The sequence below is a fragment of the Paenibacillus sp. NPDC055715 genome (assembly GCF_053617595.1).
The window spans coordinates 115,173-171,551 of sequence record NZ_JBSHGA010000009.1 but is presented as its reverse complement, the minus strand read 5'-3'; the positions used below and the strand labels follow the sequence as shown (position 1 = coordinate 171,551).

General features: G+C 46.5%; 60 protein-coding genes, 3 pseudogenes and 1 riboswitch (2 of these 64 running past the window's edge). Of the genes and pseudogenes, 37 read left to right on the top strand and 26 right to left on the bottom strand.

The window, feature by feature from the left end; genetic code table 11:
- Positions 1–538, bottom strand: the 5' end (the start) of a protein-coding gene (gene ylbJ, locus ACWGOO_RS16690; RefSeq protein ID WP_452485222.1) for a sporulation integral membrane protein YlbJ. 785 nt of this gene lie to the left of the window's left edge; 538 of the gene's 1,323 nt are visible here — the first part of the coding sequence; its start codon is at positions 536–538; the stop codon falls past the left edge of the window.
- Positions 539–951: 413 nt separating this feature from the next.
- On the opposite strand from ylbJ, the gene ACWGOO_RS16685 reads away from it, so the two are divergent.
- Positions 952–1,329 carry a globin domain-containing protein gene (locus tag ACWGOO_RS16685; RefSeq protein WP_452485220.1) on the top strand — a complete coding sequence of 126 codons (378 nt, stop codon included), beginning with the start codon at positions 952–954 and terminating at the stop codon, positions 1,327–1,329.
- A 42-nt stretch (positions 1,330–1,371) separates the two neighbouring features.
- Positions 1,372–2,082, top strand: a complete 711-nt coding sequence (locus tag ACWGOO_RS16680) for a DUF2225 domain-containing protein (RefSeq protein ID WP_452485218.1) — start codon at positions 1,372–1,374, stop codon at positions 2,080–2,082.
- A 91-nt stretch (positions 2,083–2,173) separates the two neighbouring features.
- On the opposite strand, the gene ACWGOO_RS16675 is transcribed toward ACWGOO_RS16680, so the two are convergent.
- Both ACWGOO_RS16675 and ACWGOO_RS16670 read right to left on the bottom strand, forming a co-directional pair.
- Positions 2,174–2,410 carry a hypothetical protein gene (locus ACWGOO_RS16675; protein ID WP_452485216.1) on the bottom strand — a complete coding sequence of 79 codons (237 nt, stop codon included), beginning with the start codon at positions 2,408–2,410 and terminating at the stop codon, positions 2,174–2,176.
- Entirely contained in the window at positions 2,407–2,577 is a 171-nt protein-coding gene (locus tag ACWGOO_RS16670; RefSeq protein ID WP_014277894.1) for a YycC family protein, read from the bottom strand. The genes ACWGOO_RS16675 and ACWGOO_RS16670 overlap by 4 nt, the downstream gene beginning before the upstream one ends.
- Before the next feature lie 96 nt (positions 2,578–2,673).
- Between ACWGOO_RS16670 and ACWGOO_RS16665 the strand changes: the two genes are divergently transcribed.
- Positions 2,674–4,461: a M3 family oligoendopeptidase gene (locus ACWGOO_RS16665; protein WP_452485214.1), complete on the top strand. Its 1,788-nt coding sequence runs from the start codon at positions 2,674–2,676 to the stop codon at positions 4,459–4,461.
- Between the two features lie 262 nt (positions 4,462–4,723).
- The gene (locus tag ACWGOO_RS16660) at positions 4,724–5,125 is read left to right on the top strand and encodes an O-methyltransferase (protein ID WP_452485212.1); all 402 of its coding nucleotides are present in this window, start codon (positions 4,724–4,726) and stop codon (positions 5,123–5,125) included.
- Between the two features lie 124 nt (positions 5,126–5,249).
- Here ACWGOO_RS16660 and ACWGOO_RS16655 read toward each other — a convergent pair whose 3' ends face one another.
- Together ACWGOO_RS16655 and ACWGOO_RS16650 are read right to left on the bottom strand one after the other, a co-directional pair.
- Positions 5,250–5,489 carry an alpha/beta-type small acid-soluble spore protein gene (locus ACWGOO_RS16655; RefSeq protein WP_354451835.1) on the bottom strand — a complete coding sequence of 80 codons (240 nt, stop codon included), beginning with the start codon at positions 5,487–5,489 and terminating at the stop codon, positions 5,250–5,252.
- A gap of 90 nt (positions 5,490–5,579) precedes the next feature.
- A complete protein-coding gene (locus ACWGOO_RS16650) occupies positions 5,580–6,545 on the bottom strand; it encodes an aldose epimerase family protein (protein WP_452485210.1) in 966 nt (321 codons plus the stop codon).
- 458 nt (positions 6,546–7,003) lie between these two features.
- On the opposite strand from ACWGOO_RS16650, the gene trpS reads away from it, so the two are divergent.
- Positions 7,004–7,993 carry a tryptophan--tRNA ligase gene (trpS, locus tag ACWGOO_RS16645; RefSeq protein WP_452485208.1) on the top strand — a complete coding sequence of 330 codons (990 nt, stop codon included), beginning with the start codon at positions 7,004–7,006 and terminating at the stop codon, positions 7,991–7,993.
- 43 nt (positions 7,994–8,036) lie between these two features.
- Here the strand turns inward: trpS and ACWGOO_RS16640 are convergent, their stop codons facing one another.
- Positions 8,037–8,204, bottom strand: coding sequence for a hypothetical protein (locus tag ACWGOO_RS16640; RefSeq protein WP_452485206.1), 168 nt, complete (start codon positions 8,202–8,204; stop codon positions 8,037–8,039).
- 121 nt (positions 8,205–8,325) lie between these two features.
- On the opposite strand from ACWGOO_RS16640, the gene ACWGOO_RS16635 reads away from it, so the two are divergent.
- Positions 8,326–8,547, top strand: coding sequence for an alpha/beta-type small acid-soluble spore protein (locus ACWGOO_RS16635; protein WP_025686385.1), 222 nt, complete (start codon positions 8,326–8,328; stop codon positions 8,545–8,547).
- Between the two features lie 46 nt (positions 8,548–8,593).
- Positions 8,594–8,797, top strand: coding sequence for a hypothetical protein (locus ACWGOO_RS16630; protein WP_452485204.1), 204 nt, complete (start codon positions 8,594–8,596; stop codon positions 8,795–8,797).
- 9 nt (positions 8,798–8,806) lie between these two features.
- Here the strand turns inward: ACWGOO_RS16630 and ACWGOO_RS16625 are convergent, their stop codons facing one another.
- Positions 8,807–9,790 carry a metal-dependent hydrolase gene (locus tag ACWGOO_RS16625; protein WP_452485202.1) on the bottom strand — a complete coding sequence of 328 codons (984 nt, stop codon included), beginning with the start codon at positions 9,788–9,790 and terminating at the stop codon, positions 8,807–8,809.
- Between the two features lie 204 nt (positions 9,791–9,994).
- On the opposite strand from ACWGOO_RS16625, the gene cyoE reads away from it, so the two are divergent.
- Entirely contained in the window at positions 9,995–10,939 is a 945-nt protein-coding gene (gene cyoE, locus ACWGOO_RS16620) for a heme o synthase (protein WP_452485200.1), read from the top strand.
- Positions 10,940–11,055: 116 nt separating this feature from the next.
- On the opposite strand, the gene ACWGOO_RS16615 is transcribed toward cyoE, so the two are convergent.
- The 3 genes from ACWGOO_RS16615 to ACWGOO_RS16605 all read right to left on the bottom strand — a co-directional run bounded on the left by ACWGOO_RS16615 (position 11,056) and on the right by ACWGOO_RS16605 (position 12,976).
- Positions 11,056–11,397, bottom strand: a complete 342-nt coding sequence (locus tag ACWGOO_RS16615) for a toprim domain-containing protein (RefSeq protein ID WP_452485198.1) — start codon at positions 11,395–11,397, stop codon at positions 11,056–11,058.
- 165 nt (positions 11,398–11,562) lie between these two features.
- Complete coding sequence (locus tag ACWGOO_RS16610) at positions 11,563–11,661, bottom strand: YjcZ family sporulation protein (protein ID WP_452485286.1); 99 nt, start codon at positions 11,659–11,661, stop codon at positions 11,563–11,565.
- Between the two features lie 145 nt (positions 11,662–11,806).
- A complete protein-coding gene (locus tag ACWGOO_RS16605) occupies positions 11,807–12,976 on the bottom strand; it encodes an MFS transporter (RefSeq protein ID WP_452485196.1) in 1,170 nt (389 codons plus the stop codon).
- Positions 12,977–13,187: 211 nt separating this feature from the next.
- On the opposite strand from ACWGOO_RS16605, the gene ACWGOO_RS16600 reads away from it, so the two are divergent.
- Genes ACWGOO_RS16600 through ACWGOO_RS16590 form a run of 3 tightly spaced genes read left to right on the top strand, consistent with a single transcriptional unit; the run spans position 13,188 to position 16,938 of the window.
- The gene (locus tag ACWGOO_RS16600) at positions 13,188–13,673 is read left to right on the top strand and encodes a hypothetical protein (RefSeq protein WP_452485194.1); all 486 of its coding nucleotides are present in this window, start codon (positions 13,188–13,190) and stop codon (positions 13,671–13,673) included.
- Positions 13,674–13,690: 17 nt separating this feature from the next.
- The gene (locus ACWGOO_RS16595; protein ID WP_452485192.1) at positions 13,691–14,842 is read left to right on the top strand and encodes a transglutaminase domain-containing protein; all 1,152 of its coding nucleotides are present in this window, start codon (positions 13,691–13,693) and stop codon (positions 14,840–14,842) included.
- A 20-nt stretch (positions 14,843–14,862) separates the two neighbouring features.
- The gene (locus ACWGOO_RS16590) at positions 14,863–16,938 is read left to right on the top strand and encodes a peptidoglycan D,D-transpeptidase FtsI family protein (protein ID WP_452485190.1); all 2,076 of its coding nucleotides are present in this window, start codon (positions 14,863–14,865) and stop codon (positions 16,936–16,938) included.
- Positions 16,939–17,301: 363 nt separating this feature from the next.
- Here ACWGOO_RS16590 and ACWGOO_RS16585 read toward each other — a convergent pair whose 3' ends face one another.
- A complete protein-coding gene (locus tag ACWGOO_RS16585) occupies positions 17,302–17,568 on the bottom strand; it encodes a hypothetical protein (RefSeq protein ID WP_452485188.1) in 267 nt (88 codons plus the stop codon).
- Positions 17,569–17,891: 323 nt separating this feature from the next.
- Between ACWGOO_RS16585 and ACWGOO_RS16580 the strand changes: the two are divergent.
- Together ACWGOO_RS16580 and ACWGOO_RS16575 are read left to right on the top strand one after the other, a co-directional pair.
- A pseudogene (locus ACWGOO_RS16580) lies at positions 17,892–18,829 on the top strand (IS30 family transposase).
- Positions 18,830–18,932: 103 nt separating this feature from the next.
- Positions 18,933–19,370: a hypothetical protein gene (locus ACWGOO_RS16575; protein WP_452485186.1), complete on the top strand. Its 438-nt coding sequence runs from the start codon at positions 18,933–18,935 to the stop codon at positions 19,368–19,370.
- Between the two features lie 646 nt (positions 19,371–20,016).
- Here ACWGOO_RS16575 and ACWGOO_RS16570 read toward each other — a convergent pair.
- A pseudogene (locus ACWGOO_RS16570) lies at positions 20,017–21,263 on the bottom strand (ISL3 family transposase).
- A 170-nt stretch (positions 21,264–21,433) separates the two neighbouring features.
- On the opposite strand from ACWGOO_RS16570, the gene ACWGOO_RS16565 reads away from it, so the two are divergent.
- From ACWGOO_RS16565 to ACWGOO_RS16545, 5 genes are all read left to right on the top strand, one after another.
- Positions 21,434–21,982, top strand: coding sequence for a hypothetical protein (locus ACWGOO_RS16565; protein ID WP_452485184.1), 549 nt, complete (start codon positions 21,434–21,436; stop codon positions 21,980–21,982).
- Positions 21,983–22,881: 899 nt separating this feature from the next.
- Complete coding sequence (locus ACWGOO_RS16560) at positions 22,882–24,960, top strand: peptidoglycan D,D-transpeptidase FtsI family protein (protein ID WP_452485182.1); 2,079 nt, start codon at positions 22,882–22,884, stop codon at positions 24,958–24,960.
- Positions 24,961–25,042: 82 nt separating this feature from the next.
- Positions 25,043–25,792 (top strand): Cof-type HAD-IIB family hydrolase, encoded by a 750-nt coding sequence (locus tag ACWGOO_RS16555; protein ID WP_452485180.1) that lies wholly within the window; start codon positions 25,043–25,045, stop codon positions 25,790–25,792.
- A 51-nt stretch (positions 25,793–25,843) separates the two neighbouring features.
- Complete coding sequence (locus tag ACWGOO_RS16550) at positions 25,844–26,323, top strand: DUF456 domain-containing protein (RefSeq protein WP_452485178.1); 480 nt, start codon at positions 25,844–25,846, stop codon at positions 26,321–26,323.
- Between the two features lie 129 nt (positions 26,324–26,452).
- The gene (locus ACWGOO_RS16545; protein WP_452485176.1) at positions 26,453–28,087 is read left to right on the top strand and encodes a putative polysaccharide biosynthesis protein; all 1,635 of its coding nucleotides are present in this window, start codon (positions 26,453–26,455) and stop codon (positions 28,085–28,087) included.
- 27 nt (positions 28,088–28,114) lie between these two features.
- On the opposite strand, the gene ACWGOO_RS16540 is transcribed toward ACWGOO_RS16545, so the two are convergent.
- On the bottom strand, positions 28,115–29,404 hold the full coding sequence (locus ACWGOO_RS16540; RefSeq protein WP_452485174.1) for a DUF2515 family protein: 1,290 nt from the start codon (positions 29,402–29,404) through the stop codon (positions 28,115–28,117).
- A gap of 224 nt (positions 29,405–29,628) precedes the next feature.
- On the opposite strand from ACWGOO_RS16540, the gene ACWGOO_RS16535 reads away from it, so the two are divergent.
- From ACWGOO_RS16535 to ACWGOO_RS16500, 8 genes are all read left to right on the top strand, one after another.
- Positions 29,629–29,973 carry a thioredoxin family protein gene (locus ACWGOO_RS16535; RefSeq protein ID WP_452485172.1) on the top strand — a complete coding sequence of 115 codons (345 nt, stop codon included), beginning with the start codon at positions 29,629–29,631 and terminating at the stop codon, positions 29,971–29,973.
- A 184-nt stretch (positions 29,974–30,157) separates the two neighbouring features.
- Complete coding sequence (locus ACWGOO_RS16530) at positions 30,158–31,090, top strand: COX15/CtaA family protein (RefSeq protein ID WP_452485170.1); 933 nt, start codon at positions 30,158–30,160, stop codon at positions 31,088–31,090.
- 130 nt (positions 31,091–31,220) lie between these two features.
- Positions 31,221–32,987 carry a UbiD family decarboxylase gene (locus ACWGOO_RS16525; RefSeq protein ID WP_452485168.1) on the top strand — a complete coding sequence of 589 codons (1,767 nt, stop codon included), beginning with the start codon at positions 31,221–31,223 and terminating at the stop codon, positions 32,985–32,987.
- A 53-nt stretch (positions 32,988–33,040) separates the two neighbouring features.
- Positions 33,041–33,760, top strand: a complete 720-nt coding sequence (locus ACWGOO_RS16520; RefSeq protein ID WP_452485166.1) for a Cthe_2314 family HEPN domain-containing protein — start codon at positions 33,041–33,043, stop codon at positions 33,758–33,760.
- 131 nt (positions 33,761–33,891) lie between these two features.
- Positions 33,892–34,031: riboswitch (SAM riboswitch) on the top strand.
- Positions 34,032–34,165: 134 nt separating this feature from the next.
- Positions 34,166–35,188: a methionine ABC transporter ATP-binding protein gene (locus ACWGOO_RS16515; RefSeq protein ID WP_452485164.1), complete on the top strand. Its 1,023-nt coding sequence runs from the start codon at positions 34,166–34,168 to the stop codon at positions 35,186–35,188.
- Positions 35,185–35,853: a methionine ABC transporter permease gene (locus ACWGOO_RS16510; RefSeq protein WP_452485162.1), complete on the top strand. Its 669-nt coding sequence runs from the start codon at positions 35,185–35,187 to the stop codon at positions 35,851–35,853. The genes ACWGOO_RS16515 and ACWGOO_RS16510 overlap by 4 nt, the downstream gene beginning before the upstream one ends.
- 74 nt (positions 35,854–35,927) lie before the next feature.
- The gene (locus ACWGOO_RS16505) at positions 35,928–36,749 is read left to right on the top strand and encodes a MetQ/NlpA family ABC transporter substrate-binding protein (protein WP_452485160.1); all 822 of its coding nucleotides are present in this window, start codon (positions 35,928–35,930) and stop codon (positions 36,747–36,749) included.
- A gap of 144 nt (positions 36,750–36,893) precedes the next feature.
- Positions 36,894–37,658, top strand: a complete 765-nt coding sequence (locus ACWGOO_RS16500; protein ID WP_452485158.1) for an SDR family oxidoreductase — start codon at positions 36,894–36,896, stop codon at positions 37,656–37,658.
- A gap of 85 nt (positions 37,659–37,743) precedes the next feature.
- On the opposite strand, the gene ACWGOO_RS16495 is transcribed toward ACWGOO_RS16500, so the two are convergent.
- Positions 37,744–37,989: a NifU family protein gene (locus tag ACWGOO_RS16495; protein WP_452485156.1), complete on the bottom strand. Its 246-nt coding sequence runs from the start codon at positions 37,987–37,989 to the stop codon at positions 37,744–37,746.
- A gap of 86 nt (positions 37,990–38,075) precedes the next feature.
- On the opposite strand from ACWGOO_RS16495, the gene ACWGOO_RS16490 reads away from it, so the two are divergent.
- Positions 38,076–38,333: a YuzB family protein gene (locus ACWGOO_RS16490; protein ID WP_452485154.1), complete on the top strand. Its 258-nt coding sequence runs from the start codon at positions 38,076–38,078 to the stop codon at positions 38,331–38,333.
- Positions 38,334–38,451: 118 nt separating this feature from the next.
- Here the strand turns inward: ACWGOO_RS16490 and ACWGOO_RS16485 are convergent, their stop codons facing one another.
- A complete protein-coding gene (locus tag ACWGOO_RS16485; RefSeq protein WP_452485152.1) occupies positions 38,452–39,519 on the bottom strand; it encodes an NAD(P)/FAD-dependent oxidoreductase in 1,068 nt (355 codons plus the stop codon).
- Positions 39,520–39,787: 268 nt separating this feature from the next.
- Positions 39,788–40,894, bottom strand: a complete 1,107-nt coding sequence (mqnE, locus tag ACWGOO_RS16480; RefSeq protein ID WP_452485150.1) for an aminofutalosine synthase MqnE — start codon at positions 40,892–40,894, stop codon at positions 39,788–39,790.
- Positions 40,895–41,255: 361 nt separating this feature from the next.
- On the opposite strand from mqnE, the gene ACWGOO_RS16475 reads away from it, so the two are divergent.
- Positions 41,256–41,615, top strand: coding sequence for a HesB/IscA family protein (locus ACWGOO_RS16475; RefSeq protein ID WP_452485148.1), 360 nt, complete (start codon positions 41,256–41,258; stop codon positions 41,613–41,615).
- A gap of 464 nt (positions 41,616–42,079) precedes the next feature.
- Here ACWGOO_RS16475 and fosX read toward each other — a convergent pair whose 3' ends face one another.
- From fosX to ACWGOO_RS16460, 3 genes and pseudogenes are all read right to left on the bottom strand, one after another.
- Positions 42,080–42,529: a FosX/FosE/FosI family fosfomycin resistance hydrolase gene (gene fosX / locus ACWGOO_RS16470; protein WP_452485284.1), complete on the bottom strand. Its 450-nt coding sequence runs from the start codon at positions 42,527–42,529 to the stop codon at positions 42,080–42,082.
- A gap of 61 nt (positions 42,530–42,590) precedes the next feature.
- Positions 42,591–42,714, bottom strand: a pseudogene (locus tag ACWGOO_RS16465) (IS1595 family transposase); the annotation flags it as partial.
- Between the two features lie 61 nt (positions 42,715–42,775).
- Entirely contained in the window at positions 42,776–43,003 is a 228-nt protein-coding gene (locus ACWGOO_RS16460; protein ID WP_452485146.1) for a helix-turn-helix domain-containing protein, read from the bottom strand.
- Between the two features lie 355 nt (positions 43,004–43,358).
- Here ACWGOO_RS16460 and ACWGOO_RS16455 point away from each other — a divergent pair, with 355 nt between their 5' ends.
- A complete protein-coding gene (locus ACWGOO_RS16455) occupies positions 43,359–43,730 on the top strand; it encodes a hypothetical protein (RefSeq protein ID WP_452485144.1) in 372 nt (123 codons plus the stop codon).
- Positions 43,731–44,197: 467 nt separating this feature from the next.
- Here the strand turns inward: ACWGOO_RS16455 and ACWGOO_RS16450 are convergent, their stop codons facing one another.
- Together ACWGOO_RS16450 and ACWGOO_RS16445 are read right to left on the bottom strand one after the other, a co-directional pair.
- Positions 44,198–44,380: a nuclear transport factor 2 family protein gene (locus tag ACWGOO_RS16450; protein ID WP_452485143.1), complete on the bottom strand. Its 183-nt coding sequence runs from the start codon at positions 44,378–44,380 to the stop codon at positions 44,198–44,200.
- 11 nt (positions 44,381–44,391) lie between these two features.
- Complete coding sequence (locus tag ACWGOO_RS16445; RefSeq protein ID WP_354451795.1) at positions 44,392–45,270, bottom strand: LysR family transcriptional regulator; 879 nt, start codon at positions 45,268–45,270, stop codon at positions 44,392–44,394.
- Positions 45,271–45,422: 152 nt separating this feature from the next.
- Here ACWGOO_RS16445 and ACWGOO_RS16440 point away from each other — a divergent pair, with 152 nt between their 5' ends.
- The 5 genes from ACWGOO_RS16440 (at position 45,423) to ACWGOO_RS16420 (ending at position 48,300) form a co-directional block, all read left to right on the top strand.
- Positions 45,423–46,352 carry a DMT family transporter gene (locus ACWGOO_RS16440; RefSeq protein ID WP_452485141.1) on the top strand — a complete coding sequence of 310 codons (930 nt, stop codon included), beginning with the start codon at positions 45,423–45,425 and terminating at the stop codon, positions 46,350–46,352.
- Between the two features lie 296 nt (positions 46,353–46,648).
- Positions 46,649–46,828, top strand: coding sequence for a hypothetical protein (locus tag ACWGOO_RS16435; protein ID WP_452485139.1), 180 nt, complete (start codon positions 46,649–46,651; stop codon positions 46,826–46,828).
- A 15-nt stretch (positions 46,829–46,843) separates the two neighbouring features.
- Positions 46,844–47,188 (top strand): YkvA family protein, encoded by a 345-nt coding sequence (locus ACWGOO_RS16430; protein WP_452485137.1) that lies wholly within the window; start codon positions 46,844–46,846, stop codon positions 47,186–47,188.
- Between the two features lie 195 nt (positions 47,189–47,383).
- On the top strand, positions 47,384–47,674 hold the full coding sequence (locus ACWGOO_RS16425) for a hypothetical protein (protein WP_452485135.1): 291 nt from the start codon (positions 47,384–47,386) through the stop codon (positions 47,672–47,674).
- A 311-nt stretch (positions 47,675–47,985) separates the two neighbouring features.
- Positions 47,986–48,300, top strand: a complete 315-nt coding sequence (locus ACWGOO_RS16420; protein WP_452485133.1) for a hypothetical protein — start codon at positions 47,986–47,988, stop codon at positions 48,298–48,300.
- Positions 48,301–48,450: 150 nt separating this feature from the next.
- Here the strand turns inward: ACWGOO_RS16420 and ACWGOO_RS16415 are convergent, their stop codons facing one another.
- From ACWGOO_RS16415 to ACWGOO_RS16405, 3 genes are all read right to left on the bottom strand, one after another.
- Positions 48,451–49,305, bottom strand: a complete 855-nt coding sequence (locus ACWGOO_RS16415; RefSeq protein WP_452485132.1) for a 1,4-dihydroxy-6-naphthoate synthase — start codon at positions 49,303–49,305, stop codon at positions 48,451–48,453.
- A complete protein-coding gene (locus ACWGOO_RS16410; RefSeq protein ID WP_452485282.1) occupies positions 49,306–49,965 on the bottom strand; it encodes a futalosine hydrolase in 660 nt (219 codons plus the stop codon).
- A gap of 259 nt (positions 49,966–50,224) precedes the next feature.
- On the bottom strand, positions 50,225–50,470 hold the full coding sequence (locus ACWGOO_RS16405; RefSeq protein WP_452485130.1) for a hypothetical protein: 246 nt from the start codon (positions 50,468–50,470) through the stop codon (positions 50,225–50,227).
- A gap of 304 nt (positions 50,471–50,774) precedes the next feature.
- Here ACWGOO_RS16405 and ppk1 point away from each other — a divergent pair, with 304 nt between their 5' ends.
- Positions 50,775–52,889 (top strand): polyphosphate kinase 1, encoded by a 2,115-nt coding sequence (gene ppk1 / locus ACWGOO_RS16400; RefSeq protein ID WP_452485128.1) that lies wholly within the window; start codon positions 50,775–50,777, stop codon positions 52,887–52,889.
- On the opposite strand, the gene ACWGOO_RS16395 is transcribed toward ppk1, so the two are convergent.
- The gene (locus tag ACWGOO_RS16395; protein ID WP_452485126.1) at positions 52,849–54,396 is read right to left on the bottom strand and encodes a Ppx/GppA phosphatase family protein; all 1,548 of its coding nucleotides are present in this window, start codon (positions 54,394–54,396) and stop codon (positions 52,849–52,851) included. The two genes, ppk1 and ACWGOO_RS16395, sit on opposite strands and share 41 nt — an antisense overlap.
- Positions 54,397–54,618: 222 nt before the next feature.
- Between ACWGOO_RS16395 and ACWGOO_RS16390 the strand changes: the two genes are divergently transcribed.
- Positions 54,619–55,275 carry a YheC/YheD family protein gene (locus ACWGOO_RS16390; RefSeq protein WP_452485280.1) on the top strand — a complete coding sequence of 219 codons (657 nt, stop codon included), beginning with the start codon at positions 54,619–54,621 and terminating at the stop codon, positions 55,273–55,275.
- A 284-nt stretch (positions 55,276–55,559) separates the two neighbouring features.
- Complete coding sequence (sda, locus tag ACWGOO_RS16385) at positions 55,560–55,703, top strand: sporulation histidine kinase inhibitor Sda (protein ID WP_452485278.1); 144 nt, start codon at positions 55,560–55,562, stop codon at positions 55,701–55,703.
- Between the two features lie 159 nt (positions 55,704–55,862).
- Here sda and ACWGOO_RS16380 read toward each other — a convergent pair whose 3' ends face one another.
- Positions 55,863–56,379: the 3' portion of an NAD(P)/FAD-dependent oxidoreductase gene (locus ACWGOO_RS16380; RefSeq protein ID WP_452485124.1), read on the bottom strand. 488 nt of this gene lie beyond the right edge of the window; 517 of the gene's 1,005 nt are visible here — the last part of the coding sequence; its start codon lies off the right edge, out of view; the stop codon is at positions 55,863–55,865.

The window sequence follows — 56,379 nt, the reverse complement described above, 5'->3', positions numbered from 1 at the left end:
GAGTATCAGCGTCCCCCAAGCGGGAACCGTGAAAGCGCATGAGCAGGCCTATGATCAGCACGCCACCATAATGGGCAGCGCCCAGCACGACTGCAATTTCAGGTCGATGGAAGAAGCCGACGGAAACGGCACCGATCAGGAATATCGGGTCAGAGGAAGTTGTAAAGGCGACCAGCCGTTCTCCTTCGATGCGGGTGATCCATTTTTGCTCCCACAGCTTGGCCGTTAATTTGGCTCCAATCGGGTAGCCGGATGCACAACTGACAGCGGCGACAAAGCCTCCGCAACCGGGTACACGAAACAAAGGCTGCATGAGAGGGTCCAGCAGCGTACCTATAAAATGAACGATGCCAAAACCGAGCAGGAGCTCGGAAATAACGAAAAACGGGAATAAAGACGGAAACAGCACGTCCCACCAAATGGCTAGGCCACGAAGTCCGGCATTCAGAGAAGATTGCGGGTGCGCCGTCATGAGTATAAATAGGAATAGCAGCATAAAAATGAGTAAAGGGAGTGAGTAACGACGGTACAGTGGCATAGAGGCCCCTCCTTTGGAGTTCTACTACTATTTCTATGGACGAGGATGGACAAAGAGTACCAAAAAGGAAAGAAAGCGTTTGCGCGAAATGCTGTATTTTTGTAAGGGTTATGTTAAAATTAAAAAACAACGATCTATAACCTTAAGGATGGAGTGATCAGGATGAGTATCGTTGCCGGTCTACTCGTGTGTGCTTTTGTGTATGTTATTCGTGCCTCTCTCGTCCATCCCGGTGAAGAGGATTGGCGGAGTTATTAGCTGCGTTTGTAGAATGGCGGACCTCTTTGTAAGTCGTGCAAACCTGTCTGTATATGTGAAATGATAAGATGACGCTTATTCTTAGCGTCATTTTTTGTTTTTTGTTATAATACGGGTGTATATTTATTACCATAGCATAGAAAGTTGGAGGAAAAGTGAATCCTAGCCTGAGCATTTATGACAATCTTGGGGGTGCAGAGGGTGTTCGTGCTATTATTGAGGCCTTCTACCCGAGAGTTTATAAAGATCCGTTGTTAAGTCCGCTGTTTCCTGAAGATATGGAGTCGGTCAAGGAAAGACAGTATATGTTCCTGAGTCAGTTTTTTGGCGGACCATCCCTGTTTTCAGATGCTTATGGTCACCCGATGTTACGTGCAAGACATATGAAGTTTCCCGTAACGGAGGAGCGAGCAGAGGCATGGTTGTCCTGTATGGCGGGTGCGTTAACGGATACAGGCATTGAGGAGCCGCTTCGTTCATTTATACTTAACCGATTGTCTGGTCCTGCGCATCATTTTGTAAATACCCCGTAAACTTGCGGAGATTGCCGAATTTTGGAGAGGGATGTAAAAACATTGGAACTTGAACCGTTATATCAGATTAAAATCTCTTGTCCGCATTGTGAACAAGAATATCAGACATCCCGTGTCAGACCGAGCCTAAAGAAGGCAATTCGTACGGATTCAGACTTCTGCGCGTATTACAAGAATGAAAATCCCGATTTTTATGTCGTACGGGTTTGCCCTCATTGCGGATTTACCTCGACAGAGCATTCTAGCGTTCAGTTAAGCGATCAGCAGACCAAGCTGTTTAAGGACAAAATCGGTAATCGGTGGCAATCCCGCGAATATGGCGGACATCGTAACTGGAGAGAGGCGCTGGATACGTACAAGCTGGGTTTACTGTGTGCGCAGGTCATCGGAGAAAAGGAACGGGTGATAGCCAGCCTGTTGCAGCATATCGCGTGGATGTACCGATACCAGGGGAATCAGGAGCAGGAGCTTCGGTTTCTCAAGTTTAGTTTGGACTCCTATATTCGGGTCTATGAGTTGGAGGGTGTCGGGGCGAATAATGCCAGGCTGTTATATTTGATTGGAGAATTGCACCGACGTACAGGCAACTATCACGAAGCGGTACGCTGGTTTTCACGTGTCATTAATGACAAGAAAATTATGGACGCGTCTATGATCCGGGCTTCTCGTGAACAATGGACGGTATTAAGGGAGCAAATGCTCGCTAAAAATATTCAGTTGCCGGAGGAAATGCAGAACGCAAGCTCTTCCTGATAAAACAAGGTGTGCACTATGGCCGATTCAGGCTCATGGTTCACACCTTGTTTATCAACAACGGCTACCTTTCTCTAAACTGCCTCATGAATTAATGATGGCGCAGGGTGGTATCTGACAGCAGATAATCGTTGTCACAATCCACCAAAGTAACCCTGCTGTGGCAGCATGGAAACACAAGCAGCTTTTTCATACCTTCATGTATGAGCTTAAGCTCTTTGGGCTTTAGGGGTAGCAGGACGTTCTCATGGTCGCAAAACGGACAAAATTGTACATAAACGTCTCCCATGACAATGTCATAAGGCCAGGTTTTGTGAAAAGGAATCATGATTTGTCCGATTCACCGCCGTTCGGGTCAGCGGTTTCTTCTTTGGCCAGTTCGGCCAGCTTTTGCATCAAAATATGCTGGGGTGTATGCATGAGATGTTCCAGCGGAATGCCGAGCTTTTCGGATAATTTCACAGCCGTTTCTGGCGAAATTTGTAAAGGTCTCATCCTGTGTTCCTCCCAATTGTAGTGATTTTACCATCACGATGTAGCTTTATTGTATATGAAACCACATGAATTCGCCAAAGGAAAGGTGGAACTGCTATGAAAACACCGTTGAAGCAAACATGGGATTTGGAATCCATATTTAGTGGGGGGTCTTCCTCTCCCTCATTTAAAGCATTTTTGGAGGAGCTGGAGAGCAAGGTTCAACAATTGCAGTCCCAGCTTAAATCAGCCAAAGTACCGCAAACGGTATTGGATACCGAGCGTATGGATCATGTGCTGAATGCTATACAGGAGCTGTTTAACGGAGTATCGCAAGCAGGTTCTTTTGTTTCCTGTCTAACTGCCCAAAACCAACACGACAAGCAGGCCGTTGAACTGGGCGCACGCGTAAATGCGCTGTATGCAGAGGGAAAAAGTGCTTTGGTTTCCTTCCAGAATCTGCTGGCACAAACGAGTGAAGACATTTGGCAGAAGTGGATGGAACGGGAAGCGATGAAGTCGATCTCTTTTGTCCTGAATGAATACCGGAACGAAGCTCGTGAGAAAATGGCACCTGAGCTGGAAAGTCTCGCATTGGATCTGGCTGTGGACGGCTACCACGGTTGGGGGGATTTTTATGACACGATTGTCAAAAATATGACGATACCTGTTCCAGAAAATGGAGAAATCGCAAATCTGTCCGTAGGACAGGCTGCCAACAAGCTGGATGAACCGGATCGTAGTGTGCGCCAAGAAGTGTTCACACGTTGGGAAGAAGCATGGACGAAGGTTGAGGACTATTGTGCGGATACACTGAACCACCTGGCAGGCTTCCGCCTCAAGCTGTATGCAAACCGAGGCTGGACTGATGTACTTAAGGAGCCGCTGGAAATCAGCCGCATGTCCGCACAGACGCTGGATACGATGTGGCAGGTTATTCATGAAACGAAGCCTGTACTGGTTAAATATCTGGAGCGGAAGGCGAAGCTGCTGGGCTTGAAGAAACTGTCCTGGCATGACGTTGAGGCCCCACTGGGAACGTCTACTACTAAAATCTCGTATGACGATGCAGCCATAACGATTGTTGAGCAATTTGGTAAATTCAGTCCAAGAATGGCTGATTTTGCTCAAATGGCTTTTGAGAAAAGCTGGATTGAAGCAGAAGATCGTCCGGGAAAACGTCCTGGTGGATTCTGTACTTCCCTTCGTCTTAGCAAAGAGACCCGTATCTTCATGACCTATGCTGGATCGCCTTCCAACGTTTCGACACTGGCCCATGAGCTTGGACACGGTTATCATCAACATGTGATGAATGAATTGCATCCATTGAATCAAAATTATGCGATGAACGTAGCTGAGACGGCTTCGACGTTGGCAGAGCTGATTGTATCGGATGCTTTGCTGGAGGCCTCCGAGGGTCAAGAGAAGGTAGCGTTGCTGGAGGATAAAATTCAGCGCGGCGTAGCCTTTTTCATGAATATTCATGCCCGCTTCTTGTTTGAAACCCGTTTTTACGAGCTGCGGAAAAATGGGGTCGTAGGAGCGCAACAACTGGGAGAATTAATGGAGCAAGCACAGCGTGAAGCGTTCAGCGGCGTTTTGGATGAGACTCATCCTCATTTTTGGGCATCCAAGCTGCATTTCTATATCACGAACACTCCATTCTACAACTTCCCATATACATTTGGATACATGTTCAGTGCCGGGATTTACGCCTTTGCGAAAAAAAATTCAGATGGCTTTGCCGATCAATATGATGCCTTGCTGCGTGATACGGGTCGCATGACCGTGGAAGAATTGGCCTTCAAGCATCTGGGGACTGATTTAACACAGGCTGACTTCTGGCGTAATGCCGCGCAAGTCACAGTTCAGGATATTGAGCAATTTTTGCAAATGACGGAATAACGGATATATACTCCAAATTAGGTCTCCCGCAAGGGGGGCCTTTTTTGCAATTCTTGCAGAATATCAAGAATAAAGTCGTAATGTGTCGAATTAGATTTGGTATTACCTGTTGGCGAAATTTAAATTGATGTATATACTTAGAAATTAGTTATAAATACCCATTTATCTCATTTATGATTGTAACGTCAAAAAACTTCGCATATAATTGAGTCATAAGACCTATTAATGGTTTTGAAACAGGTATATAGGGGGCATTTTTTTAATGAATGAAATAGGTCAATTGTCGTTAGTAAGGCAGATGGATATCGTTTTTAAAGAACTGGATGATGAACTGGCAGGTTTGTCGTCAGGAACTGTATTTGTACAAATACGTAACAACGTGGTTGGGAAATTTGGTATCCGTCATAATCCGATTGCAGGTAAAGGCGGTACATTTGGAGCGGTGGAACCTGGGCTGTCTGTAGATCATCGGGCGGACTTCCGTCGTATGGCGCTGGATACACTAAATCACAAGCGTAGTTGGACTCATGGTGAGATTGCTTTTGATTTTGCCGTCAGACAGGGAACCATTCTGGTGGATGCTACGCTGGAATCGAATTATAACATGGCGAATCTCATGATCCGTTATAACAAGCCTACATACCGAGCGGCTAATTCGGAATAATCGTTCATATCAAAGGATAAAGAAAGGGCGGCCTTCCTGGGGAAGACCGCCTTTGTTATATGCCCGACTTATCGCATTTTGGTTAAATGCGATAAACGGAATGCTTCATGTGGAATAATGACGCTTATTGACCTGAACGACCTGATAATTGCTGTTCGGCCAGCTGTACCAAGCGTTTAGTGATATAACCTCCCAGAGAACCAGCCTCACGGGATGGCATGTCACCATAATAACCGTCTGCCGGAATGGTGATGCCCAGCTCTTGTGCTGCTTCATATTTCAATTGTTGCAGTGCGTTGTTGGCTTGAGGTACGACCAGGTTGTTACTGCGGCGTCCTCTGCCTTGATTAGCTCCATTAGCCATGTGTAGTCACCTCCTTCGGCTGTGATGAGGTTATTATGCGACAGAGTTATGAAAATATGCGCCGAAGGAAGGGAAATGAATAGAGGGAAATTACGGATATATCATATGAACCTGAGTTTTCAGGTTAATGGACTGCTGAGGCTCCAGTCGAATCAGTCCGCCCGTTCCCACAGGATCGTGCATATTGGGTGCATCAGGCAATAAGGTATAGGGCTCGATGCAAAGATACTGATCGCATTCACCCTTGGTATACAACACCCAATACTTAAAGTATTGCTCATCCGCCGTGTAGCGAATCTGATAACCGTCATCACGGGTCAACAGGGCCTCAGCAGGTCCTTCCGATGCACGCAACAGCGTATCCAGATTCGTTCCTTTTAGGGAAAGTCCCGTAGAGAGCGACTCCAAGTCATGCAAAGGGGCAATTGCACCTGTTGGGAGCTGTTCAGCGTCCTGCTCATATACGCCATTCACAGGCAGCTTCAGGCTCCAGCGTTCAGGCTCCCCATCTACCATAAACCAAGTGTGATATCCCAAGCCGAACGGGGCTGCTTTGTCACCCAGATTCGTTACACGCAGCGTTTGGCTCAATACGGGTCCCTGCAAGCGGTAAGTCATCTCCAGACGCAGAGGAATAGGAAACTGCTCGATCCAATGCGGATCACTTTCCGTCAACAGCTCGGTGGTCACGCTGCAACCTTCCTCATCTTCTTCAATATCACTGCAACGCCAGGATTGATTACGATGCAGCCCATGTATATGATTGTCGTTGGCCGTATTCCGATCAAACTGATAGGGAATACCGTCAAACTCGAATTGTCCTTTGCGGATTCGGCCGGGAGGGATCAGAATCGGCAAGCCAAAATGATACGGCTTTTGCAAATAAAAGGCCAGTTCTTCCTCGCCAGGACGCCGTACGATATCCCGATCCAGCTTCAGATCACGCACCGAGATAATATTATTCCCGAGACGGGGGATCATCGTAACTTCCAGCTCAGGGCTATGTAAAACATACGTGTCGTAACCATTCCAATGTTCTTTGGTCACTTGTTTCATATCCATGCTCCTTTGTCCACTATAATCGGTTGAAGCTTCGTGTCATTATGATAACAGATTTTTGACCGCAGGGCACAATCGTCATTTGACAATAACAGGATGCAGAATTATCATAAATGTAGTTTACAATGTAATGACATGGATAACGCGATGATGAGGACAAGTAAGCCTTCGCATACGCTCTTCAGAAAGCCGGTGGTAGATGCGAACCGGTGAGCCTGCACTGCTGAATGGACCTTGGAGTGCCGAACAGAACAGGAAGCATTCTTCCTCAGTATGACGGCCGATTGCTCCCCGTTAATGGAGCTATAAGATTGCAAGCAGCCACGGGGCATGACTCCGACAAGTAACAGGCTGAAGGCAATGAATAAGGGTGGTACCACGGTCTCGCGTCCCTTGATGATGCGGGGCCTTTTTGCGTTCAATGGTTTAAATAAATTTCAGGAGGAATGATGAATATGAAAACTGTACTTTCAGGTATTCAACCCAGCGGACAACTTACTTTGGGCAATTATATCGGTGCAATGAAAAACTTTGTCAAGTTGCAAGAGGATCATCGCTGTTACTTTATGGTCGTAGACCTTCATGCCATTACGGTGCCGCAGGAACCAGCTCAATTGCGTGAACAGTCGGAGGCCGTGGCGGCATTATTTATTGCAGCAGGTATTAACCCCGAGCAGTCCAACGTCTTTTTACAATCCCACGTACCTCAGCATGCGGAGCTGGGATGGTTGATGACAACCCTGACCCATATGGGCGAGCTGGAACGCATGACCCAGTTCAAGGACAAATCGGCGGGTAAGGACTCGATAGGTGCGGGGTTGTTCGTATATCCAGCTCTGATGGCAGCTGACATTTTGCTTTACAATGCGGATTTGGTTCCGGTAGGTGAAGATCAGAAGCAGCATTTGGAGCTGACACGCGATTTGGCAGGTCGTTTCAATCACCGCTACGGAGATTATTTCACTGTTCCCGAGCCGTATATCCCTGAGGTGGGCGCACGAATTATGTCATTGGATGATGCCTCTAAAAAAATGAGCAAAAGCAATCCGAATGCGGGCAGCTATATCGCTCTGCTGGATGAACCGAAAGTCATTCGCAAGAAAATCAGTCGCGCTACCACTGATTCCGGCAGTGAAGTTAAATATGACCCGGCAAGCAAACCGGAGATCAGCAATCTGATGGGAATTTACAGCCAGTGTACGGGCCTGTCGCTTCAGGAAGTACAGAATCGTTATGAAGGTCAAATGTACGGTACGTTCAAAAAAGAGCTGGCAGAGGCGGTTGTAGCCACCTTGGAGCCTATTCAACAGCGTTATCGTGACATCCGGGAATCCGGTGAGATTGGACGCATTTTGGCCCAATCCGCAGAGCGGGCGCAAGAAGCGGCTGAAATCACGCTGGCTGCGGTCAAAGAACGTATGGGGTTTCTGCCCCGCAAGCGCTAAGACAAACCGCAGGCCAACGCGATCAGGCGTTAACAGGAATGTCTCAGGAGCGGCGTTGTCTGGCCTTGATAACAAAACCCCAGCCGATGTTGCCGACAGAGAGAAGGCCCAGTAAAATGGCAAGCCAAGCGGAATAACTGATGGATATGGCGGATGCCGTCAGCAGGACAATGGATGAAACGGCGAACCACAGTGATAGACCTTTGCTCATGGGAAAAACCTCCAGCGTTCGAATGTTGAATTTTAGGAATAAGCAGGTGTAAGCGAGCCATAATAATCTTGCAAGCTTGCAATGAACCTCACTCACAAAGAAACTGAAAGGAGATTCAAATATGAGCAGACGTCGTTCAAACAACCTGCAAGTACCGCAGGCCAACGCCGCTTTACAACAATTAAAATATGAAGCCGCTCAAGAACTCGGCATCACAATCCCTCAGGATGGTTACTACGGTAACGTCGTTTCCCGCGAAACAGGCTCTCTCGGGGGATACATCACGAAAAAGCTGGTCCAACAAGCAGAGCAATCCTTGTCGGGCAGTGGCCGTATGCAGTAATACACATAAACACTCCATCTTGGAAGCTGTATTATAAGCAACTGTGATGAAGAAAGTCCGGAGCAATCATGCTCCGGATTTTTTGCGTGCATGGCTTATGACCATTGTGAATCACACAAGTCCGCTTCGTCAAGAGGGCGCTTTCATGTGGATATTTCATGGAGGGATGGATTTTTCTGTGAACGGCAAAAAAACAGCAAGCTCCGGGGTCAGGGGAGACTTGCTGTTTGTCGTTTGTGTTGCTTGCTGATATGCTTTTTTAATTCGTATGCAGGGAGAGGCGTTTCTGCATCTTTTCATGGCTGAGCCAGCCGATGTAGCTGTTGATCAGTCCAAACTGCTTATCCATGGCGACCACGGCCACGAAGGGATATTGTCTCCGGTGCTCATAACGAACATCTGCCCAACGTACAATGTAGCCCCATTTCAGCTCTTCCACCTCCGCAACAGCAAAGGAAGAAAAATAGCGGAATGCCTGCACATCACGGTAGGATTTGGATGCTTCTACGGCCGAATGTGTGGACGGAACCGCGTGTTTTGTCCAAAAAAGATGCTTCCCGTTCAGTCCGCCAATGTCATAACTTCCATTCTGATGAGCTTTTACCACATGCCACCGGTTCCATGAAACCGTGGGAATGATATAATAGATATCGTCCGGCTGACGCTCGGTGTCCATATCATGTACCGCGTTTCTGGTACGGAAATGACTCCAGGTGCGCCAAATATAGTACAGGCCTGTAATGATGTACAACGTAATAAATAAGGGAGCTGGTGTAACCAGTCCAGTGATCCACAGTAGAATAGCAGCAACATGGGTGCCGAATATAAAGGGATCAAAGATGTGGATAATATTCCATGATATCCATTTGGGCGTAAACGGCCGGAATGCCTGTGTCCCGTACGTATTGAACAAATCTACAAACACATGCAAGCAGACGGCAATCGTGACCCACAGGGCGACATGTCCCATAGGCACGTCCCTGAAAATAAGGCCAATTAATCCCGTTATAGACAAGATCCATATCAACCAGAAGGGAATGGAGTGCGATAGTCCACGATGATTGCGGATGTAGGTTGCATTGTTTCTTAATCGCAGCAAGGTGTCAAAATCCGGTGCCTGTGACCCTACGACCGTGGCAATAAGTATGACTGCCGCCAACTTTGGATCTGCGGCGACGGCAGGATCGGTGTAGGCCAGCCCAGCCAACCCGATCCCCATGACAAAGTGTGTGGCTGTATCCATTTCTGTCGCTCCTTTTTGTATTGTATCCTGTACTTATTACTACCCAAATTTACTGTAAACGATTAGCAGGGTCGATTCGTCATCGAAAATGTGAACGTTTTGTGCGTTTTCTGTCAAACTTTTTAGGAGTACTATATGATAAAATTTATATCGGAGTTCAACTTACTCCCGAATTCACACATTTCTAAGGGGGAGTTACTCACAGTGGATAATATTAGTTATGAGGCTACTTCGGATACGGCTGCCCATTCGGTTAAATCCAAACCACCCGGTAAGGCGGGTACATTGAAAGATTTTATAACGGTCACCAAGCCAGGCATTCTCCGCACCAATCTGGTTGCGGCATTTGGCGGTTTTTGGTTAGCCTCACAATGGGACGTTGACTATATAAAGCTGATTCTGACGTTGGTAGGTACAATGCTGGTTATGGCGTCTTCTTGTGTTTTTAACAACTATTTTGATCGTGAACTGGATTTGAAAATGGAGCGTACACGCAATCGTTCACTGCCAACAGGGCGTTTGACTCCCACAACGGTGTTGTCATACGCTATTATTTTGGGTGTTGTCGGGCTGGCTGAACTTTTCTTTTTCTCTGGTGTCAAGGCAGGATTGCTCGGTGTACTCGGCATGTTCGTATACGTCGGTATTTACACACTTTGGTTGAAACGTTCATCCACTTGGAGTACATCCATTGGCGGTATTTCGGGCGCAATGCCTCCTGTGATCGGCTATGTAGCCGCTTCGGGTCGTATTGACATGGGCGCATGGCTCTTATTCGCTCTTTTGTTCTTATGGCAGCCGCCTCATTTTTGGGCACTTGCAATCCGCAGGGTCGAAGAATACCGCGCAGCCGGATTTCCGTTGTTGCCTGTTGTGAAAGGCATTCATCGTACTAAAATTCAAATGATTCCTTATATCGTGCTGCTGATTCCGGTACCGATCCTGATGTATGCTTATGGATATGCTGGCATGATTTTCATGATTGTTTCCGTATTACTGTCCGTTCTCTGGGCATTTTATGCCTTTAAAGGTTTTATCATTAAAGAAGAAGAGACGGATTCCTGGGCTAAAAAAGTATTTTTCTTTTCCATTAACCATCTGACACTCAGCTTTCTGCTGATGATCGTGGATACGGTTCACAAGTTCTAAGACAAGACATTTTTAATGAAATTTGTTGCGTGTTACATTTAGCTGTCCATCAGGCATAAAAGCGGCCTGGCGGACAGCTTTTTTTGTGGATGGTTTTCATGACTATGGTTTTATAGCTAGGGAACAGACGGGTATAAAATATATTCTTCCAGCCCTGCCTTTTCCAACTGTGCGATGACATATTCATCTGGTGTGCCTTCTACTCCTGCGTATCCTTTGCGGGTATATATATGATGCGCATCCGGAAAAGAATCTGCCAGTACACCACGTATTTTTTTGCCTGAGCTGTCATTGTCCGTAAATAAATATATTTCGTCATGCTTGGCCTGCTTGCGGAGGGATTCCAGTTTTACTGAGTTTAGTGTGCCGAAGGTGCATAAGATATGAACCTCGGGATCAAGTAAACGACGGAGTTTACTGCGGTCATTTTTCCCTTCAACAATAACGGTAATCGTCATCTTGCTCACTCCCTGCCTAAAGCCTGTGCTCGAAATTCCCCGGGAAATGAAAGAATATGTGTATAGTGTAGCTCCAAACAGGGTTCTCATGCAAAAAGCAACAAAATAGCCTGCCAGAAGCGGCAGGCATGGGTACAAGGACGGCATGTTAGGGCAATTCAGACATTAAATCCAGCAAATACGGAGAATAATGACGAGCAGAATATAAAGAACGAGAATGGTGCCGGTCGAAGTTCCAAATCCACCACAAGAAACAGGGCTCACAGGATGACAGTGGCTCACGGAATGCACCTCCCTTCATACATAAATGTTCAGTCAAACCAGTCTATGTTGATAAGTGCTTTAGGTACTGTGCATTCGCCTTCTTGTAAGGTACTTTGGGCGCTAAAGGGAAAGTATTTCAAGCGATCTAGGAGTGATGCGTCCCTGAGGCAGACAGCGGCGGTGTCGGGAATAACCGCTGAATGGGAATGAACAGCACGCCGGTCATCAAAAACAGGAAAGCGATAAAAAAAGGTGAAAAATGAACGGGGAGCTGGCCAGCCAGCACCGGTCCGGCAAAGGAGCCGATAGATGTTGCAATGGATTGCAGCGCAAAGGTTTTACCCAACCGTGCTCCTCCAAGGCGTATAAAGAGTGAGGCTAGCGCTGGAAATGTAATGCCTTTGGCTGTTCCAAGTATAAAGAGTACGATTCCAATCACTGACTCGGGCAAGGTGGCGAGGGCATAAAAGCACAGGGACATCAGTATGATGCCGGAAATCAGCCGTACCATCGGTGAATACTTGTTTAGAAAAAGCAGACTGAGTGTACAAAGCGCTCCCAGACTGATAATGGAAAAGAGCAGTCCCGTGGACATCATGGACGCAGTACCATTGTTGCGTAATGGGATTTCGTAAAATAAAATGCCTTGTGCGCACGCCAAAACAAAAGGCACAAGCAGGTAACGCCAATTGAAAGGTAAAAGCGGCTGTGCCCCGGTCAGTGGAGCGGGTGCTACATGCCCGTCAGACAGTTGAGCCTGGAGAGCAGGTGCCTTTTTAGGCAATGTAAAATAAGCCGTGAGTCCTGTAACCACAAGAATGATACCTAAGGAACGGAACGTCTCGCTAAAGCCAAAGCTGGCTACAATGAATGCGCCTGCCGCTGGAGACAGGACAGAGGCTAGCGTGTGAACTACGCCATGTCCCGACATGTATTTACCCTGCGTAACCGGATGATCGGATAGCTGGGCGAGCATAGTCATGCAAGCCGGGGACAAAAAAGCCAGCACAAAGCCGCTGATGGCACGAAGAAAAAGCAGCTCCCACGGCGTATGAATGTATGCTTGAATGATCAGGATGATCCCTGCGGCTGTCAGGCTGAACATAATATATCGGCGGCTGCCGTGTTTATCTACCCTTGGCCCTGCCATTAAATTACCGGGCAGATGAGTCAGGGAGTATATCCCCAACATCCAGCCGATAAAGGTGGGCGTTGCGCCCAGAGAGATGGCGAATGGTGTCAGAATAGGATATTGTGCGTGCAGATCAAAAAAAGCGATGAACAAAAAAAGATACAGCCAGAGGGCTGTTTTCAAGTGATGACCCCCTTTTCCTAAATGGACTTTCTATGCTGCTATGTGCATTAGCTCTTTCTAAGTTGTACGCTGGAGTGGACGAACATAGACCCTTTTTGTGCGGACAAGGGGCGGAAAATAGCTAAGCTGACAGGGCGTTATGTAATCATGTATAATTACATAGACGATTTTACAATTCAAAAGATGCAGTTGAAAACGGGAGTGTAGTGAAATGGATAAGAGCGTCTGGACAGAGTTTTTAAAACACAATTGGCAGATCGTTCAGGATAACTGGCTGTATATATTCATTGGGCTTGTCCTATTGCTTGTCATATTGAAGGTTGTGAGAGCACTTGTTAAATGGCTGATTGTCATAGTGGTGGTTGTGGGCTTGCTGATCTACAGCGGTATTTCCTTTGATCAGGTCGGCAAGGTAGTTACCCAGGCGAAGGATGATGCGATTAACAAGTTTCAGAGCGAGGCCCTGAACATGATGATCAAGGAAGGACGGGATGCCAAATACACCTCTAACGGAGACGGTACATTTTCGGTAACCAGCTCCAATCTGGAGGTAAAAGGTCCGTTCGAAGGCGATAAGGTCAAGGTATGGTTTCAGGGTATGCCGCTGGGCGAGTGGAGCATGAGCGACACCGTCAAGAAATATATCGAAAGTGCGAAAAGCTCGATTGTTACACAACAGTCGCCGCAGTCGCCGTAAAGACAGGGGGGAGCATGATGAAACCATCCTGGCTGGAGCCTGTCCTTCATTGGAATGGTGTGACGGTATTTTTGATCGCTATCGTTCTTTCGTCGTTAATACAGGGCTGGCGGCGAGGAGCTTCCAGATCTGTAGGTGCGCTGTTCGGTCTCATTGTGGATGGCATACTGACCGTTGCCGGAATATTGTGCTCATTGGGGTTGGCTATGTGGCTTTCACCGAAGGTGCAGCAATGGCTGGCCGCTTATATGGAGCATTTGCCACAACGTGGACTGAGCGGAATTGAGCAATTTTATTATACGCTTGTAGCAGGGCTTGAGAGCTTTCCGCTGCTGCGTTTTGCCGTATTGTTCATGCTCAGCTATGCTGTCGCGCAATTTGTGCTGCGAGCGATGTATGTGATGATGGTGGGTGGCAGATCGGATAACTCTCTACGTGAGCAGGAAAAGAGATCGGGCTTTTTCAGCAGACTGGCGGGGGCTGGAATTGGTACGCTTATCGGTGGAGCACGCGCTGTAATGGTCATAGCGTTACTGTTTATAGGTGTAAGCCTATACCCGAACAGCGCGTTTAGTAGCTATGTTCAGGCTTCACCGATTTATAAACAAGGGGCGCAATCAGTCATTGAACCTTTGTCAGGTACGCTGATTAAGGATAAGCTGCCTGTATTTACGCAGGCCGTCACCAAGGAATTGAACGGCATTTTGCAGCGTAAATATGAAATGATCGACCAGGGTATTCCGAACAATATTGAGCAGGCCGCGACCAAGATTACAGAGGGGGCAAGCGGCGATGAGCAAAAGGCCAGAGCGTTGTATCAGTGGGTAGGCACGCGCATTAGCTATGATTACGGTAAGGTGGAAGCCTATGAGCAGCGTGGTGACTGGCATGAGCAGACTCCCAGAGATACGTTTGATACACGAAAGGGTGTCTGTATTGACTATGCCCGCCTGTATGCGGTGATGGCCCGTTCTCAGGGACTTCACGTCAAGGTGGTGACCGGGCTTGGCTACAACGGGCAGGGAGGCTACGGTTCACATGCCTGGAATGAAGTGTACTTGAGTGGGCAGAATCAGTGGGTACCGTTAGACCCGACCTGGGCACAGAGTGGAGACTGGTTTAATCCGCCTGGTTTTGCCCAGACACATATCAAGGATAAAGTGATTTAAAAAGGAGTGGAAAAGGGCACATGAGAAAGATGGACAACGAGCAAGGAAAAGACAACGAGACGTCCGACCGAAAAAGATTCAGCTTCCGGATCAATCTGTTCTTTTTCAGCTCGTTCATTATATTTACGGTCATTATTGTAAGACTGGCGATACTTCAATTTGTGGAGGGCCCTCAGCTTAAGCAGCAGGAGGCCAGTAATGTTACCAAAAATGTACCGCTTACGCCGATTCGCGGAACGATTTACGATTCAACCGGACAGAACAGGCTGGCATATTCTACACCTGTACAATCGCTGTATATCACGCTTTCCAAGAACTACAGTGATAGTATGGAAAAATTGCGTGATAATGATAAAAAACTGTTGCCTGATCTGGAGAAAATGACACAGAAGCTGGCGAATCGGTTTGCCGAATATGGGAATAAAGATGAGCCCAAAATGACGGCAGCGCAAATTATGGACGCTATGGATCGGAACTATCAACGGTTTAGCGGTTTTACGCCCCGTCTGATTAAAACCAATCTTAATAAAGATGAAGTTGCCTATTTCATGCAGCATAAGAGCGAGTTTCCAGGGGTAGATGTTGTTGAGGAAACCGTGCGCCATTATGATCCTGATACGGTGGCTGTCCAAACGGTTGGTTACATTAAAAGCTATAAAAGTGCGCGTGAAACTTTAACAAAATATAAAGACATTCAAAAGTCTCTTTCCGCAGATAATGACCCAGGCCTCGTTTATATGGATAACGAATCTGTTGGCTTTGATGGACTGGAGCTACAATATCAGGAACAGTTGCGGGGGAAAAATGGCTATAAAACCGTCCCGATTGACCCGCGCAACATGCCGGAAGGTGTAGATTCCGTTACTCCCCCGGAAAAAGGAGATAATATCTATTCAACGATTAACAAAGAGATTCAGGTTAAGACGGAAAATGCTATTATGGATCAATTGAGATGGCTCCATACACATGCTGTATCTGGTAGTACACACCCTTATGCCAAAACAGGCTTTGCAGTGGCTATGGAAGTGGATACTGGTAATGTTGTAGCCATGGCGAGCATGCCGGATTATGATGCAAACTATTGGCAAACCGGAAATATTTCGACAGAAAAATATAAAGAAATTGAACATGTTTATCAAAACGGTACAATTAAGAACGTTGGATCTGGTCAATCTGGACAGCATCCTGATTCTACTGTACTTCTTGGATCAACTATTAAACCGTTGTCTGTTCTTATTGGATTGGAAGAAGGACTTTTTACAACAAATACGTATTACCAAGATACAGGTGCGGCTTATTTCGGACGTAACAACTCTTCGCGGGTGCGAAACGCATCTGGTCATGTATACGGCTCGTTAGACCCAGCTTCCGCGATTCGCCATTCCTCCAATGTGTTTATGGTCGACATGGTTGGCAAGCGCTTATACAACAAATATATTAATAACACCTCAGAAGACCAGGGCGTCAACGTATGGGACCGTTACATGAAGGAGTTTGGACTAGGCGTTTCTACTGGAGTAGACTTGCCCGGTGAGTTCCTGGGGTATCGGGAGTACGCGAGGAGCAAAACAGAATCAGCACTTTCCAAATTGGCTTATGCATCTTTTGGGCAACAAGGTAAATATACACCTATGCAACTTGCGCAATATGCAGCGATGATTGCAAACAAGGGCAAACGGATGGAGCCGCATCTGGTCAGCCAAATTAAAGATACCAACGGCAATGTGGTTCAAAGCATTAAGCCTAAAGTGCTGAATGAAGTGGATTTCCCGGATGCCTATTGGAATGAGGTTATACGCGGGATGTCGACCGACGTCAGTGCATTTAATGGTTTCCCTTATGACTTTGCCCGCAAAACAGGTACTTCGCAGCAAAGTGTAGGCGGCAAGCTGAAAGATAACGGGGTATTTATCGCCTTTGCGCCACGCAAGAATCCCAAGCTGGCCGTAGCGGTTGTCATTCCTGAAGGAGGCTTCGGGGCCTGGAGCGCAGGACCTGTAGCACGTAAGATCTTTGATGCCTACGACGAAGTGTATGGATTGGACGGTGTTCCGAAGAAAAAAACTGGGAATTCAGCAGATAATGATGGAAAGTAAGATTGTAAAAGTAAATAATAAAGATTCGTGAATTGTGCGAATAAAATGAGACTCATTATATCTAAGTACTCCAAGAGAATTCAGCAAGCGTACATCTTGTATGTCTTATAATAAGTATATCGGCCCATCATTTGTTTCAAAATGATGGGCCGATATACTTATTATAGCTGTTAATGGTTCGTTTCATCTGAGCAATCTTCGCTCCTAAAAATTCCTGGATCGAAGAAAATTAATTATAATCCAATATTTATAAAATTATTACATTTACTTCGATGCTCTCAACGAAAAAAAGTAACAGGTGCTTGAGAGCAAGTAATCCAGTCCATTTGGTGTTTACTGTAGATCAAAGATCGGTGTTGCTTTTTAGCTCTTAGAGATTTTTTGGCGCCCTTTGGAGCTTCGTAACGGTTTTCGGTGAACGACTTCTCTAAGAAGTTCTGGCGATACCTTGTTATTTTTCCGGGAAAGTTGAGAGGTGCTGATGGAGTCCATTCCAAGTTCGCTGTGGAACCCTTCATGATGCTGAATATCGGCCAGAATATCTCGTAAACCCAGATGTTGCTGAAGCTGAGCGTCGATGAAAATGAGAAGATAGGCTAAGGTATGAAGCTTCTTCACAATATCGATCATCACCAAATTCGAGTGTCCAATCCGAAATTAATTTGCGATTTAAGGGTGCTACCCATTTACCAAATGACGAAAAAAGTGTATCCTTGTCCATGTGTGATCTCCTATAGTTAGGGATTTGGACAGGATTACCTGCTCCCCTAATTATGGAGATTTTTTTATGGAGTGGACAACAAGTTTTTAATATTTATAGCACAATTTATAGATTTTTTGATCGATAATTTTTATGCAACGCTAATGACTGGAAATAAATAAACAAAGGGTCCATGGCCGGATTCGTGTAGAATGAAAATTCCTACGTCCCATTCACACAAGGAGAATCCACCATGAGCTACACATATCTTAGCATAGTTGAACGCAGCAAGCTAGAAATCCTCCATCAGCAGGGGAAGAGTGCCAGGGCTATTGCGAAGGAACTTGGCCGACATCATGCCGCCATTAGCCGGGAACTCCGCCGGAATGCAGAGCAAGAGGCTTACCACGCCGAACACTCTCATGAGAACTATGGCAAGCGTCGTAAAACCTCGATCCCCGCAGGGAAGTGGACACCCGAGCTGGCGACGGTCATCAAAGAGAAGCTTCAGGCGACCTGGTCTCCAGAGCAGATCGTGGAGCGACTGCGCGTCAGGAAGGACAACGTATCGTGTGCTTTAAAACCATCTATCGTTGGCTGTATGTGGGTCGCTTGGTGAAGGGCGTGTTAACCGTCCTTCGGCACAAAGGCAAACGCAGAAGCCTGCTGTAGGCAGACCGATTTCCCAGCGTCCGAAAGAAGTCCGTTCTCGTCAGATGTTTGGACACTGGGAACTGGACACCGTGGTTTCGGGGCGTAGGAAAAGTAAAGGCTGTGTAGCTACATTTGTGGAACGCAAGACACGCCTGTACACCGCCATTCAGATGCCCGATCGCACGGCGCTATCCATGGAGCTTGCCTTTGGCGTTGCCGCTTCCCAGTACCCTGCTGGCGCCTTCCAGACCGCAACCGCCGACCCGAGGCAAGGAGTTTGCCTGTTATGCCAGTCTGGAAGCTACGCATGAAGTGCAGGTCTACTTTGCTGACCCTTACTCGTCATGGCAGCACGGCTCCAACGAGAACGCCAATGGGCTCTTGCGCGAATTTTTCACCAAAAAGACTGATTTCGCCCAAGTGAGGGACGATGAATTGGCGCGTGCACTAGACCTCATCAACCACAGTCCACGAAAATGTTTGGGCTGGAAGACTGCTCACGAATCCTTTTCAGAAGAACTGTCGCACTTGGCTTGACAATCCTTCATTAAAAAAACATAAAATGTCACAAATATATATACTCTTTTTAAGGCATAGAGGCATAAAATCAAGTTGTAAGTCAAAAACAAGGAGGGTTTTTATGCAAAATAAAAAAAATAAAGTCGTGGCTATGGCGAGTCTCTTGTTTTTAACAATCACATCTTCAGCTTATGCGGATGTTTCCACAACTTCTGTAACTTCTGATACTTATTCTAAAGTTCCTACACAAGAAAATGGTTTAATTAGCACGATGGGTACTTCTAAATCGTATAATTGGGGCCAGACTACTGCAGCTATTTATTGTTCAGGAAGAATTACTGTGCATACTTTTCCAAAAGGACAATATTACTTTGGAGATACACTTTATGTCTCAGTCTATAAAGCAGGAAGTCCTGTGTCAGTAGATTCTTATACATTACAAAATGCTAAGCAATATAATAATACTGTTTCCTTTAAAAATCTGTATGGTTATTATTATATTAATGTTGAACCGTCCTCTTCTTCTATGAAAGGCACTTTTTATGTGGGTTACAATTAAAAATTAAATCTATTAGGTTTGTTTAATGGTATAAAATTCATCTTTTATAATGAGAAAAAAGTTTATTTATGTCATGTGGACGAATCTCTGTAAATGATTAGCGTATTTTTTCCGTATAACACTTATAGATCATAACAGTTGATAAGTTATTTTCATGTAACGTCCCAAATGATTCTTCTGGAAAAGGAATCTTCTATGTTGAATACTAACAAGTTTTGAAATATTAAAAATTGTGAGTACTTTTTGCGGATTATCAAGTCAAGTGAAACAGAACTTCTGTAGATGATTCATGAGCCGTTTTTCGTATATTGGATATTTTCGTGGATGGTTTTTGATCAGAGGGAGGACTTGTTCCACTTTTGACTTCGGCAACTCCCTTTACCATTAGGTGAAATCAAGTAAGGGATCATTTGAGTTCCATTGTCGTGTGCTGTCAAAAGAGGCAGTAAAATTGACATTAGAAATAAAAAAAATCGATTGGAGCGGCGATCTTTTCTCGAAATTCAATTGGGGAGAGGTCGTAAAGTTTGTTGTGAAAACTCTCTGTAAAACGCAATATAGTTTTTAAACTTTATAACACATAAGATTTTTGTAATAATTTAACTATTGTTATTTTGGCTCAACCTAAAAATTAGCGATTAATACTTTAGCGAACTAAACGATGCCGATTGCATTCGATTAAAATGCCAGCCTTGTAACATCTACGATTGCGAGTGAAATAATGTCGGCGTTGGTACGCTTTGGTGCGATTATGTCGTCCTTCCACAGTCGCATGGGTCCAGCGACAGCGATGGTAGTTCACGATTTCCTCTTTCCAATTCCGCATCGTTTTCAAGGCGGCTTGCACCGCTTCATGCTCAATCCCCTCCCCCTGCTGACACCAGCGAGTAAAACCAAGCTGGGCCACATGGAGATTTGGCGAATAATCATACCCGTGAGAGAACGACTCTTTCCATTCCCATACCTCACGTAGCAGCGGGGAGAAGGCCAGCAGTTGATCTAGCTGAATCCGACTCTTGTCCGGTAAAGAATCGGCAGGCGGATTCAGCAGGCGATGATGACTTTTCAGATGGCTTTGGCCCGAGGGGAAAGGGTAGACTGAACTGATTTTCGGACGACCTGAACACTTTCAATGACGTAACCGTGAACGTGGAACCGATCGGCGATCTGGATTGCTTTCGGAAAACACTCGCTGATCCAGGTGTGATACGTTTGAGCCAGGTCCATCACAACCGCCTTGGGATTCAGGTTCAAAAAATCGGGATGTCCCTGGGCATACGTACGTAGCGCATCCAGCTTTCGCCCCGCAAACAGGTCTAGCATGGTTTCGCCTCGAAGATCGTGAATACCGGTATTGTAGGTGTGCCTCTTTTTGATCGCAAAGTCGTCGATGCCGAGTACCAGCTCGGCCTTGTCTTTAGCTTGACGCCAAGCCTGCTGGAGCAGACGTTCGTTCTCTGCGGGAAGGGCTTCTTGATGCATGAGCTGAACCGTGCTGGCGGGAGCTTCTTGCATTCTCGCACTATGCGCTGCCGTGGAGCCTAGCGCCTGGTTTACCGTCTGTGAGCGGAAAAGACGACTGTATTGTTCCTTGGGGCCAACCCACGTATACGACCAAACCAAACCAATATGGCACCGCGAGCAGGCTAAGCGTAGCGAGGGAATGTGCAAAAAGCACTTTTTACCAAAGATGCTGACATGACGAATCTTACGCGGCTTATTTCGGCCGTCTCGCTTCACCGCTTGTTCGGAGTAGCAGATCGGACAGGGCTGTGTATACGCCACCGGTGAAGCTTCCAAATGCACTTCCGTTTCATTGATGGAGAGAACGCTATGAAGTTGTAGCTCTGGTAATTCGAGCAGTTCGTTATATACTGGAGTGACATCTGTCATATCCTTTTTTTGTTGTTGAGGTAGGACTTACAACAATACAGGAAATACAGATGTTTTTCCATTTGTATCCTCGTTTTTTCCGTGTTTCGATTTTCAACTGCTAATTTTGGTTTTGAGCCATTATTTTTACATAAAAATTAAATTGAGCTATAAGTATGGGAGCTGGCTTTATGACTGCCAACAAAAAAAAGTTAATATACTATCTGTTTTTTATCGTGTTATTTATGAACTTGTTTTTATTATTTCTCTATTCCATTAATTATGATATGTTACTTTTTAAAAAAAGTAGTTATCTAATACCTATCTTCATTAATATCATTGCTTTAATTTTACTTTCTACTATAAGTAGCGGAAATTTCTTGGTAACTTTTGTTGTAATAATAGGATTACTTTTGTTATTACTACTTAAGGCCTTATTTACCCAATTATTGCATCCTTACAGCTACGAACAAGTAACATCCCCTATAAATAACAAGGTTATTCTTACTGAACATCGAAAATCTCTACTTGATGGAAAGGTTTCGTTTTACAGGATCTATCAAGTGAAATTTGTTGTATTTACAAAACAACTTACTAAAAAAGAGATAGTTATTGATTATCCATATACCCTTGATCCTTCTCAAAAAGAAATATTTGATTACGAAGCACCAGAATGGAGAGGAGAAAATACAGTAATATTCCATACAATAGAGGGACCAATAAGACTTATCATGGATTAGTCAGAGAAGGAAGTTATGTGATGCTAACTAAAAAAGTTGGTATGAATAACATGGAAAAATGGTGCAAAAAATCTAGGGTGAAGGAGTTTAACATAAGTAGTGTAGGATCCAAGAGAAGGAAAGTTACTCTCCTAATTAGCCGAGAAATTAGAACTACTCGACTCTAATTAGAGATACAATGTATTGGCTTTCTTTAGTTCTTTTGATAGTTATATTATTATACTCTCATTACATAATTGATACTCAGTTCGTCGGTAATTTTCTCTTAATTATTTTCTCTGTTTTCTGGGATAGTGTAATAAAAGAAATTTTGTAGGCTTCTAAAATCATGTTGGTGCACTGTGCTTTCCTGAGCTATATTCTTGAGTAACACTATTGAAGGCTAAGTAACTAGCTTTATCTTATGTTGTTGTGTTTCCGTAATGTATAAAATATATTTTGAAAGTGTTTAAAAGGAGGTTAACAGAAATTATTCTGATGGATATTTCTTTTAGATATTAGCTGTGCATCAACTTTTATTTTTGACTATGGCTGTTATACAAAAATTATGCCAACCTTAAAATTTAGAATGTAAGTCGTTGTGTTAGGGTAAATTCCTATGATCTTTAGTCCCGATAGACAGGTTAAAAGCAGGAGGTAGTCATTAAGACATTGCACGTGGATTTAAGGATGCTTTAGCATCTATGATGAATGCTTAACTATCTTTATTCAGCCATAATATTGTACTACGTAACAATTCATTAAAGCTTCTCTCAGCCTTTGTGCTAAGAGGAGCTTTTTTTATGCTTTTTCTACGTTTTCTTACAAAATTGTCACCATCAAATTCATCATTATTTACGTCTATTATGGTAGGATCAGGGATATGATAACCTCGGTGAAAGGAGTAATGACCAGAGAATATGGATAGAGGAAGTTTGGATAAGAAGTTTTCATTCAAAAAGAAAAGTCATGAAGAAAATGAAGAGGTACAGAAAAAGCGGACGGTTTTTCGGACCAATCTTCTTTTTTTCAGTGTGTTTGTGTTATTTGTCATTATCATTACCAGACTAGCGGTCTTACAGTTTGTGCAATCGGCAGAGCTGAAGGAGCAGCAACAATCCGTAAATACGAAAAATGTTCCGTTAGCCCCGAGTCGCGGTACAATTTATGACTCTACGGGTCTCGTCAAGCTGGCGTATTCAGTTCCGGTACAGTCGCTGTATGTGACTTTATCAAAGGATTATAGCAAACGTGCGGAAAAAGACCGTAAGCCGGGAAAAAAGCTGCTTCCTGAGTTTAATGCTTTTGCTGAAAAGCTTGCTGCCAAGCTGAGTGAGTTAGGAAGTACGGAGAGTGAGCAACTTGATGTAGAAAAAATTAAGGAACGGCTGGACAAGGACTACACTCAATACAGGGGTTTTACTCCGCGTCTGGTCAAATCTGACTTAAATCAGAAGGAAATCGCATATTTTCTGGAGCACCGGCAGGAGTTTCCCGGAGTTGAGATTGTAGAAGAAAGTGTACGTCATTATGACCCGGATCAGGTGGCGGTGCAAACCATTGGGTATACGTACAAGTTCAAAGGAGCGCGGACCAATCGGCCAAAGTACAAGGAGCTATATGAAGCCAATTCGGAAGTCCAAAGACCCGAACAGGTTTACTCGGAAAGTGAGACCGTCGGATATGGTGGCTTGGAGCTTCAGTATCAGGATGAGCTGAGAGGAAAAAACGGCTATAAAACGGTAGAGGTAAATCCGCGCAGTATGCCGGAGGGCATTGAATCCATTACTCCGCCGAGAAAGGGATACCATCTGTATTCCACCATCAACAAGGAAATTCAGCAAAAGACGGAACAAGCGATTGTGGATCAGCTTCGTTGGCTTCATACCCATCCGGTATCGGGTAAGCTCCACAGCGATGCCACTACTGGCTTCGCTGTAGCGATGGAGGTCGAGACAGGGAATGTCGTAGCGATGGCAAGTATGCCGGACTATGACCCCAATGTATGGAAGACGGGGAGTACATCGCCTTCGGTATATGACGAAATTCAGCATAAAATGGGGAACGGAACGATTAAATCCGTACCTAGCGGAAAAGCGGGTCCGCACCCGGAATCCTCGGTGCTACTGGGTTCAACCATTAAACCCCTAACCGTGCTGGTCGGATTGAAGGAAAACTTATTTTCTCCCGGGCAAACTTATCTGGATACGGGAAGCGCGTACTACGGTAAAAATCGTTCTAGCCGGGTCGGTAATTCGAGCGGGCACGTGTATGGTAGTTTGACCCCTAGCAAAGCCATTGAATTCTCATCCAATACGTTTATGGTTGATATGGTGGGCAAGCCTCTCTATGCCAAGTACGGAAGTAATGCAGGGGTGCATCAGGGAATTGATGTATGGGACAAGTATATGAAGGAATTTGGATTAGGCGTTCCGACTGAAGTCGATCTGCCGGGTGAGTGGCCAGGCAGACTTGAGTATACGAGCAAGCGTGAAAGTACGCTGACACGCTTGGTGCAGGCATCCTTTGGCCAACAGGGGAAATATACGGCGATGCAGCTTGCCCAGTATACAACTGTACTTGCAACCAAAGGCAAGCGTATGCAGCCGCATTTGGTCAGTAAAATGGTGGATGATCAGGGCAACCTCGTGCGTGAGTTCAAGCCCAAGGTGCTGAATGAGGTCGCTTTTTCAGATACGTACTGGAATACGGTGATTCGCGGTATGGCTACGGATGTTAACGCATTTAATGGTTTTCCGTATGATTATGCCCGTAAAACGGGGACTTCCCAGCAGGTGGTGGGACGTGTGGTTAAAGATAACGGGGTGTTCATTGCTTTTGCTCCACGTCAAAATCCGAAGCTGGCCGTAGCGGTCATTATTCCCGAAGGAGGCTTTGGCGCGACGAGCGCTGGACCTGTGGCGCGTAAAATATTTGACGCTTATGACGAGGTTTACGGGTTGGAGGGTATCCCTAAAAAGCCGCAGGCGGCGAAGTGAATACTTGAATTCTTTTGTGGGCTTCTCTTTTTCATGGTAAAATGTCGTTGGATATAAGGGACGCACAGGAGGAAGAGAAACCATGGGAGAAAACCAATATAAATACAAACTGCTTGCGCTCGACATGGATGGAACTTTACTGAACGACAATCATGAAATTACATTGGAAACGATCAACTGGATTAGCAAGGCGGTTCATGAGGGGATTCACGTGTGCTTGTCTACCGGACGGGCGGCGATACATGCCTTGCCTTACGGACAGCAGCTTGGCCTGGACACACCTATGGTAACAGTAAATGGCGGAGAGGTATGGAAAACCCCACATGAACTGTGGCGCCGTTATTTACTCGATAAAGAGCTAGTTCGTAAAATGCACCAGATTGCTGTAGAAACCGGGTCCTGGTTCTGGGCATACTCGACGGAGGAATTATATAACAGAGATCGTTGGCCGGATACATTGGATACACAGGAATGGCTCAAATTCGGTTATAATACGGAAAATGACGAAATTCGTCATCAAATTTTGCTCAAGCTTCAGGATATGGGCGGGCTTGAAATTTCCAACTCAGCGATGACGAATCTGGAAATCAACCCGGCTGGCATATCGAAGGCCAGTGGGATTGCTGAAGTATGCGATTTGCTCGGAATTACAATGGAGCAGGTAGTCGCAGTGGGTGACAGTCTGAATGATTTGGCTGTAATTCAAGCGGTTGGACTGGGTGTTGCGATGGGCAATGCACAGGATACGCTAAAAGAAGCGGCCGATCTGGTCGTCGCTTCGAACAATGAAGATGGCATCGTTGAAGTTATCCGCGATTATGTACTTGTCTAAGAGAACGAATGATGAAGCATATAGGATAATTGGACGAGAAGGAGGGAGCCAATGGACATTGTAGGCTGGATTATTATCGTTGCGCTGTTCATTGTTGGCATGGCCGGGGCAGTATATCCCGTATTGCCAGGGGCGCTCGCCATCTACTTTGCATTTTTTGTGTACGGCTGGTTTTTCTCGTTTGCTTTATATGATAAATTGTTCTGGATCATTCAGACGCTAATTGTTATTGCACTGTTTGTTGCGGATTACGCTGTCAATGCGTGGGGGGTCAAACGATTTGGCGGTTCGCGCCTCTCCGCGATACTCAGTACGATCGGGATTATTATCGGCCCTTTCGTTATTCCTGCATTTGGCCTGATTTTAGGCCCTTTTATTGGTGCTGTGCTGGGTGAGCTGATTAGCAAGGCCCCGCTGGATCGAGCGATTAAAGTGGGTTTTGGCTCTGTATTGGGGCTGTTTACCAGCACCGTGATGAAAGTGATTTTGCAGCTTGCCATGATTATTGTATTCTTGATTTGGGTGTTATAACCCGATATCGTTATTGAGATTTGCAGAGACAGAATCGACATGCGGCTCCGCACCGGTGATGGCTCAGGCCATGACTGCTTTGCGGAGCTTTTGCATGCGTGTCAAAAGCAAGAAAGAAGGGAACGCATTTTGTCTAATAAAGAAACATTCCTTAAAGGTACGCTTATTTTAGCCGCAGCCGCCTTAGTGGCGAGAGTGCTGGGTCTGGTACAGCGCGTTCCATTGGAGCATTTGCTCGGTTCCGTGGGGAACGCCTCGTTTACCATTGCGAACAACGCATATTTGATGCTGCTCACGGTGGCTACAGCAGGTATTCCAAGTACGTTGAGCAAAATGGTCTCCGAGCGCTATGCGCTGAATCGGCCTTCAGACGCGCGACGTGTGTATCATGCGGCTTTGATATTCGCGGCCGTGGCAGGCATTATCATTACAGCGCTGCTGTATTTTGGCGCGCCTTATTTTGCTGAGCATGTGGCTGGGGTTCCGCAGTCCGCCTTAGCTATTCAGGCATTGGCACCAGCCTTGCTGCTGTTTCCAGCCATTGCCATGATGCGCGGGTACTTCCAAGGGCGCGGTAACATGACCGCAGGCGGTATTTCACAAATTGTGGAGCAGGTCGCACGGGTGGCTACTGCTATTTTGCTCGCCTTTATTATTTTGAAGCTCGGTTATGGAGATCGCGAGGTTGCGGCCGGGGCATCGTTCGGGGGTGTCATGGGAAGCCTTGGTGCCTTGGCAGTTATGCTGTATTACACGGTGAAAATGCGTCGCCAGGATCGTCAGGATCGACAAGAGCAATTCCAGGAGGAAAGCTCCGCGCTGCCGATGATGCGCATTTACAAAGACATTTTTACACTGTCTATTCCTATTGTATTGTCTTCTTTGACGGTTCCGGCCGTTAACTTTATTGATACGTCGATTGTGGTTAGACTGCTGTCCGTCCAAATCGGCTTGGATCAGGCAACCACCCAGTTGGGTTATTTGGGAGCACGTGCGCAGAGTGTGGCGGGGATTCCGCCGATTTTAGCCATTGCGCTCAGCACATCGCTCATTCCGATCATTTCGGCGGCTTTTGCCCGCAAGGATGAACGCCATTTGCAAAATCAGATGACTGTGGCATTGCGTATCTCTATTTTGACCGGAATGCCGATTGTGATGGCCTTGTGTGTAACCGCCTATTCCATCAACGGCTTACTGTTCAGTTCGCTTGGAGGCAGCGGGATTATCGCTGTTCTGACACTCGGAACGATATTCCAGATCACGATGATGACCTCCAACTCCATTTTGATCGGTATGGGCAAACCGCGTATTTCAATGGTTAATGTCTTGGTCGGTATCCTCGTTAAGCTGGCTGCGAGCTGGTTGCTGGCTGGCTGGCTGGGGATTTACGGCATCATTGCCGCAACCGGATTATGTTTCCTCGTGATTACGCTGCTGAATTTGCATGTGCTCAAAGGCATCGTATCCTTCTCCATCATGGGCCGTCGCTGGGCAGGCTTTCTGACCGCAGTCGTGCTCTCTGGAGCCATTGGATATGGTGTGAATGAGGCTTGTATTCTGCTGGTTCATATCATGCCTGCACGTGTGGCCTTCTTCATTGCATGCTGTATTGCCGGGGCGGCTGTACTGGTATGCTATCTGGTGCTGCTGGTTGTACTGCGCGTACTGCGCCGGGACGAGCTAGGTAACTACCCGCGTGTGTTGCAAAAGGTACTGCGTCCACTGATGCGTCTCCAGCGTGAGTCCACAGAACAACGAGGCTAAAGAAGCATAGGCAGTCCTCCAGCTTTTTCAGTGGAAAGGTCGCAGGCTGGCATGGGCGTCATGGGCCATCGCTGTTTTTTGGATGCCGTGGCGATGCTCATGCCGCATAGCAAATAATAGTGGTCGTCTTGGCACGCTCAGATGCCCGAGCGTGGAACCGTCCTGAAACCAGTCGTAACGGGGGATCGGGTCATAAGACGTATCCGACCAGACGGCGTTCAGCTCGGGGCTGTACAGGCGTTGTCCCGGCGGCAGCCATTCATGTGCCAGTAGCGCTGCACTCTCTTCAGGAGAGCGCAGCGCTTTTTGTTTGTCCGACGTGAACAGTCCCGGCCAATAGTCGCTGCGTGAGCCAGTGTGAGGCACGCTGGTAGCGAATGCGGTTACTTGATCCAGCACCTGCTGGTGTCCGAACAGCATGGCATACAGGCTTTTACCGAAGCCGATCCGTTCATCCAGATGGCCGAATCGCTCCATCACAAGTCCGGCGAGGCCGCCGTTTAGCCCAAGCGGAAATATGACCTGATTCAACTGGAGCCAATCGTGCAAATAAAAGCCCGGCTTGTGTGTCACAAATTTTTGAAAATATGGATCTTTTACTACCCGGCCCTCAATATAGTTTTGTTCATTGATGATCAGGGCTACGCTTATGAGAGAACTGTCCCGCCAAGCCCAGAAACGTTCCCAGAAGGGTCTCATGAATGGTGATACATGAAAATGGGGGAGCAAATGAAAGCAGCTTCGGCCCAGATGACGGCTGTGCATGTATAGTTGCAGCTGCGGGTAGGCATCTTGAAAAATAAGGGCATTGCAGCGCTCCAGCAATCGATATAACCATTCCTTTTCCTGTTCGCCGAACAGAGTGTCGATCAGGCCGCCCTTCAAATCGGTCATGTTATAGCCACCATTGCGAGAAACCAGATGAGCCAGCAGCGCCCAATGTAACTCGGGGTAGCCATGATAGCATTCAAGGTAAGCGGCTGTCCGGGTGACATTGCTGCGATTCTCCTGTGCCGTATTGTTCTTGATCCGTTCGATCAGCTCACAGTCCGTTTCGCATAAGGGCATATTCAGAGAAGAGGGACGGGAAGCGGGTCCATTCACCAGCATCAGTGCTTCGGCTTCATCCATGGCTGCTTGTGCGGTTTGATCATCCCATGGTAACTCACACAATGGGTAGCGCAGTTTGCGGGACTCGGTCCAGGCTACCCGCTTGCCTTTCCACGCTTCTTCCGCAGCACGTGGTACGGAACCGAGCAGCTTTAGCCCACCCTGAAGCTGTTGTGATGCCACATGAAACCATTCGGCGAAAGACATACTTGATAACCTCCTTTCAAAGTCTGAGAGCACTCTGTACCCGGCTAAGTATGCCGGGATATGCTAAGCGTGTTCTTAAGTATATTGCTAGTATGTCTCGATGGCAGGGCTTCCAATCGGTGATTCGGGAATAATAGGGGAGTGTGCAAAGGCGCCACTTGGCGTTACAATAGATAGAAAGCACAAGCTCTTTTTTACAAACAGAATTCAAGGAGGAATCATCCATGCAAAAGATCGTCTCTCATGAAGACTTTAATAAGGCAATATCCACTTCTGGCGTAACAGTAGCTGTGTTTAAGGCGGACTGGTGCGGGGATTGTCATTTCATTGATCCGTTCATGCCTGATGTGGAACAGCAATATGCAGACAAGCTTACATTAATTGAGATTGATGTAGAGCAGGCGGAGAGCGTCAGCCAGGAGCAAAACGTGCTGGGTATTCCGAGCTTTATCGCTTACAGTGAGGGCCGCGAGTTGGTGCGTCTGGTGAACAGATTGCGTAAATCCCGTGAGGAAATCGAGCAGTTTTTGGATCGGACTGTGGAAGTACACGCCAGCTTGGCTAAATAATTGATGTTGTGCATGGCCTCCAGAAAGCCGCTTCCTTCCAAAGGGGGCGGCTTTCTCATGGGACACGTTCACATTTTGTCAACAAAGCGCGTATGTCAAGGAACGATATATCAGTTATAATTATTGTAAGTGATCATTTCACAACAAAATGAAGTGGATAAATATTATATTTGGAAGGACATGGGTGAATTCTGTGGATAACAAAATCAGAATATTAAAGTGGCTTGCACTCGTAACATGTATTGTCATGTTTCTGGCTACCTTCGGTGGAGGCGTCGTGACGCGGACGGATTCGGGACTCGGATGCGGACGTGAATTCCCGCTTTGTAACGGCAAGTTGGTTCCAGCACATACGATCGCATCCATTATTGAATTTTCGCATCGCTCTGTCAGTGCCATGGCCGGCATGCTCTCCATCGCCTCTTTTGTTGGCTTTTTGCTGTTTATGAAGCATCGGAAGGATTTGCAGTTGTTCTCGTTACTGACGTTAATGTTTGTCATTATACAAGGAGCGATGGGGGCGATGGCAGTCATCTTTTCCCAATCTGCTGCGGTCATGGCGCTGCATTTTGGATTTGCCCTTATCGCCTTCGCCAGCGCAACCATGATGACGCTGGGAGCCTGGAAGGAACATGCCGATTCACGGTTTACTCCGCGTCTAGCCACCACACCTGTTAACCGGGGTTATCGTAATTTCATATGGCTGTCGACGATTTATACGTATATTGCTGTGTATTCGGGCGCACTGCTCAGTCACTCGGAAATTCGGAAAATTGTGGATCTCGGCGGTGTGATATCTCCGCTATTGCTTCATCAGCTTTCCGCCGGGCTATTGTTCGTGATCATTTTAGCCGTGGGACATTACTCCTTTCGCTATCACCCAAATCATCGGGATATTCGTGTATTGGGCGTTGTTTCTGTGGTGTTAATTTTTCTTCAGGTAATTATTGGTATCAGCCTGCTGTACTTCACCAGACCGGAAATTTACATGTTCGTCGTACTCGGACATATGCTGGTTATTGCAACGCTGTTCTCCATTTTGTGCTACTTGAGTTATCGGGTATGGCAATTGTCGCCGGATCGCAACATCGTTCGGACGCACACACAGCGCCCTTAAGTACTTCTTTAGGATTGGTGAAACGGATATTTTGCCCAAGTGGCGTTTAAGCACGTATAATAGCATATAAGAAACAAACCAGGCCCGCGAGTTTCTCGAGGGCTTGATTTGCTTAGGAGGAATCGTCCAGTTGATCTACCAAAATTTGCGCCAATTTATTGAAGCGCTACGTAAGGAAAGTAATCTTCAAATTATAGAAGCGCCTGTCGATCCTTATTTGGAGCTGGCCGAAATTCATCGGAGAGTTATTGAGGAAGAAGGCCCGGCATTGCTGTTCACCAATGTAAAAGGTACTCCGTTCCCTGTAGCCAGTAATCTGTTTGGCACAAACCGTCGTGTTGATATGGCCTTTGGGCCTCGCCCGGAACAACTGATGGATGCGATTGTAGGGGCGACCAAAACGTTGCTTCCACCTACCCCCAAGGCATTGTGGAATGAACGTGGGCTGATTAAGGACATGCTAAAAGTAGGGCTTAAAACGGTATCCCATAGCGAGGCTCCTGTATTGGGAGTTCGCCGTACGGATGCTCCGCTGGCTCCACTTCCAAGAGTGACGAGTTGGCAAGATGACGGGGGGCCGTTTATCACGCTTCCGCTCGTATATACCGAGAAGCCGGGTCAGTCCAAGGATCATAATTTGGGCATGTACCGTATCCAGATTTATGATGATCAGACCACCGGGATTCACTGGCAAATCCATAAAGGCGGCGGCTTTCATTATCATGAAGCTGAGCTTCGTAATGAGCCGCTGCCTACGACAGTTATCATCGGCGGACCGCCTGCTTTGATTGCGTCCGCAATTGCTCCTGCACCAGAAAATCTGCCTGAGCTACTGCTTGCCTCGCTCATTATGGGCGGGAAGCTGCCAATGACAGAAGACCCGCTCGGCGGTCACCGGATACCAGCAGAGGCCGAATTTGCAATCAGCGGCTATGTGCCGCCTAATGAACGGCGCCCGGAAGGGCCGTTTGGCGATCATTTTGGCTACTACTCTTTACAGCATGATTTCCCTGTATTTCATGTCAAGCATATGTACCACCGCAAGGATGCTATTTATCCAGCGACTATTGTAGGTAAACCACGGCAGGAGGATTACTATCTGGGCGAATTTTTACAACGTCTGCTGTCACCCGCCTATCCGCTTGTGATGCCTTCTGTCAAGTCGCTGTGGGCTTACGCAGAAACGGGTGTACATGCACTGGCAGCTGCAGTTGTGCGTGAAAGCTATTCCCGTGAAGCGCTGGTATCAGGTTTTACCATTTTGGGACAGGGCCAATTGTCGTTGACCAAATTCCTGATGCTGACGGATCGGGTCATTGATTTATCCGACTTTAACCTGCTGCTGGAAACCATTCTGGAGAGATTTAATCCAGCGACAGATTTATTTATTTTCAATCATACGTCTCACGATACACTTGATTATACGGGCCGTAAGCTGAATCACGGCAGTAAAGCGATTCTGATGGGTGTAGGTGAGCCTATACGTGAACTGCCTCGTGCCTATGTAGGAGGCGACCTGCCGGGTATTGACGAAATTGAGCCGTATTGTGGAGGTTGTCTCGTTGTATCCGGTTCGAGCTTTGAGCAGGAGCCTGAGCTGGCTGCGCGGGTGCTGGAGCGTTTGTCTGTGGGCGAGCAGGAATGGCCGCTTGTCTTTATTGTAGATGATGCCAAGGAAGTCGTTCGTTCACAAGCATCATTCCTGTGGACGGTGTTTACGCGATTTAACCCGGCTACGGATATGTATGCAGACAGCGAGGTGCGTTTGCATCATCTGAACTACAAGCTGCCAATTGTGGTGGATGCACGCATGAAGCCCGGCTACCCGGATGAAGTGTTGCCGCGCGAGGATATTGTTAAGCTTGTAGACCAACGGTGGACGAGTTATTTCGCTTGACGCCCTAATCAACCCAACAACCGGATTTTACATTCATAAAAGGAGGCGTGGGCATGATACGCAAGCTGCTAGGCGAGCCGCCACGTGTGAACAAGGGCATCCTGCTGGATGCTATGAACAGCATGTCAGATATGCTGAAACTGCTGAAGCGGCAAATTCAGGCCAGTGGAGATCCGACTCATGATTTTCGCAAGGCGGATATTTTGACACGCGGCCTGATGTCATCTTTGGATGAGCTGGAGCAGAGCCATCATGCTGCCGCCTTTTTCCGAATGAAAGTCAAAGCCGGATATGCCGAGGATATGAGCGTTGGTGAAAAATCGGATTACGCGCTGTATGTTTACTTTTATAAGGATGGGTTTGTGCGGGTATTTTCTATTTTGGATAAGCTCGGGAACTGGCTCAATGATCTGTATGATCTGAAAACAGGTCAGTACAAGGCGCATTATTCGTATTTTACAGTGCTGCGGCAATTCAGATATTTGAAATTGCATCCTGATATGACGGACAGCTTAAATGATATCAAGGACTCATACACTGACGCGATTAATCGGTTACGCAAGCGGCGCAACACCGAAATACACTATATGAATACGGAAATGCAGGATGATCTCTGGCAACGGCATCGTGCTCTGTATGGCAAGATACAACTGGAGGATCTGGATCATCACCTGGAGGATTTGAAGCAAGGTCTGGAGATGGTGAACCGTTCCCTGGCGACTGCCTTTCGTTATACGGTGAAACAATGGGAGAACCGGGAATCTCGTCCATGATTATGTCAGAAAATATCCTTTGACAAAGCTATGTAAACTATCCTATACTGAAATCTAGTTTCAGAAAAATGCTCGAATTATAATTTTAATAGCAAATTTAACGGACAGCTAAAGCTGGAGTTTAACATATTTTCTTATCCAGAGAGGTGGAGGGACTGGCCCGATGAAGCCCGGCAACCCGTTCTTTTCCGGTGTGAAACACCGGAAGGGAACATTATGGTGCTAATTCCTACAAAACCGCTAGACTTATAACGGTTTTGATAGATGAGAAAAGGTTCGCATGGTGGGGCCCTTTTCATTTCTGTGAAAGGGGCTCTTTTTGTATAATCATGAGATGGGATTTTATAAATCCTGGAGATGAAGTCGTTGAAAAGGGTAAGGAAGAGTGAAGGGGGTTGCAGCACGTTGATAGAGCTTAAGCAATTAACCAAGCATTATGGCAAAGGAAGCCGGCGCGTTAGCGCGCTGTCCGGATTGAATCTTTCTATAAAGCGTGGTGAAATATTTGGAGTCATCGGTCATTCCGGGGCAGGGAAAAGCACGCTGATCCGCTGTATTAATTTATTGGAACGTCCGACCTCGGGCGAAGTATGGGTAGATGGCGTAAATCTCGCCTCGGTGAGCCAATCACAGTTACAGAAACAGCGTCGTAAAATCGGAATGATCTTTCAGCATTTTAATTTGTTATCCTCGGCGACGGTGTATGACAATATTGCATTTCCATTACGTCTGGTGAATATGCCGAAGCAGAAGCTGGATCAGAAGGTTCGTGAATTGCTGGAACTGGTCGGTCTGGAAGAACACAGCGGGAAATATCCGTCACAGCTCTCGGGTGGACAGAAGCAGCGGGTAGGTATTGCACGAGCGCTTGCCAGTGATCCTCATGTACTGCTGTGCGACGAGGCGACTTCGGCGCTTGATCCGCAGACGACAGGGTCCATCCTGAAATTGCTGTTAGACATTAACCAGCGCTTTAATTTAACCATCGTACTGATTACGCATGAAATGCATGTCATTCAAAGCATCTGTGATCATGTTGGTGTCATTCATGATGGTAACATCGTGGAGCAGGGGCCAGTGGCGGAAGTATTCCTGAAGCCACAGCATCAAGTAACCAAAGACTTTATCCAGCGTGAGTCTGAGCATCCCGAGGAGCTGCAAGCAGCGATTGCAGCAGCAGGAGGCGGCGAATCGGCGCAGGTTGTACGAATTTCATTTTTGGGCAGCAAGACATACGATGCGATTCTGTCGCGAACGGCTCGTAATACCGGTGTTGATTTTGCGATCTTGCAGGGAACCATCTCCACAATTAAAAATGTACCGTATGGACAGCTTATCGTCCGTTTTGAAGGAAATCAGGAGGATATTGAGCATACGCTGCGCGAAGTGTCTGGTCAGGGACTTGATGTGGAGGTGATCGGACAATGAGTGAACTTGATTTTTCACAAGTGAATTGGGAAGAAATGGGTAACTCTACATTAGAGACACTTCAGATGCTCGGTGCATCTGCGTTGTTTACCCTTATTATTGGTTTGCCGCTCGGTATTTTATTGTTTTTGGCAAGCCGCTCTTCATGGAGTCTGATGAAGGTGATATACGTTGTACTTTCCTTTATCGTAAACATTTTGCGTTCCGTACCGTTTATTATTTTGATTGTTGCACTGATTCCTTTTACACGTTCGCTGGTGGGGACTTCCACGGGGGTGCTGGGTACGATTCCACCGCTGGTCATTGGTGCTGCGCCATTCTTGGCCCGTCTCGTTGAGACGTCATTGCGCGAAGTGGACAAGGGTGTCATCGAGGCTGCACAAGCCATGGGCGCCTCAACAGGGCAGATTATCCGTCGGGTGCTGTTGCGTGAGGCACTGCCGGGTCTGCTCGCCGCATTAACGATTACCGTCGTTACGCTCGTATCCTATACAGCGATGTCCGGTATGATTGGAGGCGGTGGTCTGGGTACATTGGCGATCAACTACGGATACTACCGTTATGAAACGGCTATAATGATCGTTGCGGTCGTACTGATGGTCATACTGGTGCAACTGCTGCAAATGGCGGGTGACCGTCTGGTGCGGCATTATACTCGAAAATAGGGAAACTATATAGATAGCCTTATTGATCAGGGTGTCTGAATGCTAACATTACATTTCATTGGAGGGTTAATAACATGAAGAAATGGGTATTGGCTGTATTAAGCTTGACATTAATTGCTGTGCTGGCTGCTTGCGGTACAAACAATGCAGCCGAAAATAAAGGTGGATCACCACGTGAAGTAGAGCTGAAAGTTGGAGCTTCTCCTGTGCCGCATGCGGAAATTTTGGAAGCGATCAAGCCTCAGTTGGAAAAAGAGGGCATTCGTCTTCAAGTCGTTCAGTTTAACGACTACGTACAACCGAACGTACAATTGTTCGACAAGCAACTGGATGCTAACTTCTACCAACATGTACCTTACATGAATGTGATGAACAAAGAGCGCAACATGAACCTGGTTTCTGTAGGCGCGGTTCATCTGGAGCCATTCGGTATCTACTCCCAAAAATATAAAAAACTTGATGAAATTCCGAACGGTGCTACCGTAGCCATCCCGAACGATGCAACTAATGAAGGCCGTTCATTGTTATTGTTGGAGAAACAAGGTTTGATCAAGCTGAAAGACACAAGCAACATCGAAGCTACTTTAAAAGATATTACAGAAAACCCGAAAAACTTGGAATTCAAGGAGCTGGAAGCGGCTATGCTGCCACGTCAGTTGCCTGAAGTGGACATTGCACTGATCAACACGAACTACGCTCTGGAAGCGAATCTGAACCCGACGAAGGATGCACTGGCATTGGAAGATAAAGATTCTCCATATGCTAACGTTTTGGTAGCACGTCCTGATAATAAAGATTCCGAAGCGATTCAGAAGCTGATCAAAGCGTTGCAATCCCCGGAAACTAAAAAATTCATCGAAGACAAATATCAAGGCGCGATTATCCCGGCATTTTAAGCAGGGAACGAGAACGCGTTAAACCCCAACCCCGAATTCACTTGAACAAGAGGATTTGGGGTTTCTTTTTGCTTGGAGTTGTAGGCGAAGCCTAAATATTTTATACTTGGGGGTGACCGTTCTCTATGAAGAGGAGGAAAACTGTTGAGACACAAAGTCGCGCTTATAACGGGCAGTGCCAAAGGAGTAGGTAAAATGACCGCTCTGCGTCTGGCTGATGAAGGCTGTGATATTGCGCTGAATTATGTGCATAGCCAAACAGAAGCCGAAGAGCTCAAGCAGGTGATTGAAGCCAAGGGAGTACGTTGTCTGTCTTTGCAAGGAGATATTTCGATTCAAGAAGATATTACAAGGCTGATCGGTGAAGTACAGGATCGGCTGGGCGGTGTAGATATTATGGTGAATAACGCCGGACCGTTCATCCGGGAACGTCGCTTGTTTGCGGATTACAGTGTAGCCGAGATTCATGCCATGATTCAGGGAAACTTGGTTGGGACGATATTGTTGGATCATCTGGTATTACCTCATATGCGGGACCAGCAATGGGGACGTATTATTCATTTTGGCTTTGGTCATGCTGGAGAAGCACGGGCTTGGCCGCATCGGGCGGTATACGCAGCCGCCAAGGTAGGCCTGGTGTCTTTTACGAAGTCACTGGCTGTGGAGGAAGCTCCTTATGGTATCACGGTCAATATGATTTGTCCCGGGGATATCCGGGGTGCGAACAAGGAAAAATCAATTGCCGACGTCATCGGCTTGCAGGATAAAGAGACACCACGTGGACGTCCGGGGAGTGGAGAGGATATTGCGCGAGTGATTGCTTATTGGTGTGATGAGGATTCGGATTTTATCACAGGCAACATCATGGATGTGTCGGGAGGGCTAGACCCAATTCGACCGACCATATAAGGGATTAAAATCCAATAGACTCCGTCACACAAAAAAGAGTCTTGAGCTTCGTTACCGAAGTCAAGACTCTCATAATCATCAAGTATTAGAATACTTGTACCACTTCTTGGACGCCGTCGACTTCTTCGAGAAGAGCGCGTTCAATCCCTGCTTTCAGCGTGATTGTGGAACTTGGGCAACTGCCGCAAGCGCCTACCAGCTTCAGTTTAACGATGCCGTCTTCTACATCAACCAGTTCAACGTCGCCACCATCGCGTTGCAGGAATGGACGAAGCTTATCCAATACTTCGGATACTTCATCATACATTGGAATGTTTTGTGTTTCACTCATTAGAATTCAACCCCTTTCCTATCTTTATTTATTATATTACAAAGCGGGCCAAATTAAAATGCCCGTCAACCAAAGCAGGTGAAAAAATGTTAAGACCCATCATTGAATTTTGCACTAGCAATATGCATTTTGGCACCGATGAAATGATGTCCAGACTGGAGCAAAATCCGGATTACGACGTCATTGAATACGGCTGTCTCAGCAATTGTGGTCAGTGTAACGCTGAACCGTATGCGATGGTCAACGGCGAGATTGTATCTGCCGATTCAGCAGAGCTGCTGTACGAAGTGATTATGAACAAAATCAAAGAATCCGAGGCATGGGATAACCTTGATCTCGACTAAGGTGTAATCACTCGTCAGCCTGCTTCGTTTCTGTCTATGATATATGCACCGTCCATACATGTTCAAAACAGAAGACCCACTCCCAGAATAGGTTTTCTTTGTCTGTTGCACCAACAGGTCAGCCAAAATGGCGTTTGGATTTCCAGAGCACGCCGCTTTTCAGCAGGCGGGGCACACGACCACGCAACGAGGTGCTGCCCATGAAGCCGTAGCCGAATCCGGCCTTCTTGCCAAGCGCGCCCAATGTACCACGCAGCTTCAAAGGATGCGGGCGAGGCGTTTGGCCTTTCCACAGGTCGTGTACAATGTGTGCAATCTGTTCACCTTGCACCTCCGCCGCTTGAGCGCTTGGAGAGTAGGGGAGACTGGCACAGTCTCCAACCACGTACACCTCGGGATGATCCGGGATTTGGTAATATTCGTTTAGCACAATGCGGCCTTGAGGATCTTTAGGCACAGCTAAATCCTGTACGATTTTTACCGGTTGAATCCCGGCTGTCCATACGACCGCATCTGTCACAATTTCTTCATCACAGTTGTAAATAGCGCCTGGCTCAATGCGGGAAACTGCAACATGATTCAACGCATCGACTTGATGCTCCTTAAACCAGGCATGTACATAGGCAGACAAACGCTGCGGGAATGCCGATAGTACCCGCTCGCCCCGATCCATAATGGTAATATTCAAATCCGTGCGGCTTTCGCGCAATTCCGCAGCAATCTCAACACCGCTCAGACCGCCGCCTACAATATGCACATGTCCGTAAGGTTTGATTTCATTCAGGCGCAGATATGTTTGACGTGTATTGTTAAAGGACTGGATGGTACAGCTATGTTCTTTAGCCCCCGGCGTATTGTGAAAACGGTCGGTACAGCCCAGTGCAATCACCAACTGCTCATACGGCAATGGCTCGCTGTCCTGAAAATGTACAATTTTATTTTCCAGATCCATCGAAGTGACTTCCCCGTATTTGCGAATGAGCCGTTGTTCATCGGGAAAATGCACACGTAAATCAAAATCAGATACCGTACCCGCCGCGAGAGCATAGTATTCTGTTTTTAATCCCTGAAAAGGCATCCGATCTACTAAAATGACTTGAACATCATTGGGAATATGTTTATTCAGTAATTCCTTGGTAATGGTAAGGCCACCGTAGCCGCCTCCCAGAATAACGAAATTTTTCATCAAAATTCGCCGTCCTTTCGCTGTCGTGTCCCTGGCAAATGGTCTGTTGCCTCACTAGGAAACCCTTTTTAGCTCAATTAACGTCTTATCCCGGCGACATGCAAATTCAATGTTTCCGACCAGACACAGGTTTTTTGTTATTATAAAACCCAGGGTTCCCGGCCCACCAGTAGGAAGGCAGACCAGAAAATTCCGGGGCAGCTTGACGCTGCATGGTGTGAGTAATGGGGATAAAATACGCGTGGGAAATCAGAATCCGATATTACTTTTATTCGAAAACCTCGATTTCGTTATAGAAGGTGTCCCGTTCAACCGGAATGCGTCCTGCACCTTTGACCAGCCAGATCAGCTCTTTACGGGTCAATCCGGTCGGGGTCAGTGCGCCTGCGGCATGGCTGATTTGCTCGCGCACAATCGTACCATGGACGTCCGATGCGCCGAAAGTCAGAGCGACCTGCGTCAATTGCGGGCCAATATTAATGAAGTAAGCTTTGACATGATCGATATTATCCAGCATCAGGCGGCTGATCGCAATGGTTTTGAGATCCTCGTAAGCGGAGTTTCGGCGCATGATGTTGGCATTTTTGCTTTTCGGCTGCATGGACAGTGGAATAAATACCATGAATCCGTTTGTTTCGTCCTGCAATGCGCGAATTTGCAGCATATGTTGAATACGATCCTCGTAGGATTCAACCGAACCGTACAGCATCGTCGTATGGGTTCTCATACCGAGATTGTGAGCCGTACGATGAACCTCAAGATAGCGATCTACATTCGCTTTGGTGACACGCATTTTTTGGCGATACTCATCTGATAAAATCTCTGCGCCACCGCCGGTCAGTGTTTGAAGCCCTGCCTTTTGCAGCTCCTGAAGTACTTCCTTAATGCTCAAACCGCTAATACGTGTGAAAAAGTCAATTTCCGCTGCGGTGTAAGCTTTGAGTGTAACGTTGGGGTACTTTTCATTCAGCGTCCTCAATGAGTCTACATAGTATTGGAAAGGCACATGATTATTATGACCGCCGACGATATGGAATTCTCTTACTCCTGGGTGGATATGCTGCTCAACATAATCAATCATTTCTTGCCCGGACAACGTATAAGAGCCGTCTTCCCCCTGATCCTTGCGGAAATTACAGAACGCGCAGTGCGCTTCGCATACATTGGTGAAGTACAGGCTCATGTTCTCAATAAAATAAACCTTTTTTCCGTTCTTGCGTAAATTCGCTTCGTTAGCCAACTGACCCAGTGTGAGAATATCGTCAGTTTCGTACAAATATATACCGTCTTCAAGGTTCAAACGGATGCCGTTCTGAACTTTTTCTACAATCTCCGCCATTCTGCGGTCTGTAAAGGGTGTAACTAATGTGGACATGCCTCTATTCCTCCTTCAAGTTGCTCTGTGCGAGGCTGTCCGCCAGATAAGCGTCACAAGCGCTTAATACACACAGAATGTCCCGTTCCGTCGGTACGAATCCGGCAGCGCGGAAGTATGATATGTTAAAAAATGTTACATTGACAAATGTCTCAGAACATTTCCTTTGAAATGACAATTTTTTGACAGTTCTTTTACACACTCTTCATCTATTATAAACCTCACCTCACAGGTGTTCAATACAAACGAACAGAAAAACAGGTCTTTTAGCCTGTAAGGGAAGGACATTCCATGACTTGAGCACTTGCAAATAGTGGAGTATACTGAAGGAGTACATGAAGTAAAAGAGGAGGATGGAGTCATGATTAACATCACCGATTCCGCTGCCGAGCGCTTGAAAGATATGCTGGAGCAGCAGGAAACGCCGAATATGTTTTTACGTCTGGGTGTTACGCCGGGCGGTTGCACCGGATTCTCGTATGCCATGGGCTTTGACGACAACGAGACGGATCAGGATATATATATGAACGTACAGGATATGAAGATTGTAGTGGAGAAGGAGAGCATTCCTTACCTGAACGGTCTTGAGATCGACTTTGAAGAGTCCGGCATGTCCGGCGGTTTTACGATTCATAATCCGAATGCAGTAGCGACGTGCGGCTGCGGTTCGAGCTTCCGTACTGCTACGGATGCAGGGAAGCCGAACGAAGAACCTTGTTAATTAAGGTTTTCCCAGCGGTGGTCTGAGCCGCAGAAGCCCAAATATCAGCATGGTTGGGGATTGCGGATTGGTTGGCGAAAGTTTTTAATCTCGAAATATGTGATTTTAAGATTGTAAATGAAAGGCCTCTATAGCGGTATAGTCGCGTACTATATTGTTATGGAGGCTTTTTGAATGTGTTTAAGAAACTTTATTTAAGATCATTATTACTACGTGTGGATTGGACAAATTTACTCAGGGCATTAAAAAAGCCAAATACAACTGTAAAAAGTAAGAGAGCTACGGGTTTAATTTCAATCTCAAAATAAACACTGTATAGAATTAAAAATGCAAAAAAGAGAACTGAACTATTTATATTTTGTTTCGAGTAAAGAGCTTTTAGAAAGCGCATTTCTAATTCTTCTACCTTTGCGTTCCGGCGAATTCTCGGTCGATGGACGTATGAATCTTCCATTCTGCACGAATCAGGCCATGGATGTTTTTTTTGAATCTATACTTTTTTCATTACTATCTACTTCTTTATAACTGGTTAATCTTTCCTTTAGCGTACCAGTGTGTAATTCGAAAAAGTTATTATCATAATCATAGAAATAAATAGAGTACCCTTCTCCCTTAATTCTTGATCGAGGTGGCTTCATTTCTAAGTTTAACACTTTTATTTTTTTGAGATAATTGTCTATATCTTCTTCTCTTATTTTGAAAGCAATATGATGGTATGTTCTATTAACTGTTTCTTCATTTTCCATAACAGCTATCCACTGTCCACCGATGATGAAAAATCTTTCCCTTGATAATGAATGTGTTTTTTCTCCGCTGTAATATACTTCTTTAGCTTCAAATAATTCTTTATACAGTTCTGTTGTTTTTTCTAAATCTTTCACCACAAATGTAATATGACTTACATTTTCAATCATTTTAGCTTCCTTTTTTATCATATTTGAAACAATTTAACTCTTAGAAGGATACGTTCTTAATAAGTAATTTAGCTGCCGTGTCATCAAAGCGTTGTATCCCAACCTTTTAAACTGCTTTGATAGTTGCTTGCGATGCTTTTTGCATAGGTGGAAAATGCCCTCTGAGCATCGGTACAAAGAGTGTTTGTCCGATGAGAATTTAAAACTACTAGCATTTAAAAACAACTATATAAAAAGGCTCGCAGGCTATAAACGATCCTTTATATTGTTCTCAATGGTTATGAGTTCAGATATATCATCAATCTCAAGTGCATCCGCAATTTTCACAAGTGTTTTAAGGTTTATTTGTTCACGAATGTTCCGTGACATTTCTGATATAGCCGCCTGACGAACACCAGATAGTTCGGAAAGTTGGGTTTGCGTAAGTCCCCGTTGTGTCATAACTTCATTCAATTTAAGCCGAATCTTTCTCATATGTACACCACCCTCCAGCCCATTATATCCAATATACGAATATCCGTAAAATAGTTATTGACTCTATACTTATATTCGTATATATTATTACTAATAAACGTATATACGAATATAAGTATAAAACATTAATTTCCTCTCAGCATTGTTACTATTTGATCACTTGGTACTTTGGTTCTAAAGTGGAGCGGTGTCGATACTGAAATTAAGTATTGATAAAAAGTTCCCATAACAATGATTTAGAGCGAGAGAGAGGTGTGTTGTTTATGTTTTCCAGATAATTCATACAGTAATCATGTTTATGCTGGATATTAATACATAATTAAATCAGTGCTATAAAAGGTAGGGGGAATTATTTATGACCCAATCAGTTGAATTGAAAAGAGTTACTATGGTATATGGACCTAATGATGATCCTCATATGTATGAGTTATTTGAGGGAGTTTTGTATGAGCGTAGCTATTTCTTTTATCTTGAACATGGAATATTGTATCTGCGGCATGTACGAAAGGTAGAACAACCGGATCACCCGCAACTTTATGTGGATGGGGAAAGTGGAGGGCTACAATTAGCAGAGAATGTACAACGTGAGATCATGGAGGTCGTTACAGAGCTGATCGAGCGTTTGTGTAGTAAGAATGGATTGGCGTTTTTACTGGATGAACTGTTATGGCTACATGGTCGAAGCCACATTGAGCTTAACCTTGTAAAAACAAAGGGAAACCTGTAAGCCCAGTATTGTTTTTCTTATGGTTCCTTCTATATTCCAATTATCCCATTTATGCTATAATGATTTGGACAAAATAACCGGTGGGGAAGATACGGCGAAGCTAGCCCGAGAGGGGGTGACGCCGTGTCATTTGATCTAATCGTGAAGATTCTTGACGTTGTGCTAAAGTTGGTCAGTATTACTACTGGTCTAAAGGCTTTGGTTCAAGCCTGGAAACAATCACGTAAAGACAAGAAAAACCACCGGGAATAGGTTGGCCCCTGATCCGGTGGTTTTTCGTACGCAGTATGAAATTCTCGCCGTGGTCGCCCACCGGCCTTTGTCAGAAAGTCGCGATGTGCAACCATCGCGGCTATTCTTATTTTACCCACGTATCATATGTTATATGACACATGGTACGTGATACAGCTTCTGTTTATAGTATAGCATAGTGCTATTTTTTTTTCTACAAATGGTGTTAGTCTTAACTATTTCACCGTGCTACAATGCCCTGAAATGATCTTCAACGCCCCATCCATATCGTGCCAAACGCGGGTATAGCACATTTCATCTTCAATGGGCTCATTACCTACCGTTCCTCGTAAAGAAACTCTCGTCACAGTTACCGCAGTACCATTCAGCAGAATCACTTTTTGGTCCAACACTTGCATATCCGTAGCTTCTACTTCTCCACATCGGTAAACAGCTCCTGCGCGGTGCGCACAAATAACTGTACAGCCAGAGAAGCATTGTGCAGGGATGGCACAGCGATACCAATCTGGCGCGTAATCAGGGGTGCGGTTTCCTTAACGGTCAGATCATGGGGGAATGTGGACAAGGCTAATGAAGAGACGATCCCCATGCCCAGTCCTTGTCGAACCATGCTGACCAGGGTGCTGACATTGTGAGTGGTGAAACGTGCCTGCAACTGGCTTTGTTCACGCTCGAAGCCTTCCATAATAGCAACCTCATGCCCGCCTTTACAAAAGATCATATCCTGCTGGTTCAAGTCTCGAATGGCGATTTTGCTTTGCGATTGCAAAGGGTGACCGTCCGGCAGGAGAATAACCATATTATCCTGACATAAAGGGATGACATCCACCTGTGGGTCTGGCAGCAGAATGATACCTACTTCAATCTCTCTGTTATGCAGCCATTCCTTGACTTCATTGGTAGAGCCTTCATGCAGATCGAATATGAGATTTGGGTAATGCTGGCGAATATGATGTATGATCGGGGGCAGAAAATAGGCCGATGCCGAAGGAAAGGCTCCGATGGTGATTGTGCCAACGTCCAGCCCTTTTTCGGCGGCGACCTGCTGCTCTACTTTTTCCATGCTTTGCAACATCATGCGGAATTGCAGCAGTACCTTTTGCCCGATATCTGTAAGCAGTACGCCTTTTTTTCGGTCACGCAGCAATAGCTGGACATCCAGCTCACTCTCAATACTGGCGATGGCATGGCTGACTGCGGGTTGTGTCATATGCAGTTCATGGGCAGTTTGGGTAAAATTTAGTGTTTCAGCTACGCGGACAAAGATCATAATTTGGGTAATGGTCATAAGCGAAAAGTTATCTCCCTTATCGAAAACATTCATTTTATTTATTAGTGGCCATAGTATACGCTAGTAAAGTAAAGCTCTGCAAATGGCTGTAAATGACTATAGCCGTATGAAATGAGCGATGATCATCGCTAGGGGAGAGGAAGATATCTATGAAAACATTAACACCTAAAGCTACGTTGTGGCTTGTATCAATATTAGTGATGGTGTGGGGAATTAACTGGCCGTTGGCCAAGCTGGCTTTGTCGGATACACCGCCGATTTTATTTTCAGGCATACGCACGTTGCTGGGCGGGCTAATCCTGCTTCTGTTCGCTATGCGTCACAGGGAAACCTTGCGTTTGAGACAGAATGCGTGGACGTATCTCGTTCTGGCGATATTTAATATCGCCGGATTCTATGGCTTTCAGACGGTGGGGCTACGGTATTTGCCTGCCGGGTTATTTTCCACTTTAGTATTCTTACAGCCGATCTTGCTTGGATTGTTCTCCTGGTTGTGGTTGGGTGAGCGCATGTTTCCGATGAAGGTCATTGGACTGGTTCTCGGCTTTGGCGGGGTGATCGTGATTAGCTCCGGCGGGATGGGAGGGCATTTGTCCGTCTTGGGTATCGTGCTGGGGCTGGCCTCTGGACTGTGCTGGGCACTCGGAACGATTTATATGAAGAAAAAAAGCAAGCAGTTGGACTCCATTTGGGCGGTGGCGATGCAGCTCATTTTTGGGGGAATTATACTTAATGGGATTGGGCTTACGACGGAGAAATGGAGCGATATTCACTGGAGCCCCTCCTTTATCGCTATCTTGCTGTTTATATCTGTATTCGTGATTGCGATGGGCTGGATGATTTATTTTAAACTGATCGACAATGGAGAAGCAGGAACCGTCGGTTCCTATACGTTTATGATTCCGGTGCTGTCTACGATCTTTAGTATGGTGATGCTCAAGGAGTCGCTTACCCTGACATTCGTGGTGGGATTGGTGCTGATCGCGGGCAGTGTGTACCTGGTGAATACAGCTTCACCGGGAAAACGAGGCAACCGAAGCTCGAAGGTCCATGAAACGAAATCCTGTACCAATGAATAGGGAATGCGAAAGTAGGAAAAATATACTAGATTATAAAAGGGGATCATAGTAAATTATGACTATGTAGATAGAGAGGAAGTTCGTTTTGGGGGAATTAAGTATTTATACTCAGTCTTTGGAGCCGCAAAAGGATACGGAAGCATTGCTTGAACGGGTTCAATTGGCAGCCAACCTGTGAACCATATCTCATATTTTGGGGCAAACCTCTGTCGTGACGGATGATGGTACGTTGAAGGGGGTGCTTTTAAATGTGAATAACCAACCCAATATTAGGTTTGAGGGGGCTTATAAAGGTTATGGGAAGTATAATATGGCTTTCGACGAAGAAGGCGGAAGAAGTCATAAACATAGCCATGAAACAGTATAATGCGCCTAACAAGCTTCCGATATGGGATAAAAATACGAAGGTAGAAATGACGGTACAAAATGATGAACTTGGAAAGCGGGAAGGTGGCATTTTCAAGCTTGCCAGTTAGAATTAGGAGGAACCTATGAAGGATTTTGACGTAACCCAAGCCAAGTATGATCCGAAGCAGGAAGAACAGGTGAAAAAGGGATTTTTCAAAAAGGTGAAATCCACGGCCGGGAAGGTTCCTTTTGTGAAGGATGCGGTGGCCATGTACTACTGTGCGATAGATCCTGAAACGCCTCTTTATGCCAAAGGGGTAGCCTTCGGGGCCTTGGCGTATTTTATTTCTCCATTGGATGCGATATCGGATGTCATTCCAGTGCTGGGATTCACGGATGATGCGGGTGTCGTGCTGACGGCCTTAAAAGTGTTGGACATGCATATCAAGCCAGCCCATCGGGAAAAGGCGAACGAATTTCTTTCTTGAGGATTGCTTGAAGAGAGGGGAAGCTAAGGGAATGGACAGATAAACGCCGACAGCGAGGGAACGCTGGCAGATGAAACAGAGTGAGCCGCAGGGCTGGGTGCTCCCTCTATTTGGCTGGATTTTTGCAGCACAAGGTTTTGTAGAAGGCCTGATGAGAGGTTATAATGAGCATTATCAATCAGGGAGGTAACAGCATTGAGCGTCATTATTTCACAGCAGATTACAGCAACGGGCGTGAAGGAATATACGAAGGTGATCAAAACATTTGAATCCCATTTTACACCTTTGGTTGGACAGAAAATTAGGGATACGGCTTTTGGCGATATGCAATATTATGACGTCGAGGACGTGTTTATTGATCTAGCAGAAAACGAATATTGGGTGATTTTACCATCCGTTCTGCTGCATACCGATGATATCGAGGATGTACGGGATGCGGTGCGTGAGTATCGTTCACATGGTTGGGAATGTACAAAACCTTTGTAATTGCATACTGCATAAGCATCTATATGGAAACGTCTTTCTTTTGCGAGATAGGCGTTTTTTTGTGTATTTGCGTATAATCATTCCTAATAATTGGCATGAAAAGAAAGAATTAATGTTGAAAATGCGTGAATTGTATCATTTTTTATCATAAAACGACAAGTTGAGAAATGAAAACGGACTTAATGTGTTATACTTAGTATATCAAAGGACAAGAGTCTAAAACGACCGGTAAGGCCCTTTCTTTGAAGAGCCTCGTAAGGTTCAACGTTTATCCAAAATAAATGGTTAAAAGGAAAAGGGGAAATGCTAACGTGAGAGTGAATTTGAAATTTACGAACAAAGGGCAAGTTGCAGTCGAGAAGTTTAACAATGAGGAGCTTATCGAAATCTTTACCCGCTACATTAAAACGTTAAGCAAGAAGTATGATATCTCGGTTAACGTACCTGAAGATCTGAATGAGCAGATCTTGGCAGAGGGCACCGTAAAGGTCGTGTTGGATAAGATTAATTGTGATATGGACGCTTTTTTCAAAGAGCTGAGTCGGGATATTAAGGTACCACTGGTCAAAAGATTGGGTACCAAATTGGATAACGTGTTTAAGACCGAGGTCGTGGAACAGAACTAAGAATAGGATCAAGCGAGTCTGGATGATGATTCGCAAGATGAAATCATAAAACCTCCCGAATGGGGCGCATGGCTAGGCAATGTGCTCGCTCGGGAGGTTTTATATGTTTAAATTTGCTCATTCAGCAGGAAAACATGCAATGTAGGTTCATTAGCGGGTTGTGGTCGCAAGGCGTAGCTTTTCTAAATCAAAAGAAGGCACAAGCCCTTCCTGAGCAGCACGTCCGAGCAGTGCTTCGATGGCTGCATAACCGCTGTCGCCCAGATTGACGGTAAAGTCGTTCACGTACAGGTCGATATGCGATTGAACCACATCCGAAGATAGCTCCTGCGCATGGGATAATACATATTCGCGCGAAGCCTCAGGATGTTTCAAAGCATACTCGACAGAGGCGTGTATCCAGCCTGAGATCGCATCGAGGTCCAGAGAACGGCGGGCAATAATGGCTCCAAGCGGAATCGGGAGACCCGTATCTTCTTCCCACCAATTGCCCAAATCCACTTGCTTGCTGAGTCCGTAGGATGGATATGTGAAACGTGCCTCGTGAATGACCAGTCCGGCATCCATATGTCCGTCACGGACAGCGGGCATGATCTGGTCGAACGGCATCACGACAATTTCGCCGACCCCTCCCGGCACATGCTTGGCCGCCCATAGGCGGAATAGCAGATAGGCCGTGGAGCGTTCGCTCGGCACAGCTACACGCTTGCCGGACAGGGCTTTCGGCCCTTCCGTCGTGGGGCCTTCCTTGGTCAGCACGAGCGGCCCGCAGCCCCGACCCAGCGCGCCGCCGCAAGGCAGCAGGGCGTATTCATCCAGCACCCAGGGGAGTGCAGCATACGAAATTTTCATGATATCCAGTCCGTCTGGTGTTACCGCCAGGTTGTTGGTGATGTCGATATCGGCAAATGTGATGTCCAGCGCGGATGCGCCCGGAATTAATCCATGCGCTAAGGCATGGAAGACAAAGGTGTCGTTGGGACAAGGTGAAAAAGCAATTTGCATCTATATAACCTCCGTTAATGTAGAGAATGCCGCTTCCAATGTTTGCAAAGCCTCTTTGATCCGCCAGGCTGCGCGATCACGTGGACCCACTGCATTGGAAATCGTGCGGATTTCCAACACAGGCAGCTCCAGCCTGTTAGCCGCTACGGCTACCCCGTAGCCTTCCATCGCTTCGGCAGCAGCCCCGGGAACGCGCACAGCCAGTCGTTCTGCGGTTGCTGCCGTACCTGTCGCCGTCGTGACGGTCAGGATCGGCCCGGCGACGGCTGTCTGTCCGGCGGCACGCAGCGCCTGAACGAGCCGCTGCGTGGTTGCGCCGTTCACGGCGATTCGGCTGGAGCCGAAGCCCAGCTCGTCCACGCTGCTGAAGCCCTCCGCCGTCTCGGCCCCGAGGTCGGCGGCGATGATCGCGTCAGCGACGACGACGCTCTCCAGTGCGGCCACATCCACGAAGCCCCCGCCGATTCCGGTGCTGATGACCATGCGGTAGCCCCCGCCAGCCAGCGCCAGCGCGGTCGAAGCTGCTGCGGACGGAGCGCCCACACCAGCCAGCTCAACCGCAAAGCGGCTGTCGCCTTTCAGCCCGCGCAGCACGGCTTCCCGTTCGCCCTCAACCGCGGTCATGATCAGGATGCGTCCGTCTGATGTTGTATGCTCCATCGGTTGATACCCCTTTAAATTCAGTTCATATGCTACTTTATCATACTGCTTTTTGAAACGATGTTCAAAAAGCACGACAAAAAAAGCGCTCTGTGGCGCCTTTTGTATAAACCTGCAATATTTTCACAAACCGAAAGCCAGCAGTAAAGCTGCCTTAAAGAATAACGATTAGCCTATGGTAACAGTTCGATAACAATTATTGTCATGATAAAAAAGCATTCCTAATCTGGAAGGACAGCACGGGCATAGCATATAATAATTATATCGGCTGATCCTTGGTGATCAACTGAAACATCGTGATATTGCGGTCATAATGGCTTTGGGTTCCATCCTGATTGCGCACCCGAATCATCTCACTGCTGAACAATTCGATATATCCGCTGCCAATCTCGCAGTTTACGCCCGTCGGGTCCTCCTGCCAGACTGTAACGAGATGCTGAGACAGCGCCGCGGTGAAAAATTCGATGTTTTTTTGCAGTACGCGTGGCGTTTTCTTGGGTTCCATAACGTAAATCCTCCCTATATGATGCCATTTGAAAATGAAGTAATTGAGCGTGGCTGGTGTGTGGCAAGGAACAATGATAAATATAAAAAACGGTGAAAAAGCACGGTTCGACAATCTACCTCAATGAAACAGACGTAAACACTGTACCCTTTAATGCTATTTTTGTAAAGTATCCGATTGACCTTCTCAACATTAGGCTGCGTTTACACACATTTTACATTCAGTTTACACAGCTGTGATGCTAGTGCGTTTCATCTAATAGTACAATGAAGCATGACTATACTGCATGATTGATGGAGGCCATATGTTAATAGAGAGTCAGAATAAGGATAAAGATAAAGCCGGGTCAGAACGCTACTTAAATCGGGATTTAAGCTGGATTGAGTTTAACCGCCGTGTGCTTCAGGAAGCGCAGGATACAGATACACCGTTGCTGGAGAGAGCCAAATTTTTGGCGATTGTGTCCAGTAATCTGGATGAATTTATGGCCGTTCGGGTGGCAGAGACACGAGAGAAGATCAAGGCCGGTTTTATGCAAAAGGATTTCACCGGATATACCCCCTCCGGTTTATACAAACGGCTGATCAAGCGTACGGTCTCGATGGTATCGGAGCAGTATCGAACCTATCGCGAAATTTCTCGCCTGTTGACGAAAAAGGGGATTTTGCTGCTTGAATATGAGGGCTTGAATGCGACACAGCGCAAGTCGCTGGATACCTACTTTCATGAGATTATATTTCCGGTGCTGACGCCAATGGCGGTCGATCAGAGCCGTCCTTTTCCACTGGTTCACAATAAATACGTATATTTGGCAGTTGTATTGAGACGTCAAGGGGACACGGAGGAGGATAAGCCGTTTTTTGCCATCGTGCAGGTGCCTTCCAATATTCCGCGTGTCGTGTCTGTGCCGCTACGTTCCAATAGCAAGAAGAAATCATTCATTTTAATTGAAGAGCTGATCAAGCATCATATTCAAACGCTGTTCACGGGTTATGTGCCGAAATCGGTTCAAGCCTTTCGTGTCACGCGCAATTCCGATTTATCCATTAATGAAGAAGAAATTGAAGATTTGCTCGAAGAGATTGAAAAAGAGCTGCGTCGAAGAAGACGCGGTGCGCCGGTAAGGCTGGAAGTGGAAAAAGGGATTCATCCCTTTGCTCTGATGGAGCTTCAGCGCGAATTCAAGCTGTTCGATCATGTGTTTGAGATGGACGGGCCGCTGGATTTGACGTTTCTGTCGTCCTTTGCCGATCAACTGGAAGGGTATTCGCATTTGAAGTTTCCGTCGATTAAGCCGTTGTACCCGGAAGAGCTGCCTCCGCAGGAGGATATTTTCAACGTACTCCGCAAACGGGACGTGTTGGTGTACCATCCGTATGAATCGTTTGATGCGGTGACTGATTTTGTGATTGAAGCGTCCGAGGACCCGGATGTGATGGCGATCAAAATGACTTTATACCGTGTCAACGGAGAATCCAAGCTGATCCCGGCATTAGCTCGTGCGGCTGAATCGGGCAAGCAGGTAACGGTGGTCGTGGAGCTGAAAGCCCGCTTTGACGAGGAACGTAATATTGCCTGGGCACGCAAGCTTGAAAAAGCAGGCTGTCATGTGGTGTACGGGCTGGTCGGCTTGAAAACGCATGCCAAAATTATTCTCGTGGTGCGTCACGAGCGCAACGCGCTCAAGCGCTACGTGCATGTGGGCACAGGCAATTACAATGAAAGCACAGCACGGGTGTATACGGATATCGGTTTGTTCACGTCCGACCCGGTGCTTGGCGAGGATGCTTCGGAGCTGTTTAATGAAATCACGGGCTTTTCCGCGCTTAAGACCTTGCAGGCTTTCACGATGGCTCCAACAGGGATGAAGAATAAGCTGTTCGAGCTGATCCGCAGGGAAGCAGAGCAAGCTTTGGCAGGCAAGCCCGCCCGCATTATTGCCAAAATCAACTCCTTATCCAGTCAGGAGATGATTGATGAACTATATGCAGCATCTCAGGCGGGTGTGAAGATTGATCTGATCATTAGAGGGGTCTGCTGCTTGCGTCCCGGTGTGGAAGGATTCAGCGAGAATATCAGTGTCATCAGTATTGTGGATCGCTTTCTGGAGCATTCCAGGCTGTTCTATTTTGAAAATGCAGGGGCTTCGGAGTTGTTCCTGTCCAGCGCGGACTGGATGACTCGCAACCTGACACGTCGGATTGAACTGATGTGCCCGATTTATGATGACCGAATCAAGGGGATGCTGTCGGATATTTTGCATTTGTCCCTGAGGGATAATGTGAAGGCGCGGCAGCTTCTGTCTAACGGCAGCTATCAGTTTGTGGCCAGAAACGACGAAGAGGCCCCTATGCGGAGCCAATTCGAAGCTATGAAGGTTAGAAATTGGAAGAAGGAAGAATGGACCACGACAACGTAAAATTCCATGCTTTTTGAAAATTTTTGGCGACGGCCTCCAGCTCCCGCTGTTCCAGAATCGGTTCACTGGTGCTTTCCAGACGAAGATGTAGCGCATCGTCACCTGTGGTGGGATGGATGCTGGTGATGATGCCGGATTCGCTCCGGTCCATGCCAATCGCGAGCTGGAGCAGAGAACCTAGTCGATGTACACGCTCCTCGTCAGAGGCCTCCAGAATGTCGGCATGGGTGCGCAACAGGCGAGGCGTCCGATTCTTGGGATGGTAGTCCGCGATCAGCGCGGCCAGTACCGTTTCACGGTGGGACAGACCGCCGATGCCCGCATGTAGGATCCAGAACACGGAATGCTGGCGAAAATGGTAGTAATTTAAGGCTGCTCCGGTTTTGTACAGCGTTGCGGCGGTCAGCAGCAAACGTTTGTCCATCGCTGAGGACGACACGTCAGCCCATACGTCAACAAGTTCGTCATAGAGTCGCACAGCGTACTCGTTAACCCGCTTGACGTGTGCTTCGCTAACCGGGACAGCGAATGAAAGTATATTGCGGATAGAAGCGATGAGTGGATTGTCGACCACAGGCTGTTCGGAATTGACCAGTTCATGAAACAAACCGTCACGCAAGCCCGCTCCGCTGACCAAATAGGTGGAGCCTTGAGCGGCCTCGAATATCGTTTTCAATATAATTAGCCCCGGTACAATAATGTCGGCTCTGTCTTTGGACAGACCGGCTGTTTTTTTGCGTTTTTCATAGGGAAGATGGGGCAGACTGACATAAAAATAATTGACATCTTCTGCCCTCATTTCGTAATGGTGCGTCACGGGCAACGAGTAATCCCGCCGCTTCTGATTGATTTTAGCCAAGGTACGCAAGGTACCGCCCAGACCGATGAACGGCAGGCCCGGATTGGAAAAGATCCAATCATGGTTTTGCAGCGAAGAACGAACGAAGCTCTCCATCTCCTCAATCTGCTGAGTGGACCATTCACCGTTCCTGGCTTCCCGACCAAATCGCCAATTCATGTTGACCGCGCCAAAAGGAAACGATACGGTATGAAGCCGCTGCCGCTCGCGGAACAGCGTAATTTCGGTGCTGCCGCCCCCAATATCTATAATAATCCCATTGCTCACATTCATTGTATTTACCACGCCCAGAAAGCCCGCATAGCCCTCCTGCTCTCCGCTCAGTATTTCCAGCGTTAAACCCGTTTCCTCTGCGATCCATTGAACGATCTCATCTGAATTCGCCGCATTGCGGATGGCGGCTGTAGCTGCTGCCCGCATACGAATGACCCCTTGCATACGGCATACTGCCATAAATTGATTCAGCAATGGAGCAATGCTACGAATGGCCTCTCGTTCCATACGACCATTCGCCCCAACCTTCTCGCTCAGTCGTGCGGCTTCCTTGCATTCCTGCACAATCCGGTAGGCGCCTGTCTCTGTCATTTCATAGATGACTAGACGAATGGAGTTTGATCCAATGTCCATGATGCCGATTTTGCTGTTCATGGTATGACCTCCTTGTCGAAAAAAAACGATTTGCCCGTAAATTTCGCTGCTACGTGCAAATGGTAGTCAGATTATTGTCATTGTACCAGTGATATCAGGTGCACGCTACCGCTGACAGGGATCTTGTCGAAATGGACTTGGGCCTTGGACTATTATCCAAGAATAGCCGATTGCTGTTGAGTATGTATAAGTATACCTGACGGCGAAAGGAGAAAGAGTATGATGAGACAACTTGCAAGCAAATGGTTAAAGACGAAGGCGCTGCTCCACCATCCACATATCGCCGTTTATATACCGGAAACCAGTCTATATCATGAGGAACAGTTGCATATGATGCTAAGACGATATGCTTTTGTATTCATAAAGCCCGTAAAGGGCGGCGGTGGAATCGGAGTCATGCGTGTGGCTAGGGGGCGCAGGGAATACACCTGCACACTCATGAAACGCACATACCGGTTCAGCAGCTTTCGAGCGCTTGCTGTCGGAATCGGAAAGCTCCGGCTTCAGCGTCCGTATTTGATTCAGAAGGGTATTTTGTTGGCTACTATTCAGGGTAGACCTGTGGACTATCGGGTAAAAGTGGTGAAGGTGGGCCAGAAATGGGCTTTCCGGTCGGTGGTCGCACGTCATGCTCATCCCGGGCTGGTCATTACGAACCTGTGCAGAGGAGGAACTCTGATGAAGGGAATGGATGCACTTCGTAAGATTTATCCCCGCCGGGTGGCTACCCGAAAGCGACGTGAAATCGTTAATCTTACACAGCGGTGTATTCCTGTACTGGAGAAAAGATTTCCGGGGATTGGACAATTGGGATTTGATTATGGACTTGATCCGAATGGACGGATATGGATTTTGGAGGTAAACACGAGGCCCCAATAATCCTTGATATTCTTAAATTAACTCCCAAAAAATTCAATTTAGTAGATTGTAAATATAATAGATATGTGTATACTATAAAATTTTTTTTATTTTATTTACAAGCTTCAAAATCCTGTGTATAAGTTTTGTCCACATTATCCCCTATCACATATATGGCTTTACGACACTTACCAACAATTTATACACAGGATTTCCACAACATGCTGTGGATAACAGAACGCTTGTTCCGTTTTTGGTATTTTGATAGAATAGAATTTGAAATAAAAGGAAAGGTTGTGTCGAGGATGGCTATACTGACGGATGAAATGCTTTTAGATTCCTATCAGATGGCAATCGAGCTTAAACTTGAATGTGACTTCATTGCACTGTTGCTGGCTGAGATTCACAAAAGAAACTTAGAGTTGAATACAGCCGTAGTCCTTCATTAGACCGGACAAGCTCTCATTACTGCGACTGTAAAGTCATTCAGGATTCGAATTGACTTTATGGACAATCTACAACGGAAAGGCACACCGTAGAAGAGGGTATCTCACTCCAATAATCAAATTTGGAGTAAAATACCCTTTTTTGTCATAGTCTAGAATAGACTACAGTTTCATGTTACTACTGTGACCCGGGGACAGCTTGGCGTCCGGATCAACATAAACCTTGGCGTTGTTGACGGCCGTAGGCGCTTCACCGAAGCCGACAGCAATCAGCTTGAGCTTGCCCGGATAGGTCGTAATGTCCCCTGCGGCGAAAATGCCGGGAATATTCGTTTCCTGACGGGAATCGACCACGATGGAGTTACTTTCGATTTCAATTCCCCATTCGGCAATCGGGCCGAGAGTGGATACAAATCCAAAGTTAACGATGACATCGTCCACTTCGATTTCCTGAGTTTCTTTGGTTTTTACATGAGCAAGGGTAACCTTCGTAATCGAGTCTTCCCCGTGCAGCTCTGTAATTTCAGTCGGTGTAACGACGTTTACTTTGGAAGCGAGGAGGTTTTCTACACTGTGTTCATGCGCACGGAACTTGTCGCGGCGGTGAATCAATGTAACCTGTTCTGCAATCGGTTCCAGCATGAGTGCCCAGTCTACCGCAGAGTCGCCGCCGCCGCTG

Bases quoted from the DNA above. Each gene is read 5' to 3' on its own strand.
- ACWGOO_RS16675 (WP_452485216.1), bottom strand. From the start codon at position 2,410: ATGATTCCTTTTCACAAAACCTGGCCTTATGACATTGTCATGGGAGAC.
- ACWGOO_RS16670 (WP_014277894.1), bottom strand. From the start codon at position 2,577: ATGAGACCTTTACAAATTTCGCCAGAAACGGCTGTGAAATTATCCGAA.
- ACWGOO_RS16665 (WP_452485214.1), top strand. From the start codon at position 2,674: ATGAAAACACCGTTGAAGCAAACATGGGATTTGGAATCCATATTTAGT.
- ACWGOO_RS16660 (WP_452485212.1), top strand. From the start codon at position 4,724: ATGAATGAAATAGGTCAATTGTCGTTAGTAAGGCAGATGGATATCGTT.
- ACWGOO_RS16655 (WP_354451835.1), bottom strand. From the start codon at position 5,489: ATGGCTAATGGAGCTAATCAAGGCAGAGGACGCCGCAGTAACAACCTG.
- ACWGOO_RS16650 (WP_452485210.1), bottom strand. From the start codon at position 6,545: ATGAAACAAGTGACCAAAGAACATTGGAATGGTTACGACACGTATGTT.
- trpS (WP_452485208.1), top strand. From the start codon at position 7,004: ATGAAAACTGTACTTTCAGGTATTCAACCCAGCGGACAACTTACTTTG.
- ACWGOO_RS16640 (WP_452485206.1), bottom strand. From the start codon at position 8,204: ATGAGCAAAGGTCTATCACTGTGGTTCGCCGTTTCATCCATTGTCCTG.
- ACWGOO_RS16635 (WP_025686385.1), top strand. From the start codon at position 8,326: ATGAGCAGACGTCGTTCAAACAACCTGCAAGTACCGCAGGCCAACGCC.
- ACWGOO_RS16630 (WP_452485204.1), top strand. From the start codon at position 8,594: ATGAAGAAAGTCCGGAGCAATCATGCTCCGGATTTTTTGCGTGCATGG.
- ACWGOO_RS16625 (WP_452485202.1), bottom strand. From the start codon at position 9,790: ATGGATACAGCCACACACTTTGTCATGGGGATCGGGTTGGCTGGGCTG.
- ACWGOO_RS16615 (WP_452485198.1), bottom strand. From the start codon at position 11,397: ATGACGATTACCGTTATTGTTGAAGGGAAAAATGACCGCAGTAAACTC.
- ACWGOO_RS16600 (WP_452485194.1), top strand. From the start codon at position 13,188: ATGGATAAGAGCGTCTGGACAGAGTTTTTAAAACACAATTGGCAGATC.
- ACWGOO_RS16595 (WP_452485192.1), top strand. From the start codon at position 13,691: ATGAAACCATCCTGGCTGGAGCCTGTCCTTCATTGGAATGGTGTGACG.
- ACWGOO_RS16590 (WP_452485190.1), top strand. From the start codon at position 14,863: ATGAGAAAGATGGACAACGAGCAAGGAAAAGACAACGAGACGTCCGAC.
- ACWGOO_RS16585 (WP_452485188.1), bottom strand. From the start codon at position 17,568: ATGATCGATATTGTGAAGAAGCTTCATACCTTAGCCTATCTTCTCATT.
- ACWGOO_RS16575 (WP_452485186.1), top strand. From the start codon at position 18,933: ATGCAAAATAAAAAAAATAAAGTCGTGGCTATGGCGAGTCTCTTGTTT.
- ACWGOO_RS16565 (WP_452485184.1), top strand. From the start codon at position 21,434: ATGACTGCCAACAAAAAAAAGTTAATATACTATCTGTTTTTTATCGTG.
- ACWGOO_RS16560 (WP_452485182.1), top strand. From the start codon at position 22,882: ATGGATAGAGGAAGTTTGGATAAGAAGTTTTCATTCAAAAAGAAAAGT.
- ACWGOO_RS16555 (WP_452485180.1), top strand. From the start codon at position 25,043: ATGGGAGAAAACCAATATAAATACAAACTGCTTGCGCTCGACATGGAT.
- ACWGOO_RS16550 (WP_452485178.1), top strand. From the start codon at position 25,844: ATGGACATTGTAGGCTGGATTATTATCGTTGCGCTGTTCATTGTTGGC.
- ACWGOO_RS16540 (WP_452485174.1), bottom strand. From the start codon at position 29,404: ATGTCTTTCGCCGAATGGTTTCATGTGGCATCACAACAGCTTCAGGGT.
- ACWGOO_RS16535 (WP_452485172.1), top strand. From the start codon at position 29,629: ATGCAAAAGATCGTCTCTCATGAAGACTTTAATAAGGCAATATCCACT.
- ACWGOO_RS16520 (WP_452485166.1), top strand. From the start codon at position 33,041: ATGATACGCAAGCTGCTAGGCGAGCCGCCACGTGTGAACAAGGGCATC.
- ACWGOO_RS16510 (WP_452485162.1), top strand. From the start codon at position 35,185: ATGAGTGAACTTGATTTTTCACAAGTGAATTGGGAAGAAATGGGTAAC.
- ACWGOO_RS16505 (WP_452485160.1), top strand. From the start codon at position 35,928: ATGAAGAAATGGGTATTGGCTGTATTAAGCTTGACATTAATTGCTGTG.
- ACWGOO_RS16495 (WP_452485156.1), bottom strand. From the start codon at position 37,989: ATGAGTGAAACACAAAACATTCCAATGTATGATGAAGTATCCGAAGTA.
- ACWGOO_RS16490 (WP_452485154.1), top strand. From the start codon at position 38,076: ATGTTAAGACCCATCATTGAATTTTGCACTAGCAATATGCATTTTGGC.
- ACWGOO_RS16485 (WP_452485152.1), bottom strand. From the start codon at position 39,519: ATGAAAAATTTCGTTATTCTGGGAGGCGGCTACGGTGGCCTTACCATT.
- mqnE (WP_452485150.1), bottom strand. From the start codon at position 40,894: ATGTCCACATTAGTTACACCCTTTACAGACCGCAGAATGGCGGAGATT.
- ACWGOO_RS16475 (WP_452485148.1), top strand. From the start codon at position 41,256: ATGATTAACATCACCGATTCCGCTGCCGAGCGCTTGAAAGATATGCTG.
- fosX (WP_452485284.1), bottom strand. From the start codon at position 42,529: ATGATTGAAAATGTAAGTCATATTACATTTGTGGTGAAAGATTTAGAA.
- ACWGOO_RS16460 (WP_452485146.1), bottom strand. From the start codon at position 43,003: ATGAGAAAGATTCGGCTTAAATTGAATGAAGTTATGACACAACGGGGA.
- ACWGOO_RS16455 (WP_452485144.1), top strand. From the start codon at position 43,359: ATGACCCAATCAGTTGAATTGAAAAGAGTTACTATGGTATATGGACCT.
- ACWGOO_RS16450 (WP_452485143.1), bottom strand. From the start codon at position 44,380: ATGCAAGTGTTGGACCAAAAAGTGATTCTGCTGAATGGTACTGCGGTA.
- ACWGOO_RS16445 (WP_354451795.1), bottom strand. From the start codon at position 45,270: ATGACCATTACCCAAATTATGATCTTTGTCCGCGTAGCTGAAACACTA.
- ACWGOO_RS16440 (WP_452485141.1), top strand. From the start codon at position 45,423: ATGAAAACATTAACACCTAAAGCTACGTTGTGGCTTGTATCAATATTA.
- ACWGOO_RS16435 (WP_452485139.1), top strand. From the start codon at position 46,649: ATGGGAAGTATAATATGGCTTTCGACGAAGAAGGCGGAAGAAGTCATA.
- ACWGOO_RS16430 (WP_452485137.1), top strand. From the start codon at position 46,844: ATGAAGGATTTTGACGTAACCCAAGCCAAGTATGATCCGAAGCAGGAA.
- ACWGOO_RS16415 (WP_452485132.1), bottom strand. From the start codon at position 49,305: ATGCAAATTGCTTTTTCACCTTGTCCCAACGACACCTTTGTCTTCCAT.
- ACWGOO_RS16410 (WP_452485282.1), bottom strand. From the start codon at position 49,965: ATGGAGCATACAACATCAGACGGACGCATCCTGATCATGACCGCGGTT.
- ACWGOO_RS16405 (WP_452485130.1), bottom strand. From the start codon at position 50,470: ATGGAACCCAAGAAAACGCCACGCGTACTGCAAAAAAACATCGAATTT.
- ppk1 (WP_452485128.1), top strand. From the start codon at position 50,775: ATGTTAATAGAGAGTCAGAATAAGGATAAAGATAAAGCCGGGTCAGAA.
- ACWGOO_RS16395 (WP_452485126.1), bottom strand. From the start codon at position 54,396: ATGAACAGCAAAATCGGCATCATGGACATTGGATCAAACTCCATTCGT.
- ACWGOO_RS16390 (WP_452485280.1), top strand. From the start codon at position 54,619: ATGAGACAACTTGCAAGCAAATGGTTAAAGACGAAGGCGCTGCTCCAC.
- sda (WP_452485278.1), top strand. From the start codon at position 55,560: ATGGCTATACTGACGGATGAAATGCTTTTAGATTCCTATCAGATGGCA.